Source organism: Piscinibacter defluvii (assembly GCF_004011805.1).
GTDB classification, from domain to species: Bacteria; Pseudomonadota; Gammaproteobacteria; order Burkholderiales; family Burkholderiaceae_C; genus Piscinibacter; species Piscinibacter defluvii.
Genome location: NZ_ML137198.1, coordinates 165,046 through 219,673, shown reverse-complemented (window position 1 = coordinate 219,673; position 54,628 = coordinate 165,046). Strand labels below are relative to the sequence as shown.

Below are 54,628 nucleotides of genomic sequence, written 5' to 3'. Positions count from 1 at the left end.
GGCTCGCTCTCGAACACGTCGACCGCGGCCATGCCGGGCCGGCCGCGGTTCAGCGCCGAGACCAGCGCGCCTTCCTCGATCAGCTCGGCGCGCGAGGTGTTGACCAGCAGCGCGGTCGGCTTCATGCGCGTCAGCGCGTCGAGCGTGACGATGCTGCGAGTCGCGTCGTTCAGGCGCAGGTGCAGCGAGAGCACGTCGGCCTGCTCGAAGAAGCCCTCGCAGTTCTCGGCCGCCTCGTGGCCGTCGGAGGCAGCGCGCAGGCGCGAGGCCTCGCTGCCCCACACCAGCACGCGCATGCCGAAGGCGCGCCCGTAGCCGGCGACGAGCTGGCCGATCTTGCCGTAGCCCCACACGCCCAGCGTGCGGCCCTTGAGCACCAGGCCGAGCCCGAAGTTGGGCGGCATCGAGGCCGACTTCAGGCCCGACTGCTGCCAGGCGCCGTGCTTGAGGTTGCCGATGTACTGCGGCAGGCGCCGCATCGCCGCCATGATCAGCGCCCAGGTCAGCTCGGCCGGCGCGACCGGCGAGCCCACGCCTTCGGCCACCGCGATGCCCAGCCGCGTGCAGGTCTCCAGGTCGATGTGCGAGCCGACGCGCCCGGTCTGCGAGATCAGCTTCAGCTTGGGCAGCTTCTCGAGCAGCTGGCGCGGAAACTGGGTGCGCTCGCGGATCAGCACCAGCACGTCGGCATCGCGCAGCCGCACCGAGAGCTGGCCGATGCCCTTGACGGTGTTGGTGAAGACCTTCGCGTTCAGCGGTTCCAGCAAGGCGGCGCATTTCAGCTTGCGCACCGCGTCCTGGTAGTCGTCGAGGATGATGATGTTCACGGCGACCCCGATTGTGCACGCCCGTCGCGGCCTCGCTACGATCGCCGCCTGCCTGCACCACCCCACCCTCACGAGGAGAAGACGATGTCCTTCACGATGCACTCGGCCAGCGCGCCGGTGTTCACGCGCATGCTCGGCCACCTGCTGAACTGGCTCGACAAGGCCGAGGCGCATGCGGCGGCGCGGAAGTTCGACCCGGCCAACTACCTGAGCGCCCGTCTCGCGCCGGACATGCTGCCCTTCACCAAGCAGATCCAGATCGCCTGCGATGCGGCCAAGTTCGGCGTCGCGCGGCTGGCCGGCGTCGAGGCGCCGAAGTACGAGGACAACGAGGCCAGCCTGGCGGACCTGCGCGCCCGGGTGCGCAAGACGCTGGACTTCATCGCGAGCATCCCGGCCGAGCGGCTGGCCGGCAGCGACGAGCGCGACCTGGTGCTGCCGCGGCGCGACGGGCCGGTCACGCTGCAGGGCGAGTTCTTCCTGAAGCACTACGCGCTGCCGAACTTCTACTTCCACCTCGTGACCACCTACGCGCTGCTGCGCCACAACGGCGTGGACCTGGGCAAGGCGGACTACCTCGGGCCGCTCCAGTGATCGACCTCCCGGTCCACGATCTCGCGCTCTTTGCCGGCGCGGCGCTGCTGCTGAACCTGACGCCGGGCGCCGACATGCTGTTCGTGGCCGGCACCGGTGCGGCGCGCGGGCGGCGCGCCGGCGTGCTGGCCGCGCTCGGCGTCGGCGCCGGCTGTGCGCTGCACACGGTGCTGGCCGCGCTCGGGCTGTCGGCGCTGGTCGCTGCCTCGGATCTGGCCTTCAACCTGGTGCGCTGGGCCGGCGCGCTCTACCTGCTGTGGCTCGGCATCGGCCTGATGCGTGCCCGCCGCGGTCCGGCGCCGGCGCAGGCCAGGCCGGGTGACCCGTTCTGGCAGGGCGCGCTGACCAATGCGCTCAACCCCAAGGTGGCACTGTTCTTCCTCGCCTTCCTGCCGCAGTTCATCGAACCGGGCGCGCCCGGGCAGGCCTGGGCGCTGGTGCTGCTGGGCAGCCTGTTCAACCTCGGCGGGACGGCGGTGAACCTGGTGGTGGCGCTGGCCGCCGCACGCGTCGCACAGGCCATGGCGACCCCGGGATCGGCGGGTTCGCTCGGGACCTGGCTGCAGCGCGCCTGCGGCCTGCTGTTCGTCGGGCTCGGGCTGCGCCTGGCGCTTGCGCCGCGCTGAAGCCCGTCAGGGCCACATGTCGGGCGACTCGAGCTGACCGAAGCCAGAGCGCGGCGCGCGGGTCGGGAAATGCCGGTTCAGCCGCGCCAGGCGCTGGTCGGCCTCGTGCTGGCTGTGTGTCAGCGCGACCAGGCGGAACACCTCGGCGCGCAGGTGCCAGAGTTCGCGCAGCGAGCGGGCCGCGTCGACCCGGTCGACCAGCTCGTCCGCACGCGGGCCGCGCAGGTCCGCCACGGCCTCGGCGAACTCCTCGCGGATGCCGTCCAGCCCGTCGTCGGGCCGGGTGGGCGCCCATTCCGAGCGCGCCCAGCGGCGCAGCCGCTGCCACCAGGGGGCGGCCACGCGCCGCTCGGGCGGGCAGATCTCCACGCGCAGCTCGTGGCGGGAGATGGGCTTGGGCAGGGTGGAGAGCATCGGCGTCGCGGTGCGCCGTCGGGGCGGCGCTGGGCCGACTCTCGCACCGGGCGAGCGCCCGCGCTCGCCGGAAAAGCAGGGGCTTCGCCGCTCAGACCTGGCCGAACAGCGCCTTGCGCTGCGCGGTGTACTGCCACCAGGGCGCAGCCGGTGCGCCGCCCATGAAGTCGACCGCGGCCATGAAGGTGTCGAGCACGCAGGGATCCTGGCGCTGGCCGGTGGCGGCGCACAGTTTCTGGTAGAGCACGAAGGCGTCCTTGCCGCGCAACTCGCGCGGGTGGCGGATGCCGATCAGGCGCAGGTCGGCGGCGAGCGCGGGGCCGATGTTGGGCAACTGCTCGAGCGCCGTGCACTCGGCGGCCGAGGCGGCTTTGGGCGACTTGATCACGGCGGCGGATGCCATGTCACATCAGCATGTTGTTGCGGATCAGGCCGACCGCCAGGCCCTCGAGCTCGAAGTGCTCGCCGTCGCCGCTGCCGTCGGTGGGCACGACGATGGTCCTGAAATCGGGGTTCTCGGGGATCAGCTCGATCGCACTGCGGGTGCGGCGGAAGCGCTTGACGGTGACCTCGTCGCCCAGCCGGGCCACGACGATCTGGCCGTTCTTGGCCTCGCGCGCCTTCTGCACGGCGAGCAGGTCGCCGTCGAGGATGCCGGCATCGCGCATGCTCATGCCGCGCACGCGCAGCAGGTAGTCGGGCCGGCGCGGGAACATGCTGGCCTCGACGACGTAGGTCTGGTCGACATGCTCCTGCGCGAGGATCGGGCTGCCGGCGGCCACGCGGCCGATCAGCGGCAGCGAGAGCTGGGCCAGGCTCGGCAGCGGCAGGCTGAACTGCTTGCCGCGCGACTCGTTGAGCGCGCGCAATGTGTCAGACTGCAGCCGGATGCCGCGCGAGGTGCCGCCCACGAGCTCGATGACGCCCTTGCGCGCCAGGGCCTGCAGGTGCTCTTCGGCCGCGTTGGCCGACTTGAAGCCGAGTTCGGCGGCGATCTCGGCACGGGTCGGCGGGGCGCCGGTGCGCTCGATGGCGCTCTGCACCAGGTCGAGGACCTGCTGCTGCCGGTCGGTGAGCTTGGGTTTTTCGAGCACGGGAGACCTTTCGCGAGCCGGAGGACGGATCCGGAATGAACACTGGATCTCCGTCCAGTGACTGTATTTTCATCCAGCCTGACCAAAATGCAAAGCCCCGCCCCGACCGTCGTCGTGCTCGCCACCGGCGGCACCATTGCCGGCACCGCCCCCACGCCGGGCGACAACATCGGCTACCGCGCCGCGCAGCTCGGCGCCGACGCCCTGGTGGCCGCCGTACCCGGGCTGGCCGGCAGCGCGCTCGAGACCGAGCAGGTGGCCCAGGTCGACAGCAAGGACATGGACTTCGCGATCTGGCAGCGCCTCGCGCAGCGCGTGGCGCACCACCTGGCGCGCGCCGAGGTCGCCGGCGTCGTGATCACCCACGGCACCGACACGCTGGAGGAGACCGGCTACTTCCTGCAGCGCGTGCTCGCGCCGGCCAAGCCGGTGGTGCTGACGGCGGCCATGCGCCCGGCCAGCGCGCTGCTGCGCGACGGACCGCAGAACCTGCTCGACGCGGTGACCGTGGCGCGCACGCCCGGCGTGCGCGGCACGCTGGTGGTGGTGGCCGGCGTGGTGTGGGATGCGCGCGAGCTGCGCAAGGTGCACACCTACCGGCTCGACGCCTTCGCGGCCGGCGACGCCGGCTGGATCGCCCGGGTGGAGGAGGGCGCATTGCGCCAGCAGCGGCCCTGGCCGGACGGCCGGGCGCTCGGCCTGGCGCGCATCGCGGCCGAGCCGTCGGCCTGGCCGGCGGTGGAGATCCTCACCAGCCACGCCGGCGCGGGCGGCACGCTGGTGCGCGCGGCCATGGCCGCCGGCGTGCGCGGCCTGGTCGTGGCCTGCACCGGCAACGGCACCCTGCACCATGCCCTGGAGGCCGCGCTGCGCGAGGCGCAGGCGGCCGGAGTGGCGGTGCGGCGCAGCAGCCGCTGCCTGGCCGGCGCGGTGCTGGCCAAGCCCGGCGACGTCTTCCCGACGGCCGGGACGCTGACGCCGGTGCAGGCGCGCGTCGAGCTGCTGCTGGAGTTGCTGGCGTCGCCCTAGACGGACCGGGTCAGACGACCGTCAGCGTCACGTCGATGTTGCCGCGCGTCGCGTTCGAGTACGGGCAGACGATGTGCGCGGCGTCGACGATCTTCTGCGTCTCGGCCTTGTCCCATCCCGGCACCTTGATGCGCATCGCCACCTGGATGCCGAAGCCGGTCGGGATCGGGCCGATGCCGACGTCGGCCTCGATGGTGGCGTCGGCCGGGATGGTCTTCTTCTGCTGGCCGGCGACGAACTTCATCGCGCCCATGAAGCAGGCCGAATAGCCCACCGCGAACAGCTGCTCGGGGTTGGTGCCCTTGCCGTTGCCGCCCAGCTCGGCCGGCGGCGCGAGCGTGACGCTCAGCTTGCCGTCGTCGGTCTGGGAGCTGCCTTCGCGGCCGCCGGTGGTGGTGGCATGCGCGGTGTAGAGGACTTTCTCGAGGGCCATCGTGGTTCCTTGGTTGCGGGTGGGACAGGTGGGGCGTGGGCTCAGTGCACGTCCCGGGTGGAAGCGAGAAGCTGGTCGCGCAGCTGCTGCAGCCGTGCCGTGAGATCGGCGAGTTCGGCGCTGCTGCAGCCGCTGGCGGCGGCGATGCGCTGCGGGATCGCCAGCGCGCGGCGGCGCAGCGCGCGGCCGTCGGCGGTGAGCGTGACCAGCACGCGGCGCTCGTCGTCGGCGGCGCGCTCGCGCGTCAGCCAGCCGGCCGACTCCATGCGCTTGAGCAGCGGCGTCAGCGTGCCGGAGTCGAGGTGCAGGCGCTCGCCGAGCTCGCCGACGGCCTGCCCGTCGCGCTGCCACAGCACCATCAGCACCAGGTACTGCGGGTAGGTCAGGCCGAGCGGCTCGAGCAGCGGCTTGTACAGCCGCGTGGTGGCCAGCGAGGCCGAGTACAGCGCGAAGCAGAGCTGCCGGTCCAGCAGCAGCCAGTCGTCGGCGGGGGCGGTGTCGGTGCGGGCGCGCGGCATGGGCGGGACTGTACGCCCAATGTGCGCAATTCAATTGCGCGCAATCTAATACACGTGCCGCCGGCAGGGAGATCGCCCCGAGCCGGTTCAGGGTGCGGCCTCGAGCGCGTCGATCGTGGTGCTCAGCTCGAGCCAGCGGCCCTCGAGCTGCTCGATCTCCTCGGCCAGCGCCTTCAGGCGGCGGCCCGCCTCGGCCAGCTGCTCCGGGGTGAGCGTGGGGTCGGCGAAGCCGGCATCCAGCGCGTCGCGCTCGGCGAACAGCACGCCGAGCCGGTGGTCGATGCGGTTGAGCTCGCGCTTCAGCGGCTTGACCTCCTCGGCGCGTGCCTGGCGTGCCGCGGCGGCGGCGCGGCGCTCCTCCTTGCGGTTCGGGGCCGCGTCGTCGCGCGCCGGCCGCGCCACCGCCTTGGCCGCCTCGCGCGACTGCTCGCGAATCTGGTCGATGAGCCAGCGCTGGTAGTCGTCGATGTCGCCGTCGAAGGGCCTGACGGCGCCGCCAGCCACCAGCCAGAACTCGTCGCACACCTCGCGCAGCAGCGCGCGGTCGTGGCTGACCAGCATCACCGTGCCCTCGAACTCGTTGAGCGCCATCGACAGCGCCTCGCGCGTCGTCAGGTCGAGGTGGTTGGTCGGCTCGTCGAGCAGCAGCAGGTTGGGGCGCTGCCACACCAGCATGGCCAGCACCAGGCGAGCCTTCTCGCCGCCGGACAGCGTGCCGACCGGCTGACCGACCATCTCGCCGGTGAAGCGGAACTGGCCGAGGAAGTCGCGCAGCTCCTGCTCGCGCGCCGGCGGGCCGACGTCGCGCGCCAGGCGCACCAGGTGCATCAGCGGCCCGTCGCCCGGGGAGAGCAGGTCGAGTTCCTGCTGCGCGAAGTAGCCGATCACGAGGCCCTTGCCCTCGGTCATCGTGCCGGCCAGCGCCGGCAGCTCGTGCGCGATGGTCTTGACCAGCGTGGACTTGCCCTGGCCGTTGGCCCCGAGGATGCCGATGCGCTGGCCGGCGAGCACCGAGCGCTCGATGCCGCGCACGATGACGGTCTCGCCGCCGTCGTCGGCCCGATAGCCGCACGCGAGGCCGTCCAGCGCCAGCATCGGGTTGGGCAGCGAGACCGGCTCGCGGAACTCGAACTGGAAGTCGCTGGCCGTCAGCACCGGCGCGAGTTTCTCCATGCGGGCCAGCGCCTTGACGCGGCTCTGCGCCTGGCGCGCCTTGGTGGCCTTGGCCTTGAAGCGGTCGATGAAGCGCTGCAGGTGGGCGATGCGCTCCTGCTGCTTCTCGTAGTTGGCCTGCTGCTGCGCCAGGCGCTCGGCGCGCAGTTCCTCGAAGGCAGTGTAGTTGCCGCCGTAGCGCGTCAGCCGAGCGTCGTCGAGGTGCAGCGTGACGCGGGTGATGGCGTCGAGGAACTCGCGGTCGTGGCTGATCACGATCAGCAACCCGGGGTAGCGCTGCAGCCAGGCCTCGAGCCAGACCAGCGCGTCGAGGTCGAGGTGGTTGGTCGGCTCGTCCAGCAGCATCAGCTCGGCCGGGCACATCAGCGCGCGGGCGAGCTGCAGGCGCATGCGCCAGCCGCCGGAGAAGCTGTTGACCGGCGCGTCGAGCTGGTCGACGCGGAATCCCAGGCCGAGCAGCATGGCCTGCGCGCGGGCGCGGGCGTCGAAGCCGCCGGCATCCTGGATCGCATGGTGCGCCTCGGCGATGGCGTGGCCGTCGTCGCGCGCCTCGGCCTCGGCCAGGCGCTGCTGCGCCAGCGCCAGCGGCACGTCGCCGGCGAGCACGAACTCGGTGGCGCCCTGCGCCGTCTCGGGCATCTCCTGCGCCACCTCGGCGATGCCGCCGGGCTGCTGCCAGCGCGGCGGCATCTGCACTTCACCTGCATCGGCGTGCAGCCGGCCGGTGAGCAGCGAGAACAGCGAGGACTTGCCCGCGCCGTTGCGCCCGACCAGGCCGACCTTCTCGCCCGGCTGCAGCGTGACGCCGGCGCGCTCGAGCACCAGCTTCGCGCCGCGGCGCAGCGAGACCTCGTTCAGCACCAGCATCGGTTCACAGGTCCGCGACCTTGGCCTCGATCGAATCCAGCGCATCCAGCAGCGGACGGCGGAAATCGGGCTGGATGTTCTTCCACTTCGACTCGTAGCCCTTGATCTGCTGGCGGTAGGAGGCGATGGTGTCGGTCACCGCCTTCTTGATCGCGGTGGTGTCCTTGCCGAGGTTCACCACGGCGGCGGCCTCGGGGCTGGCCTTGAACTTCTTGATCACGTCGCCGTTGGAGAAGCCCACCGCCGCGTCGCGGCAGCGCTTGAGCAGCGCCGGCCCCTGGGCCTTGAGCTGGGCCGGGTTGCCGGCGAGCTGGCGCAGCGGGTCGAGCTGGGCGTCGTCGATGTTGATCAGCAGCGGTGCGTTCGGCGCGATGAACATCGCGTAGGCCTTCACCGGGTCGGCCTTCCAGCCCACGGTGATGAAGCCCCAGAACTCCTCGAACTGCATGCGCTTGGCTACCGCGGTCATCACCTTGCTCAGCGCCGGGTCGGCGATCACCTCGTCGACATGCTTGATCGCCTCGAGCTTCTTGCGCGCCGCGCCGGCGCCGGCGTCGGCCTTCTCGAGCTTGTCGAGGTTGGGCCCGAAGTCCTCGCGGAACCTGAAGTACTTGTCCAGGTCGTCGCCCTGGCCCATGCCCAGGTCTGCCAGGTTCTGGTCGAGCACCTTGGCGCGCGCCTTCGCGTCGCCGTCCTTGATCTTCTTCTCGAGCGCGTCGCGCTGCGCCTTCAAGGCCGTCTTGAACTTGGCCTTGCTGTCCTTCTTCGCGTCGGTCCAGTCCGTGTGCAGGCTCATCGAGTGGCTCCCGGTGTTGAAGGGAGCGCGCAGTCTATAGCCGCTGCAGCGCGTCGCGGGTCATCAGCAGCACCTGGTCGTCGCCCGCGCTGGTGGGCAGCCAGGCGACCTCGGCACGCGGGAAGGCGCGCTCGAAGTTCGAGCGCTCGTGGCCGATCTCGAGCACCAGCACGGCCTCCGGGCTCATGCGCGCCGGCGCGTCGCGCAGGATGCGCCGCACCAGGTCCATGCCGTCCGTGCCGCCGGCCAGCGCCAGCGCCGGCTCGGCGCGGTACTCGGGCGGCAGCGCCGCCATGCTCTGCGCGTTCACGTAGGGCGGGTTGCAGACGATCAGGTCGTAGGGGCCGCGCACGCCGTCCAGCAGGTCGGACTTCAGCAGCGTGATGCGCGCGCCGAGCCGGTGCCGGTCGACGTTGATGCGTGCCACGGCGAGCGCGTCGTCGGAGATGTCGGCGGCGTCGACCGTCACCTCCGGGTAGGCCAGCGCGGCGATCACGGCCAGGCTGCCGTTGCCGGTGCACAGGTCGAGCACGCGCTGGGTCCGATCGCTGAGCCAGGCGTCCAGCGTGCCCTCCTGCTCGCCGTCGGCCAGCAGCTCGGCGATGAAGGAGCGCGGCACGATCACCCGCTCGTCCACGTAGAACGGCACGTTCTGCAGCCAGGCTTCCCGCGTCAGGTAGGCGGCCGGCCGGCGTGTCTCGATGCGCTCGGTGACCAGCGCGCGCGCCTTGGCGAGTTGCTCGTCGCCCAGGGTCTTCTGCGCATTCGGCTCGAGCGCCTCGAGCGGCAACCCGAGCGCCCACAGCACCAGCCAGGCGGCTTCGTCGAAGGCATTGGTCGTGCCGTGGCCGAACGAGACACCGGCCTCCTTGAGCCGCTGCGCCTCGGCCTGCACGAGTTCGATCAGCGTCATGCGACGAAGCGCTCCAGCACGCCGCGGTAGATCTCGGCCAGCGGCTCGAGGCTCGCCACCTCGACCCACTCGTCGATCTTGTGGATGCTGGCATTGACCGGACCGAGCTCGATGACCTGCGGGCAGATCTTGGCGATGAAGCGGCCGTCGGAGGTGCCGCCGGTGGTGGACAGCGCGGTGGTCACGCCGGTGACCGCGTGGATGGCCGCCGACACTGCCTCGCTGAGCGGGCCGGCCGGGGTGAGGAAGGGCTCGCCGCCGAGCGTCCAGGCCAGCTCGTACTGCAGGCCGTGGCGCTCGAGCACGGCGTGCACCAGTGCCTTCAGCGCCTCGGGCGTGGACTCGGTGCAGAAGCGGAAGTTGAAGTCGACCACCAGTTCGCCGGGAATCACGTTGGTCGCGCCGGTGCCGCCATGGATGTTCGATACCTGGAAGCTGGTGGGCGGGAAATAGTCGTTGCCCTGGTCCCATTCGATGGCGGCCAGCTCGGCCAGCGCCGGCGCGGCCTGGTGGATCGGGTTGCGCGCTAGGTGCGGGTAGGCGATGTGGCCCTGCACGCCGCGCACGATCAGCCGGCCCGACAGCGAGCCGCGGCGGCCGTTCTTGACCATGTCGCCCAGCACCTGCACCGACGTCGGCTCGCCGACGATGCACGCATCGAGCCGCTGCCCCTGCGCGCGCAGCCACTCCACCAGCCGGACGGTGCCGTCGTTGGCCGGGCCTTCCTCGTCGCTGGTCAGCAGGAAGGCGACCGACCCGTGGTGCGACGGATGCGCGGCGACGAAGCGCTCCACCGCCACCACCATCGCCGCCAGCGAACTCTTCATGTCGGCGGCGCCGCGGCCGTGCAGCCGGCCGTCGCGGTGCGTCGGCACGAAGGGGTCGCTGCGCCACTGCTCGAGCGGGCCGGTGGGCACGACGTCGGTGTGGCCGGCGAACGCGAGTGTCGGTGCGGCCGGGTCGCTGCCGCGGCGCAGCGCCCACAGGTTGGTGACGCGAAAGTCTGCCGGGCCGGCGACGAGCTCGTGGAACTCGAAGCGCAGCGGCGCGAGCCGTTCGCGGATGATGCGCTGGCAGCCGCCGTCGTCGGGCGTGACGGAGCGGCAGGCGATCAGCTGTTCGGCGAGGTAGAGCGTCGGATTCACGACAGCCCCTCGTCCGACGAGTACGTCGGACGGTCCCCCGGGGGGACGCGGGCCGGCTTGGGAGCGGCCCGGCGCTCGGCCCACGCACAAGCAGCCATCAGAACGGGCGCAGACCGCCGGACATCGTGCTGCCGTCCTCCGGCCGCACGTCCAGCGTGATCTCGGTGAAGGTGGGCTGGTCGTCCGGCTCCTCCTTCTTCTGCTGCACGCGCGAGACCGGTGCCATGTCGTTCTGCAGCCGCCACATCAGGTTGGTGGGCGAGTCGGCGTAGGCCAGGCCTTCGTCGCGCGTGATCATGTTCGTGGTGATCAGCCGCGCCAGGTCCTGCTCGAAGGTCTGCGAGCCCTCGGCCAGCGACTTCTCCATCGCCTCCTTCACGCCGTTCAGGTCGCCCTGTTCGATCAGCTCCTGCACGAGCTTGGTGTTGAGCATCACCTCCACCGCCGGCACGCGGCCGCCGGCCACCGCGCGGATCAGGCGCTGCGAGATGATCGCCTTCAGGCCCGAGGCCAGGTCCGACAGCAGCGCGGGGCGCGCCTCGGGCGTGTAGAAGGAGAGGATGCGCCCCAGCGCGTGGTAGCTGTTGTTGGCGTGCAGCGTCGAGAGCACCAGGTGGCCGGACAGCGCGTAGGAGATCGCCGCGGTCATGGTCTCGCGGTCCCGGATCTCGCCGATCATGATGCAGTCCGGTGCCTGGCGCAGCGCGTTCTTCAGGCCGACCTGCAGGGTCTGCGTGTCGCGGCCCACCTCGCGCTGGTTGACCACCGACTTCTTGTTGGTGAACAGGAACTCGATCGGGTCCTCGATGGTGAGGATGTGCCCGGCCATCTGCTGGTTGCGCTGCTCGAGCATGGCCGCCAGCGTGGTGCTCTTGCCGGTGCCGGTGGCACCCACCATCAGGATCAGGCCGCGCTTCTCGAGGATCAGGTTGGTCAGCACCGAGGGCACGTTCAGGCTCTCGAGCGTCGGGATCACCACCGGGATGCAGCGGAACACCGCGGCGATCGTGCCGCGCTGCTTGAAGGCCGAGAGGCGGAAGCTGCCCACGCCCGGGATGCCGATGCCCATGTTGAGCTCGCCGGTCTCGTCGAGCTCCTCGAGCTGCGTCGGCGTCAGCAGTTCGGCCAGCAGCTGGCGCGGCTGGGCGTGCGTGAGCGGCTGGTCCGACAGCTGCAGCAGCTGGCCGCTGATCTTGATGAGGATCGGCGCGTTCGCCGACAGGTACACGTCCGACGCGTTCTTCTCCGCCATCAGGCGAAGCACGCGCTCCATGTTGCCGCCACCGCTCATGCCGTTCCTCCGCTTCGGCTGCGCCGCTCAGGCGCGCAGCAGCTCGTTGATGCTGGTCTTGGCGCGCGTCTGCGCGTCCACGCGCTTGACGATCACGGCGCAGTACAGGCTGTACTTGCCGTCGGCGCTGGGCAGGTTGCCGCTCACCACCACCGAGCCCGCCGGCACGCGGCCGTAGATCACCTCGCCGGTGGCGCGGTCGTAGATCTTGGTGCTCTGGCCGATGTAGACGCCCATCGAGATCACCGAGTTCTCCTCGACCACCACGCCCTCGACCACCTCGCTGCGAGCGCCGATGAAGCAGTTGTCCTCGATGATGGTCGGGCCGGCCTGCAGCGGCTCGAGCACGCCGCCGATGCCGACGCCGCCGGACAGGTGCACGTTCTTGCCGATCTGCGCGCAGGAGCCGACGGTGGCCCAGGTGTCGACCATCGTGCCCTCGCCGACGTAGGCGCCGATGTTCACGTAGCTCGGCATCAGCACCACGTTCTTCGCCAGGTACGAGCCGCGCCGGGCGACGGCCGGCGGCACGACGCGGATGCCGGCCTCGCGCATGGCCTCCTCGCTGACGTGCGAGAACTTGGTCTGCACCTTGTCGAAGAAGCTCAGGTCGCCGGCACGCATGATGTGGTTGTCGTTCAGGCGGAAGCTCAGCAGCACCGCCTTCTTGACCCACTGGTTTACGGTCCACTGGCCCACGCCCTGCCGCTCGGCGACGCGGATGCGGCCGGCGTTCAGCTCGTGGATCACCTGCTCGACCGCCTCGCGCACCTCGGGGCTGTTGATGGCGTTGATGGTCGCGCGGCTTTCCCAGGCGAGGTCGATGACGTTCTGCAGGTCTTGGCTCATGGTGTCAGCGGGGTGAGAGGAAGGAAGCGATGCGCCGGGCGGCCTCGAGGCATTCGTCGACGCCGGCGACCAGCGCCATGCGCACCCGCCCCGCGCCGGGATTGATGCCGCCGGATTCGCGCGCCAGCAGGCTGCCGGGCAGCACCGCCACATTGTATTGAGCCAGCAGGCGCAGCGCGAAGGCTACGTCGTCGCCGTCGGGCACGCGCGCCCAGAGGTAGAAGCCGGCGTCGGGCAGCGCGACATCCATCACGCGCGCCAGCAGCGGCGTGACCTCGGCGAACTTGCGGCGGTACAGATCGCGGTTGGCCACCACGTGCGCCTCGTCGCTCCAGGCGGCGATGCTGGCGGCCTGCACCACCGGGCTCATCGCGCTGCCGTGGTAGGTGCGGTAGAGCAGGAAGGGCTTGAGGATGGCCGCGTCGCCGGCCACGAAGCCCGAGCGCATGCCCGGCACGTTGGAGCGCTTCGAGAGGCTCGTCAGCGCCACCAGGCGCGGGAAGCCGGTGCGGCCGAGCGCCTGCGCGGCCTGCAGCGAGCCGAGCGGCGGCTCGTCGCGGAAGTAGATCTCCGAGTAACACTCGTCGCTGGCGATCACGAAGCCGTGCCGGTCCGACAGCGCGAACAGCCGCTCCCACTCGGCCAGCGGCATCACCGCGCCGGTCGGGTTGCCGGGCGAGCAGACGTACAGCAGCTGGGTGCGCGCCCAGGTTTCCTCGGGCACGCTGTCCCAGTCGGCCGCGAAGTTGCGTGCCGGGTCGCTGTTGACGAAGGCCGTCTGCGCCCCGGCGAGCAGGGCCGCGCCCTCGTAGATCTGGTAGAACGGGTTCGGGCACAGCACGGTGGCGCCCGGTCGGCTCGGGTCGATCACCGTCTGGGCCAGCGCGAACAGCGCCTCGCGCGAGCCGTTGACCGGCAGCACCTGCGTCGCCGGGTCGAGCGCGACGCCGTAGCGGCGCCCGATCCAGGCGGCGCAGGCCTCTCGCAGCGCCGGCTCGCCGGCCGTGGCCGGGTAGCGCGACAGGCCGTCGAGGTGGCCGCGGATCGCCTCCTCGATCAGCGCCGGCGTCGCATGGCGTGGTTCGCCGATGCCCAGCCCGATCGGCTTCAGGTCCGGGTTCGGCACGATCCCGCGGGTCAGCTCGCGCAGGCGCTCGAAGGGGTAGGGGTGCAGCCGGTCCAGCAGGGGATTCATCGCGCGGATTATCGGCGAGGCCCGCCGGCCATCACCCCGTACGGGGGGGACAGGTGGCAGGGCGCTGTGCTAGCTTTCGACCCCGCAACCGTTGGACGGGCCGCTGCGTAAGTGCGGCATCGAGAGTCAACCGAGGAGGTTCGAACATGGTCGTGAAGATGTCCCCCGCGCTGCAGGCAGCCGACTGGGCCAAGAAGGCCGGCGACTTCGACAAGCCGTACGGCATCGCCGAGGACCTGAAGAAGCTGGCCAAGCTGTTCGCCCAGCTGCCGCAGGACGCGCTGGAGCTGGACGGCCTGGCCGACGAGAAGGCCGCCGACGCCGCCGAGCAGGTGCTCAAGGGCGAAGTCGCGCGCGCCGCCAAGGCGATCGCCGACCTGACGCGCTCGCTCGCGACGACGGCCCGGAAGTGCGAGGCCGAGCTGAAGAAGAACCCGAAGGCGCCCAAGCCGGCCGTGCTGGCCGCCGCCCAGATCGCCGCTGGCGCCCAGCAGCTGGCCAACGACGTCGATGCCGCGCTGGCGCAGGCGCTGGCGGCCCTGAAGTCGGCGCGTGCGCGCCTGGCGGCCGACGCCAAGAAGGAGCAGGCTGCCGCCGACAAGGCCAAGAAGGAGGAGGCCAAGTCCGCCAAGGGCGAGGAGGACGAGGACGCCGACGCGATCGCGGAACACAAGGACGAGAAGAAGTTCCGCGACAAGGTCAAGAGCCAGCTGCTGTCCTGGTTCAAGAAGGTCAAGGCCGAGGGCGCACCGCGCGCCAAGTTCACCGTCGTCGTGCTGGGCAAGACCTGGGGCGTGTACCTCAACAAGTCGGCCGGCGAGTCCGAGAAGAAGATCGCCAAGCGCCTGTCCGGCCTGGACAGCGGCTTCAAGCACTGCAAGGGCGAGATGTACTACGACCCCAAGTCCAAGGTCTGGGTGTTCGAGGGCCCGAACATCCCGCTCGGACGGGCCAACGCGACCTCGATGTCGCTGGCGCTCAAGCCCATCATCGGCTACGCGCCGCGCCTGCGCCTGCAGAAGCCGGGCGAGGTGGGCGAGGACAGCGAAGGGGCGGATGCCGATCCGGACGAGGGCCAGGACCAGGCCCAGGCCGTGGCCGGGCCGCCCGCCAAGGAGCCCAAGGGCGTCGAGCCGCTGAAGGCCTTCACGGCCCGGCTCGAGGCGCTCAAGCCGCGCATCCTGTCGGCCGCGAACGCCGACAAGGTCAAGCCGCTGATCGCGCAGGCTGGCGAGCTGGCGCGCAAGGGGCAGGTCGACAAGGCGCAGGCCCTGCTCGGCCAGGTCGAGGACCTGCTGACCGGCACCCCGCCCAAGGCGCCTCCGCAGCCGACCGTCGCGCCGGCCGGGCCGCCGGCCGACAAGCTCGCCAAGGTGCGCCAGGAGTGGGCCGCGGCGCGCAGCGAGGCGGTGCGCGGCATCGAGCAGCTGGCCCGCGCCATCGAGCAGGAGTACCGCGACGAGGTCGACCAGCGTGCCCAGGTGGCCGAGGCGACCAAGCGCCTGCGCGCGCTGGCCGGCCAGCTCAAGGACGACCTGGAGAAGCAGCTCGACCTGGTCATCAAGGCCGCCGACGCGGCGGCGCGCAGCAACCAGCTGCGCGCGGCCAAGACACGCCTGACCGAGGTGCTGCGGGTGGTGGCGACCGACCCGCTGATGAAGGAGCTCGACGGCAACGAGCTGATGCCCCAGCTGCGCGTCGTCAAGCCGATGCAGGACAAGCTGCGCGAGATCGCCGCGGTGCTCGGCTGAGCCCGGGAGGGCGCCGGCCGCGGGCCGGCGCCTACAGCAGTCCGGCCTGCGGCGCGTGGGCCGGCAGCGTGACCACGGGCTGCGGCTTCCAGCCCTTCTTGCGGTGTTCGGCCACCACGTTGGTGTAGATGCCGCCGCGCACGTACCACTTCGCGGTGATGCGGACGAAACGTGGCCGGGTGGCCTTCACGAGGTCGTCGAGGATGGTGTTGGTCACCTTCTCGTGGAACGCGCCCTCGTTGCGGTAGCTCCAGAAGTACATCTTCAGGCTCTTGAGCTCGACGCACAGTTCGTCCGCGATCATGTCGATCGTGAAGTGCGCGAAGTCCGGCTGCCCGGTCAGCGGGCAGTGGCAGGTGAACTCCGGCACCTGGAACTGGATGACGTAGTCGCGCTCGGGCGCCGGGTTCGGGAAGACGTGCAGTTCCTTGCTCGGCGCGCTGGGCGGGTTGGGCGGCATCGGGCGCTGCTTGGGCGCGGTCTCGGGGGTCTTGCGGCGAGCCATGGCGGTCACGTCTGGAGAGGGTTTCGAAAGGGCCGCGATGCTATCATCCCGCCCCGAAGAGGACCCGCGACAACGCGGGTTTTCTCATATGAATCAAGGACTTGGGCCATGACCCCCGGTCCACCCGCCGCTCTCCCATGCGCCTGAACTCGATCAAGCTGTCCGGCTTCAAGTCGTTTGCCGAGCCGACTCATTTCCAGCTGCCGGGGCAACTCGTCGGCGTGGTCGGGCCCAACGGCTGCGGCAAGTCCAACATCATGGACGCGGTGCGCTGGGTGCTGGGCGAGAGCAAGGCCAGCGAGCTGCGCGGCGAGTCCATGCAGGACGTCATCTTCAACGGCTCGGGCAACCGCAAGCCGGCCAGCCGGTCGAGCGTCGAGCTGATCTTCGACAACAGCGACGCGCGCGCCGGCGGGCAGTGGAACCAGTTCACCGAGATCGCGGTGAAGCGCGTGCTGACGCGCGACGGCACCAGCAGCTACTACATCAACAACCAGCCGGTGCGCCGGCGCGACGTGCAGGACGTGTTCCTCGGCACCGGCCTGGGGCCGCGCGCCTACGCCATCATCGGCCAGGGCACGATCAGCCGCATCATCGAGTCCAAGCCCGAGGAGCTGCGCCTGTTCCTCGAGGAGGCCGCGGGCGTCTCGAAGTACAAGGAGCGCCGCCGCGAGACCGAGAACCGGCTCAAGGACACGCGCGAGAACCTGACGCGCGTGGAAGACATCCTGCGCGAGCTCAACGCCAACCTCGACAAGCTCGAGAAGCAGGCCGAGGTGGCCGCGCAGTACCGCGCGCTGCAGCAAAGCGGCGAGCTGAAGCTGCACCAGCTGTGGTTCCTGAAGCATCGCGACGCCGCGGCCGAGGAGGAGCGCGTCAAGAAGGCGGTGCTCGAGGCGACCAACGCGCTCGAGGCGCGCCTGGCCGAGCTGCGCCACGGCGAGGCCGAGCTGGAGACGATCCGCCAGGCGCATTACGCCGCGAGCGACCAGCTGCACGACGCGCAGGGCCTGCTCGCCGAGGCCGCGCTCGAGGTCAGCCGGCTGGAGGAGCGCATCCGCTACGTGGTCGAGGGCCGCGCGCGGGTCGAGGCGCGCCTGGCCGAGCTGGCCGCCAGCAGCACGCAATGGGACGAGCGCGCAGCGCAGGCCGAGGCCGAGCTGGGCCAGATCGCCGAGCAGATCGCCGCCGCCGACGAGCAGGCCGAGCTGCTGGCCGCGCAGGCCGAGGAGCAGGCCGGCACGCTGCCGACGCTGGAGGACGCGCTGCGCGCCGCGCAGGGCCGCAGCAACGAGCAGCGCAACCTGGTGGCCCAGGTGCAGCAGCAGATCCAGCTGCTGGCCGCCGAGAGCCGCAACCTCGACGAGCAGCGCCGCCAGTTCACGACCCGGCGCGAGCGCCTGACCGGTGAACGCGGACAGCTCGCCGCGCCCGATGCGCAGCGCCTGGCCGAGCTGAAGGAGCGCCACGATGCCGCGCAGCAGGCGCAGGAGCTGGCCGATGCGCGGCTGCACGAACTGCAGGAGCAGGTGCCCGCGCTGGACGAGGCGCGCCGTGCCCAGCAGGCCGCGGTCAACACCGAGGCGGGCAAGCAGGCCGACCTGTCGGCGCGCCTGGAGGCGCTGCGGGCGCTGCAGGAGAAGGTGCGCACCGAGGGCAAGCTCAAGCCCTGGCTGGCACGGCACGGGCTCGATGGCCTGCCGGGCCTGTGGACCAAGGTCCACATCGAGCCGGGCTGGGAAACCGCGCTCGAGGCCGCGCTGCGCGAGCGGCTCAACGCGCTCGAGGTCGGCCGGGTCGAGACGGTGCGTGCGTTCGCCGCCGATGCGCCGCCGGCCAAGCTGGCGTTCTACACGCCGCCGAATGCCGCGATCAGCAACACGCACCAGACGCTGCCGCGCCTGTCCGACCTGCTGCGCCTGGGCGATGCCGGGCTGAAGGCGCTGCTGAACGACTGGCTCGAGGGTGTCTACACCGCCGCCAGCCTGGACGAGGCGCTCGCGCAGCGCGACAAGCTGACGCACGGCGAGGTGATCACCACCCGCGAAGGCCACCAGGTGAGCCAATTCGCCGTGGCCTTCTACGCCCCGGATTCCGAGCAGGCCGGCATGCTGGCGCGTGCCCAGGAAATCGAGAACCTGGAGCGCCAGCAGCGCGCCCAGTCGCTCATCGCCGAGGAGGCGCGCAGCGCGCTGGTGCGCGCCGAGGCCGCCTACACCGAAGCCTCGCAGCGGCTCGTCGCGGCGCGCCGCGAGGCCACCGAGGCGCAGACCCGCGCGCACCAGCTGCACGTCGAGCTGCTGCGCCTGACGCAGCAGGCCGAGCAGACCGGCGCACGGCGCGCCCAGCTCGACGAGGAGCTGGCCGAGATCGATGCCCAGCTCGAGGAGCTCGACGAGCGCCGCACCACCGGCGAAGCGCGCTTCGAGGAGCTCGACATGCAGCTGGCGACGACACAGGAGCGCCATGCCGAGCTCGACGAGGCGGTGATCGCCGCGGAGCGCCGCCTGGCGGAGGCCCGCGAGCAGGGCCGTGCGCTCGAGCGCCAGGCGCAGGAGGCGCAGTTCCAGTCGCGCTCGCTGGCCGCGCGGCGCGGCGAGCTGCAGCGCGGCATCGAGACGGCGCGCCAGCAGGCCGAGGCGAACCGCCAGTCGGCCGCGCAGCTGCACGACGAGCTGGCGCAGCTCACCGACGCCGCCGCCCAGGCCGGCCTGCAGACCGCCTTGGCGCTCAAGCTCGAGCGCGAGGCGGCGCTGGGCGCCAAGCGCAGCGAGTACGACGACCTGACGCTGCGTCTGAAGCGCGCCGACGAGCAGCGCCTGCAGCACGAGCAGAGCCTCGCGCCGCTGCGCGAGCGCATCACCAAGCTGCAGCTCGAGGAGCAGGCGGCGCAGCTCGGCGGTGCGCAGTACCTCGAGCAGCTGAGCGCTGCACAGGTCGACCTAGCCGTGCTCGGCCAGTCGATCGAGGCGGACGGCGTCAAGCTCTACGGCCTGCAGGGCGAGATCGACCGCATCAACCGCGAAATCAACGCGCTCGGCGCGGTGAACCTCGCCGCGCTCGACGAGCTGACCGCGGCGCGCGAGCGCAAGACCTTCCTGGACGCGCAGAACGCCGACCTGACCGAGGCCATCACCACGCTGGAGGACGCGATCCGCAAGATCGACCTCGAGACGCGCGAGCTGCTGGGCACGACCTTCGCGCAGGTCAACGAACATTTCGGGCGCATGTTCCCGGTGCTGTTCGGCGGCGGCCAGGCGAAGCTGGTGATGACCGGCGACGAGATCCTCGACGCCGGCGTGCAGGTGATGGCCCAGCCGCCGGGCAAGAAGAACAGCACCATCCACCTGCTGTCGGGCGGCGAGAAGGCGCTCACCGCGATCGCGCTGGTGTTCGCGATCTTCCAGCTCAACCCGGCGCCGTTCTGCCTGCTCGACGAGGTCGACGCGCCGCTGGACGACGCCAACACCGAGCGCTACGCCAAGCTGGTGAAGGAGATGGCCGCGGGCACGCAGTTCCTGTTCATCTCGCACAACAAGATCGCGATGGAGATGGCCGAGCAGCTGATCGGCGTGACGATGCAGGAGCAGGGTGTCTCGCGCATCGTCGCGGTCGACATCGAGGCGGCGGTCGGCATGGCCGAAGCCGCCTGACGGGGCGGTGCCGATGAGCCTGAGCCTGGCGCTGGCCTTGTTCGGCGCGGCGGTCTTGGCGGCGCTGGCGGGGCACTCGTACTGGCAGACGCGCCGGCGCGAGGCGCGCCGCGTGGTGGTGGCGCCGCCGGCCGAGCCGCGCGAGCCGGTGCTGCGCGAGCCCGGCTTCGACACGCCGGCCGACCCGGCGCCCGACGAATCCGACCAACCCGTCGCCGAGCCGCCGCGCACGCCGCGTCGCAACGTGCCGAGGATCGACGCGTTGATCGATGCCGTGGCGACGCTCTCGGTCGAGGTGCAGATCAGCGGCGACATGGCGCTCATGCACCTGCCGCCCACGCGCCGCGCCGGCAGCAAGCCCTTCTTCATCGAGGGCCTGAACGTGCAGACGCGCGAGTGGGAGCCGCCGGCGGCCGGGCAGCGCTACGTCGAGTTCCAGGCCGGCGTGCAGCTGGCCAACCGCGGCGGCGCGCTGAACGAGATCGAGTACTCCGAGTTCGTGCAGAAGGTGCAGGCCTTCGCCGAGGGCATCGGCGCGCTGCCCGATTTCCCCGACATGCTCGAGGTGGTGGCCCGCGCCCGCGAGCTCGACACCTTCGCGAGCGAGCACGACGCGCAGCTCGCGGTGCACCTGCGCTCGCGCTCGGTGGCCTGGAGCGTGGGCTACATCCAGCAGCATGCGGCGCGGCACGGCTTCGTGCCGGGCATGGTGCCCGGGCGTCTGGTGCTGCCCGGCGCCGAGGAGGGCGCCCCGCCGGTGCTGACGCTGGCCTTCGATTCGCAGGCCGCCTTGTCGGACGATCCGAACCAGGCCGCGCTGCGCGACGTGACGCTGGCCTTCGACGTGCCGCAGACCGACCCGCTCGCCGAGCCCTTCATCACCTGGCAGGCGAGCGCGCAGGCGCTCTCGCTGGGCATGGACGCGGCCATCGTCGACGACAACGGCGCGCCGCTGTCGGCCGAGAGCTTCGGCAGCATCGGCGCCGAGCTGAAGCGCCTGTACGACGAGCTGGCGGCGCGCGACCTGGCGGCCGGCTCGGCTGCGGCGCGGCGGCTGTTCAGCTGAGCCGCGCGCCTCAGTTCAGGTTCAGACCGCCGACGACGCCCGGGTTCTCCTCGAAGGGCGGGTTGGGCCCGCGCCCGAGTTCGCCGTCGCCGTTCCATCCCCACGTGAGCACGCTGCCGTCGCTGCGCTGCGCGAGCAGGTGCGAGAGCCCGCCGCCGCGTGCGATGCCGACGGCCACCACGTTGCTCGCCTGCGCGCGCCGCCAGGTGGCCGAGAAGCCCGGCGTGAGCGCGCCGATGCCGAGCTCGCCGACCTCGTTGATGCCGACGGTGAACAAGGCGCCGTCGTTGCGCACCGCGGCGGAGTTGTCGCTGCCGGCGGCGATCGCGACGATGCCGCTCGTCAGCAGCGTCGCCGTCGGCACGAGGCGCGCGGTGTCGCTGCCGTCGCCGAGCTTGCCGTTCAGGTTCGAGCCCCAGGCCCAGACGCTGCCGTCGCTGCGCAGCGCGAGCGAGTGGCGCGTGCCGACCGCGATCGCGACGACGTTCGCGAGGCCGCTCACCGCCACCGGCGTGTTGCGCGCCGTGCGCGAGCCGTCGCCGAGCTGGCCGTCGTCGTTCGCGCCCCAGGCGCGCACGCTGCCGTCGGCCAGCAGCGCGAGCGAGTGGTTGCCGCCGCAGGCCACGGCCGTCGCGCTCGTGATGCCGCTGACGGCCACGCCGCGCAGGCGGTCGGTGTTGCTGCCGTCGCCGAGCTGGCCGTCGGCATTGGTGCCCATCGCACGCACCTCGCCGCCGGCGCGCAGCACCAGCGAATGCAGGGTGCCGGCGCAGATGCCCACCGCATCGGCGAAGGCGCGTGGCGTGCCGGCGTCGATCCAGGTCGATTCGGCCGGGCTTGCCTGCGTCTGGTTGTTGCCGTTGCCGATCTGCCCGAAGCCGTTGTAGCCCCAGCCGGCCACCGAGCCGTCGCCGCGAAGTGCCAGTGCATGGGCGCTGCCGGCGGCCAGCGCCACCACGCCGGAGAGCGCCGGGCCGGCGCCCGGCAGGCTGCGCGACTGGTCGCCCGCGCCGGTGCCGAGCTGCCCGGTGCCATCGGCGCCCCAGGCGCGCAGCGTGCCGTCTGCCAGCGCGACGATGCTGAAGCCGCCGCCGGCCGCCAGCCGGGCCGGGGCGATCGTGCCCGGCACGGTGACCGTGAGCAGCGCGCCGGCGCTGAACACGCTGCCAGCGGTGTTCGACGCCCGGCAGCGGTAGCGGCTGCCGTCGTCCGCGGCCTGCGTGGCGGGCGTGGTGTAGGACGCGTTGGTCGCGCCGGGGATGTCGGTCCAGTTCGTGGCGTCGTTCGAGCGCTGCCACTGGTAGGCGGGCGCCGTGCCGCTGGCCGTGCAGGAGAAGGTGGCGGTCGCGCCCTGCGCGACGCTCGTGTCCTGCGGCTGCGTGGTGATGGCCGGGGCCACCGCGACGGCGTTCACGCGCAGCGTCGCGGCGCTGCTGGTCGTGCTGCCGTCCGGGTTCGTGATGACCACGCGGTAGCGGTCGCCGTCGTCCGCGGCGACGCTGGTGGCGCCGGTGGTGTAGGAGCGCGCCGTGGCGCCGGCGATGTCGTCCCAGTTCGCGCCGCCGTCGTCGGAGCGCTGCCACTGGTAGGTGAAGGGCGGCGTGCCGAGCGCGGTGACGCTGAAGGTCGCCGTGTCGGGCTCGCTCACCGAGGCCGAGGCCGGCTGCTGCGTGATCGAGGGCGGCAGCAGGCCCACCACCGCCCAGGAGAAGGACGTGACCGGCGCGCTGATGCTGCCGGCATTCACGCTGGCGCCGGACAGTGCCTGCCAGGCCCCGTTCGCGTCGGTCTTGAAGAGCGTCGGCGTGCGCCCGGCCGGCAGCGCGGCCGGATCGAAGGGCACGGTCATCGTGGCGGGCAGCGCGAAGTTCGTGCCGTGCGGTGTGAAGGCGAACACCGCGCCCAGGGTGACCAGACCGCCCGGCAGCGCCGGGGCGCCGCTGGCGGACTGCGCGACGGCCACCGCGGTGGGCTGGGCCAGCGCGCCGGCCGGCACCACCACCTGTGCGCCGGCCGGGCCGCTCACGGTGCCGCCGGCCGCACCGACCACCGGCGGCGGCGCCGCGTCGCCGCCACCGCCGCAACCGGTGATCAGCGCGGCACCCAGCAGCGCCGCGAGCACGCCGACAAACCTCTTCATGGCCGTTCTCCCCTCAGTTCAGGTTCACGCCGGCGGCCTGCACCGGGCGGTCACGCGGCAGCCGTGTGCCGTCGCCGAGCTGGCCGCGGGTGTTGCGGCCCCAGGCCCAGACGTTGCCGGCGCCGTCCATGGCCAGCGAGTGGTTGGCACCGGCGCCGATCGACACGATGCCGGCCGGCAGCGGTGCGCCCACCTGCGCCGGCGTCGTGCCGTTCAGGTTGCTGCCGATGCCGAGCTGCCCGTCGGCGTTGTTGCCCCAGGCGTACACGCGGCCGTCGGCGAGCAGCGCGAGCGAGTGCGTGCCGCCGGCGGCCACCGCCACGGCGATGCCCGGTAGCGTGACGCGCTGCGGGGCGAGCCGGGCCGTGGTGCTGCCGTCGCCGAGCTGGCCTTCGGTGTTGCGGCCCCAGGCCCAGACGGTGCCGTCGTTGCTCAGCGCTAGCGTGTGCAGCGCGCCGGGGGCCAGTGCGATGGCGTTGGAGAGGCCGGCAAGCGGTGTGGGAACCAGGCGCGCCTGCAGCGTGCCGTCGCCGAGCTGGCCCGCGGTGTTGCAGCCCCAGCTCCACACCGAGCCGTCGGCCCGCAGCGCGTGCGAGTGGTCCAGGCCGGCGGCCACGCGCACCGCGCCGAACAGGTTGCTCGTGACCGGCTGCAGGCGCTGCGTGTTGCTGCCGTCGCCGAGCTGGCCGCAGTTGTTGGCACCCCAGGCGCGCACCTGCCCGCCGGCCGCCGCCACCGCGAGCGACTGGCCGCGCCCGGCGGCCACGCTGCGGGTGAGCGGCAAGGCAGCGATGGTGCCGGGCACGGCCACGTTGGCCGTGTTGCCGCTGCCGAGCCGGCCGTTGGCGCCGAAGCCCCAGGCGCGCAGGCTGCCGTCGCTGCGCAGCGCGATGCTGTGCAGCTGGCCCACGCCGAGCAGCGCCGCGTCGGCGATGCCCGTGGCGAACACCGGGCCGGCCGGGTCGGCGACGCTGCCGTTGCCCAGTTCGCCGGAGGTGTTGGCACCCCAGCCGGCCACCCGCCCGTCGGCGGCCAGGGCCAGGCTGTGCTCGTTGCCGCCGAACACCCGCTGCAGCGCGACGCCGGCCCCCGGGCTGACGGTGAGCGTGGCCGTGCCGCTCAGCAGGCTGCCGGCGTTGTTGCTGACGAGCACGCGCACGCGCGCGCCGTCGTCGGCCGGTGCGACGTTGGAGAGCGTGTAGGTCGCGCTGGTCTCGCCCGGCACGGCCTGGAAGGGCGCGCCGCCGTCGCTGCGCTGCCACTGGTACTGCAGGCCGCCGCCATTGGCCAGCACGACGAACTGGGCCGAGCGGCCGGCCACGGTGCCCAGGTCGTCGGGCTGGTCGTAGATGGACGGCGCCGTCTGGGCCGGGATCACCGACAGCCGGGCCGGGTTGCTGCAGGCGCTGCCGGCGGCATTGCCCGCGCACAACGCGAAGCGCGCGCCGTCGTCGGCCAGCTGGGTGTTTGGCAGTGCGTAGGTGACGCCGGTGCCGCCGAGGGTGTTGGTCCACTGCGCCGGGTCGGCGGGACAGGTCTGGTTGGCGTTGCAGCGCTTCCACTGCAGCATCTGCGCGACCGAGGAGGTCGAGGCCGCGCTGAACACCGCGGTCTGCCCGGCTTCCACCTGCAGGTCCAGCGGCTGGGTCACGATGGCCGGTGGCAGCGCCAGCACGTGCAGGGTGGCCGGCACGGTGGTCAGCGGCGTGCCGCTGCGCGTGCTGATGCGCAGCGAGTAACGCGCGCCGTCGTCGCCCACAGCCACCGGGTTGATCAGGATCGTCTTGTCGATCTCCCCGGCCACCGGCGCGCCGTCGCGCAGCCACTGGTACTGCGGCGGGTCGTCCGCGCGCGAACTGAGCGCTTCGCCGAAGAAGAAGCACCAGCCGCCCTCGACGACGCTGCAGTCGCCCGGACTGGAGAGCAGGCTCAGCGTGGCCGGACGCGGCGGGCCGGCGCCGGGAGCGAGGTAGACCAGGCCCACGCCGTTCGAGAAGCTGGTCAGGGCCGCGCGGGCGGTGTTGCCGATGCGCTCGGTGGCCAGCGCCGTCCAGGCGTCGCGCGCCGCGTTGGTCTTGAGCAGCTTCACCGTCGCACCGGCCGGGGCCTGCGCCGGATCCAGCTCGAGCGTCAGCGTGACCGGCACACTGAAGCTGGTGCCGTGCGGCAGCAGCGCGATGGTCGGGCCGGCCACCGGCAGCCCGGTCGGCAGGGGCGGGGCGCCGGCGTCGTCCAGCGCGATGGTCAGCGCTGTGTCGGCGGCGAGCGCATCGGGCGGGATGGTCAGCGTCACGCCGCCCGGGCCGACGATGGTGCCGCCGGCCGCGCCGACGGTCTGTGTCACCGCCGTGGTCGGGGGGGCCGCTCCGCCGCCGCCGCCGCCGCAGGCGGCCAGCGCCAGCCCGGCGAGCAGCGCGAGCAGGGCCCGGATCGATCGAGTCGTGTGCATTGCCGCCTCCCCAGGGTCAAGCCGTTCCATCGCGGCAGATGCTCGGCACGCGGCACCGACCGATCGCCGACGGATCGGCTCGGAGCGCACCTCGTTCGTGGGGGGCGGGGAGCGGCGGCCCGGCCGGGCCGCCGACAGGGCTCGGGCGCTCAGGCGCCGAGTGCGACCCGGCGCGCCAGGCGCGCCCGCGCCGGCGCGGCCCAGGCGGCGTCCTGCCCGGGCAGGAAGTCCGCGCTGGGGCCGGCGGGGGCAGCCAGCGCGTCGACCCAGATGCGCTGGCGGTCGATGCCCAGCACGCCGCCGGACAGGCGCAACGCGTCGCCGCAGCGCAGCAGCTGGCGCAGCCGGCGCAGCGCGGCCTCGAAGGCACCGAGTGCGAGGTCGCCCTCGGCGTCGGGCCAGAGCAGGTCGGCCAGGTGCGCGGCCGGCGCCTCGCCGCCATGGGCGATCAGCGCCTGCAGCAGGTCGAGCGGGCGCTTCTGCTGCTTGCCCTGCGACGGCAGCGGTTCGCCATCGACCTCGACCGCGAAGCGCCCCAGCGTGTGCACCCGCACCGGCCAGGGCCAGGCGGCGCCGGCCTGCGCAGGCGGCGCGAGGCGCAGCGTGCGCACCAGGCGGCGCGCCGCCACGGGTTCGATGCCGGCGTCCAGCGCGAGCGCGAGCAGCCGGGCGAGGGTCGCGGGGGCGCCGCCCGGCGGGGCCCACAGCGCGTGGCTGCGCACGGTGGCGAGCGCGCGGGCCAGGCGGTGCCGCGCGCCGTCGTGGTCGCCCAGCTCGAGCACGGTGCCGGCATCCAGCAGCAGCACGTGCAACTGGGTCAGCGTGTTGCCGGTGGCCTCGGCGATGGCGGCCAGCGCGTCGCGTTCGGCACGCAGGGCGTCGGCGTTGCCGAGCTGCTGCAGCGCGTGGGCGCGCACCGCGCGCGACATCGCCAGCGGCGCCGGGCCCATGGCCTGCGCGGCATCGATCGCCAGCCGCGCCGCCGCTTCGGCCGGGGCCGCCTCGCCGCCGCACAGCAGCAGCCAGCCGCGCACCGTGAAGTGATGCCAGGCCTCCATGCGCCGGCTGGCGTCGGCGTGCGCCGCCACCTCGTCGAGCCAGCGGCCTGCGCCGACCCGGTCGCCCGCCAGCGCGGCGAAACAGGCGCCGTGCAGGCGCAGGTGCTGGTCGAGCAGGCTGATGCCGCTGGCCGCGGCGTCGGCCAGCGCCTCGCGGGTGGCGCGCAGCCCGCCGTCCCAGTCGCCGTCGGCCCAGGCGGCGTACTGGCGCAGCAGACCCCAGAGCAGCTTGGCGTACGGCGCCACGCCGGGCCGGGCCAGCTCGGCACGGGCCAGCGCCGGCAGCGCCGCGAGGTCGAGGTACCGGCCCTGGTACCAGGCGTTCTTGGCCAGCAGCATGGCGGCGCGCAGCTTCAGGGTCGGGTCCACCGGTTCGTGCAGCAGCGCCTGCACGCGTGCCTGCCAGGCCGGGCGGGCAGGGTGGTTCGGCTCGCGCAGGAACAGCGCACTCCACACTGCCACGGCGGCGGCGGCGCGCTGCTCGGCCGGCGCGTCGTGGTCGTCGGCCCGCACGCCCAGCGCCTGGAGCGCCGCGACACGTGCCGCCAGCGGCCGGGTGTCGTCGAAGGACTGGAAGTGGCTCGCGATGGCGAGCGTCTGGCACGCGACCTGCAATGCGCGCTCGGACGGCGTGGCCCGTTCGAGCGCGGCGTCGGCATGTCCGCGTGCCGCCGATGGGTCGCGTACCAGCTCGGCCTGGGCCAGGCGCCAGCACAACTCGGCGCTGCGCTGCGGCGCGGGCACGGCCAGCGCCGCCTCGCGCAGGCCGGCGTGGCGGCAGCCCGCGAGCCACGCCGGCGCGAGCCGGCACAGCAGCGCGTCCACCGCGGGCCAGGCCGAGGCGTCGGCCTGCGCCGCCCGCTGCCGCAGGCCGAGTGCGGCCTCGGCGTCGCCGCGCGCCTCGAGCCGCTCGGCACAATCGGCCAGGCGCGTGGCGAGTTCGCCGGCCGGCAGGCGTTCGCGCAGGCGCGCACGCAGGAAGTCGGCCAGCAGGTCGTGCAGTCGCCAGCGCGGCGGCTCGGTGCCGCAGCGGTCGAGCAGCAACGCGCGGTCGGCCAGCCGGTCCAGCCGCACCGCATCGGCGTCCTGCGCCGTGATCTCGGGCAGCCAGGCGCAGGCCTCGAGGGCCGCCCGGGTGGGCTCGTCCAGGCTCGGCCAGAACTCGTGCTCCAGCAGATCGCGCAGGCGATCAACGCCGCGCCGCTGCGCCAGCAGGGCGACGGCGACCGGCCAGCCGCCGCTGCGTCGGTGCAGATCGAGCGCTTCGGCGTCGCTGCCGCCCGGCGCGAGCCAGGCGGCGGTCTCGTCGGGGTCGAACGCCAGCTCGGCGGGATCGAGTTCAACCAGCCGGCCGGCGCTCGCGGCGCGCGCCAGGGCCGCCGGAACCTCGTGCTGCGACAGCAGCAGGACATGCTGGCCCTGGCGCGCCTCGTCGACCACGGTGGTGACGAAACGCACCAGGGCAGCCTCGTCGGCCAGCGCCTGCAGGTCGTCGAACACCAGCACGCAGCGCGAGGGCAGGGCGGCGAACAGGGCACGCAGCCGGCTGCGCAGCAGATGGCCGGGTTGCGCCAGTTGCTCGCGGCTCGGGGCCGGCAGGGTGGCCGGGCTGTCCGTTCCGCGGGCGTGTGCCAGGGCGTCGCCGAGGTGGGCCAGCAGCGCGGCCGGGTCGGCATCGCTGCCGTCCAGGCGCAGCCACAGCGCCGCCGCGGCCCGCCCGGCGCAGGCGCCGGCCAGCGTGGTCTTGCCGCTGCCGGTGCAGGCGCCGATCCAGACCGCGCGGGTGTCGGGCCGGGCCAGCAGATCGTCGAGGCGCCGCAGCAGCCGCGGCCGCGTCAGCCGCCGCGCCAGGTCGGGCGGCACCACGTGGGCCGGGGCGGGGCGCGGCGCACCGGGGTCGATCTGGGTCATGCGGGGGGCCTCCGACTCGCGACGCTCCAAGCTTGCCCGCTGCCGCCCGCCCGGGCAATCCGCTGGACGAGGGAAGCCGGCATGGCATGCTTACGCGCGATGACCCCCGTTGCTTCCAACCCCGCGGCACGTGCCGCCGAACTGCGTTCGCAGCTGCAGCACCATGCGCACCGCTACTACGTGCTCGATGCGCCGGAGATTCCCGATGCCGAATACGACCGGCTGTTCCAGGAACTGCAGGCGATCGAGGCGGCGCACCCGCAGCTGCTGACGCCGGACTCGCCGACCCAGCGTGTGCTCGGCAAGGTGCTGCCCGGCCTGGTGCCGGTGCGGCATGCGGTGCCGATGCTCTCGATCCGCACCGAGACCGACACCACCGCCGCCGGCGCCGAGGCCTTCGACGCGCGCGTGCGGCGCGAGCTCGGGCTCGAGGCCGACGCGCCGCCGGTCGAGTACTGCGCCGAGCTCAAGTTCGACGGCCTGGCGATCAACCTGCGCTACGAACGTGGTGTGCTGGCGCAGGCCGCCACGCGCGGCGACGGCGAGACCGGCGAGGACGTCACCCAGAACATCCGCACCATCGGCCAGATCCCGCTGCGGCTGTTCGGCCGGAGCGACGAACTGCCCGAGCTGATCGAGATCCGCGGCGAGGTCTACATGCGGCGCGACGATTTCGAGCGCCTGAACGAGCGCCAGCGCGAGAAGGGCGAGAAGAGCTTCATCAACCCGCGCAACACCGCCGCCGGTGCGGTGCGCCAGCTCGACCCGGCGCAGGTGGCGGCCAAGAAGCTGAGCTTCTTCGCCTACGGCCTGGGCGACCTGCGCGGCTGGGCCCAGCCGGACACGCACAGCGCGACGCTCGACGCCATCGCCGCCTTCGGCGTGCCGGTCAACGGCGAGCGCGCGGTGGTGCACGGGGCCGAGGGCCTGGCGGCCTACCACCGGCGCATCGCGGCACGGCGCGACGCGCTGCCGTTCGACATCGACGGCGTGGTCTACAAGGTCAATCACATCGCGCTGCAGAAGCGGCTCGGCTTCGTGACGCGCGAGCCGCGCTGGGCGGTGGCGCACAAGTACCCGGCCCAGGAGCAGATGACGCGCCTGAACGACATCGAGATCCAGGTCGGCCGCACCGGCAAGCTCACGCCGGTGGCCAAGCTGGAGCCGGTGTTCGTGGGCGGCACGACGGTCAGCAACGCGACGCTGCACAACCTGTTCGAGCTGCGGCGCAAGAAGGTGCGGGTGGGCGACACGGTGATCGTGCGCCGCGCCGGCGACGTGATCCCGGAGGTCGTCGGCGTGGTGCCGACGGCGCGGCCGCACTACGTGCCGAACTTCCGCATGCCGCGCAGCTGCCCGGTGTGCGGCAGCACCGTCGTGCGCGAGCGCGGCGGCGTGGACCACCGCTGCAGCGGCGGCCTGTTCTGCGCCGCACAGCGCAAGCAGGCCCTGCTGCACTTCGCCGGCCGACGGGCGATGGACGTCGAGGGCCTGGGCGACAAGCTCGTCGACCAGCTGGTGGACGGCGGACTGATCCGCACCCTGCCCGAGCTCTACAAGCTCGGCGTCGCCAAGCTGGCGGCGCTGGACCGCATGGCCGAGAAGAGCGCGGCCAACCTGGTGGCCGCACTCGAGAAGAGCAAGCAGACGACGCTGGCGCGCTTCCTCTATGCGTTGGGCATCCGCCAGGTCGGTGAGGCCACGGCCAAGGACCTGGCGAAGCACTTCGGTTCGCTCGACCGCGTGATGGACGCGAGCGTCGAGCAGCTGCTCGAGGTGCCCGACGTCGGACCGATCGTCGCGACGAGCATCCGCACCTTCTTCGAGCAGCCGCACAACCGCGAGGTGGTGGAGCAGCTGCGCGCCGCCGGCGTGCGCTGGGACGAACACGACGGCACGGCCGACACCGCGCCGAAACCGCTGGCCGGCAAGACGCTGGTGCTGACCGGCACGCTGCCGAGCCTCGGCCGCGAGGAGGCCAAGGCGCTGATCGAGGCGGCCGGCGGCAAGGTGGCCGGCTCGGTGTCGAAGAAGACCCACTACGTGATCGCGGGCGAGGAGGCCGGCAGCAAGCTCGACAAGGCGCGCGAACTCGGCGTGCCGGTGCTCGACGAGGCCGGCCTGCGCGCGCTGCTGGCATGAACGCGGCCTGGCTCGAGCGCCTGCGCGCCAGGGCGGACCAGCCGCCGCTGCGCCCGCGGGTGCCGCTGCGGCTGGCGTCCGCGGTGATCGGCTCGGTCGAGCCGGGGCTCGGCGACCAGCTCGCGGCGGCCGGGCTGCCCGTGGCGGCGACCGGCGATGCCGTCGTGCTGCAGGGCGAGGCCGATGCCTCGCTGGCGCGCATCGCCCGCTGGCTGCACGAGCACGGCCTGGCCAGCCGCTGGCGCGACGAACTGCTGGCGGTGACCGACGACACGGGCCGGGTGCAGGCTGCGGTCGAGCGCGCCGCGGTGCGGCCGCTGGGCATCACCACCTTCGCCGTGCACCTGGTCGGGCGCGACCCGGCGGGCCGCTGGTGGCTGCAGCAGCGTGCGCTGGACAAGGCCACCGACCCGGGCCGCTGGGACACGCTGATGGGCGGCCTGGTGGCCGACCGCGAGAGCCTGCAGCAGACGCTCGAGCGCGAGACCTGGGAGGAGGCCGGCCTGCGCCTGGCCGATCTCGAGGAACTGCGCGAGCACGGCGCGCTGACGGTGCGCCGTCCGGTGGCCGAGGGCTACATGGTCGAGCGCATGGCGGTCTATTCGGCGCGTGTGCCGGCCCACCTGGTGCCCGAGAACCAGGACGGCGAGGTCGAGCGCTTCGAGTGCGTCGACGAGCCGACCCTGCGCGCCCGCCTGGCCGCCGATGCCTTCACGCTCGAGGCGGCGCTGGTGCTGCTGCGGGTCATGGGCGAGTGAGCTGGGCGCGCGCCCCGGCGTGCCTCACTCCCGCGGCCGGAAACTGATCTCGATGGTGGACGGCACGCGGCCGTCGGTGTCGCGCGGCAGGACCTCGGTCTTGTCGATCGCGCGCAGCACGGCCTCGTCCCAGGCCGGCACGCCACTGCTCTTGAGCAGCTTGCGGCCGATGATGGTGCCGTCCGGCGCGGCGCGCACCTCCACGGTGGCCAGCGGGTTGGCGTCGATCGAGTCGCTGAACACGATGTTGGGCAGGATGCGCGCCTTGATGCGCCCGGCATAGCTGGCCGACGGGCCGGCGGTGCGCTGCGCGGTGCCGGTCGAGGAGGGATCGCCGGTGGCGCCGGCCTGGCTCAGGATGCGCTTCATCTGCGCCTCGCGCAGCGCCTCGAGCCGCTCCTGTTCCTTGCGCTTCGCCTCGGCTTCCTTCTTCTTGCGCTCGGCCTCTTCCTTCTGCTGGCGCAGCTGCTCCTCCTTCTGGCGCTGCAGCTCCTCGCGCCTGGCCTCTTCCTCCTCCTTGCGCTTGCGTTCCTCTTCCTTCTTCGCCTTCTCGATGGCGATCTGCGCATCCTGCTGCGGCTTCTGCACCGGCTCGGGCTTGGGGGGCGGTGGCGGGGCCGGCTTGGGCTGCGGCGCCGGCTCGGGTTCGACCGGCCGCGGCGCGGCGATCTGCGGCACCGCGGCCCACAGCTCGGCCTCGACGCCGGCCGGGTTGCTCGAGCGCCAGCTGACCCCGAAGGCGATCGCGACGACCAGCAGCGCGTGCACCAGCAGCGCGAGCCCGAGCCCGCGGCCGATGCCGTCGGGGTTGCGCGGGATCAGCGCGTCGCGGGTCAGCGTGGAGACGTGCATGGGCTCAGCTGGAGCTGCTCTTGACCGCCAGCCCGACGCGCTGGATGCCGGCACGCTGCAGCGTGTCCATCACCTTGACCACGCTCTCGTACTTGATGCCCTTGTCGGCCGAGATCACCACCGGCGTGTCCGGGTTGCCGGACTGGGCCTGCCTGACGCGCGCGGCGAGGTTCTTGAAGTTCGCGCCGTCGATGTCCTTGCCGTCGAGCTTGAGCTTGACGCTCTCGTCGCCGGCGACGATCACTTCCACCACATGCTCCGGCCGCTGCTTGGCCTTGCCGACCGTCGGCAGGTCGATCACGCCGGTGGTGATCAGCGGCGCGGTGACCATGAAGATGATCAGCAGCACCAGCATGACGTCGATGAACGGCACCATGTTGATCTCGCTGATGGTGCGGCGGCGTCCGCCTCCGCGCGAAACGACAGCAGGCATCGGGCAGCCTTTCTAGCGGCTGTGCGCGAAGCCGCTGCTGACGGTGGCTGCGGCCGGCGCCGGGCCGGGCGCGCCGACGTTGCGCTGCAGGATGTTCGAGAACTCCTCGATGAAGGTCTCGAGCTGGATCGCGATGCGGTCGATGTCGCGCGCGAAGCGGTTGTAGGCGATCACCGCCGGGATGGCCGCGAACAGGCCGATCGCGGTGGCCACCAGCGCCTCGGCGATGCCCGGCGCCACGGTGGCCAGCGTCACCTGCTGCATGTTCGACAGGCCGACGAAGGCGTGCATGATCCCCCACACCGTGCCGAACAGGCCGACGTAGGGGCTGACCGAGCCGACCGAGGCCAGGAAGCTGAGGTTGGATTCCACCGCGTCGATCTCGCGCTGGAAGCTCGCGCGCATCGCGCGGCGCGCGCCATCGAGCAGCGCGCCGGCGTCGAGCACGCGCTTCTCGCGCAGCTTCAGGAACTCGCGCATGCCCGAGGCGAAGATGCGCTCCATCGGCGCGCCGCGGCCGTCGACGCTGCGTTTGCTCGCATCGGCATACAGCTCGTTGAGGTTGCGCCCGGCCCAGAAATCGCGCTCGAACTCGTCGTTCTCGCCGCGCACGCGGCGCAGGCCGAACAGCTTGCCGAAGATCACCGTCCAGCTCGCCAGCGAGGCCAGCAGCAGGCCGGCCATCACCAGCTGCACGACGAAGCTGGCCTGCGTGACGAGGGTGAAGATGGAGAAGTCCTGGTTCATGGCAACTTGGTGAGAAGCTCGGTCGGAATGCGCCGCATCTTGAAAGTTCCGGCATCGACGCAGCCGATGCGGATGCGGCCCTCGGCCAGCAGCGTGCGCTCGCCCGGCGCGCTGCGCCAGGCCTGCTGCACGAGGCTCATCGACACCCGGCCCACCTCCTGCGCCATCACGCTGACCTCGAGCAGGTCGTCCAGGCGCGCCGGGGCCAGGTAGCGCACCGCAGTATCGGCGACGATGAAGATCGTGCCTGTGTCGGTTCGCAAGCGCTCCTGCTCGAAGCCCAGCGAGCGCAGCCATTCGGTGCGGGCGCGCTCGAAGAACTTCAGGTAGTTGGCGTAGAACACGACGCCGCCGGCGTCGGTGTCCTCCCAGTAGACGCGCAGCGTGAAGCTGAAGGGGGGGGCGTGGATCTCGGGCAAGCCGCGATTATCGCTGCTGCACCCGCTGGTACACCGGGCCCCACAGCGGATGGCCGGCTTCGGACTTGGTCAGCGCGAACGCCGGGTCGGCGGCACGCGCGGCACGGAAGGCCGCCTCGCAGTCGGCCATGCGGCTGCTGGTGCAGAAGATGAACGCGAGCAGCTTGTGCGCCGCGGCCTTGTCGCGCGGCGAGGCGAGGCCGGCCTGCAAGGCCGTCTGCAGCTGCTTCTCGGCCTGCGGGTACTGCGCGTCGTCGTAGGCGCGCAGGCCGGCCAGCAAGGCCTTCTCGGCCGGCCGTTCGGCCACGTCCAGCAGCCCGAGCGTCGGCGCATTGACCGGCGGCTGGGCGCAGCCGGCGGCCAGCAGGGTGAACAGGGCGAAGGAGGCCGCGGCGACCGAGCGCAAGTTCATGATCCGAAGCGGTGCTTGAGCGTCACCGACTGGCCGGCGGTGACGGTGACCTGGGTGGTGAAGGCGGGGAAATCGGCGTTGCGGATCGTGATCTGGTGCCGGCCCTCGGGCAGCGTCAGCTCGTTGAGCGGCGGCGTGGTGCCCACCGGGGTGCCGTCGACCTCCACCTGGCCCCAGGGGCTGACGGCCACCTTCACGGTGCCGAGTGCCGGCGCTGCCGTTGCCGTCGCCGCCGGCCGGGCGTCACGCGCGCGGCGTTCGCGAGCCGAATCCCGCGCCGGGGCGGTGGCCGTCCGGGGGGCCGGCGCGGCCGCCGGCGGTGCGGCCGGTGCTGCCTCGGCCACCGGCGCGGGGGCCGGCGCCGGTTCGGGCGGCGGCGGCTCCGCCGGCACGGGCGCTGCGGCCTGCACGGCCGGCGTTGCTGCGGGCGGCAGTGGCGCCGGCGCCGTCACGGGCACCGCATTCGCCTCGGCCACGGCAGTCGCCGGGTCGATGCCGTGGTTCAGCGCCACGAAGGCCCACCAGGCGCCCGCCACCGCCAGCAGCGCGACGGCTGCGCCGGCCAGCGCCCAGGTGCGGCGCTGCTGCGCCATCGGCACCGGCTCGGCCGGGGCCGGCGCCTCGGCGCCCGCGTCGGCGTGTTCGTCGAGCCAGTGGCGCAGTTCGCGCGAGAAGGCGCGGGCCGAGCGGAAGCGCAGGTCCGGGTCCTTCTGCATCGCACGCTCGGCGATCTCGGCCAGACTGGTCGGCACGGCCGGGTTGACCTCGTCGGCGCGCGGCGGCTGGTGCTCCAGCACCGCCTGGGTGATCTCGGACAGCGTCGATCCGCGGAACGGCTTCTGGTCGGTCAGCAGCTCGTAGAACACGACGCCGAGCGAGAACACGTCGGCGCGCCGGTCCACCACCTCGTGGCGCGCCTGCTCGGGCGCCATGTAGTAGGGCGAGCCGGCGGCCACGTCGCCGGCGCCGTCGTGCTGGTGGGCGATGCGGGCGATGCCGAAATCGAGCACGCGCGGCTGGGTGCGGCCGACCATGAAGATGTTGGCCGGCTTGATGTCGCGGTGCACCACGCCCTTGGTGTGGGCGTAGGACAGCGCGTCGGCGACCCGCCGCACGATCAGCGCGGCCTGCGTGGCTGTCGGGCGCCAGCCCTCCTGGCGCAGCTGGCGCAGGTCGCGGCCCTTGAGCAGTTCCATCGCGATGTAGGCGCTCTGGTCGCTGACGCCGGCATCGAACACCGTGACGATGTGCGGGTGGCTCAGGCTGCCCGCGGCACGCGCCTCGTTCAGGAACAGCGCGTTGAAGGACTCGCGCTCCTCGGGCGAGATCTCCAGGTTCAGGGTCTTGATCGCGATCAGGCGCGACAGCAGCGGGTCGTGCGCCGCGTACACCGTGCCCAGGCCGCCGGCGCCGATGCGGTACTTGAGCGCATAGCGGCCGATGTGCCCGATGGTGGGCATGTCGCCCTCGCGCTTGGGCGGCGGGTTGGTCGAGAAGGTCGGGACCGGCCCGGCAGGCAGGTTGGCCTCCTGCTCGCCCCAGTTCACGAAGTCGGAGGCGGTCGGCGGCAGGGTGGGCGGGATCGGCTCGGCCGGCTCCGAATCGGCCGGCTCGGGCCGCGACGGGGGGCTCGAAAAGCTCACCCCGGCAGCTTAGTGCAGCGTCCGGGCCGCGATGCGTGAAAAAGACCCCGCAGGGCGCGCTTGTTAACCGTTGCTCACCAAGTTGCGGGGCGCTTGGCGGCGGCGCGACAGCCAGTCCTGCAGCCGCGCCAGCGCCTCCTGCAACTGCGGCAGCGCGCTGGCGTAGGACAGGCGCAGCCAGCGTTCGCTGCCGTGGCGGCCGAAATCGCGCCCCGGCGTCAGCGCCACCTGGGCACCGCGCATGGCCTCGAAGACGAAGTCCCAGCTGCTGGCGGCGTGCGCCGAACAGTCGGCCCAGGCGTAGAACGCGCCATCCGGCGCTACCGGGACGCTCAGCCCCATCGCATTCAGCGCCGGCACGACGAGATCTCGCCGGGCGCGGAACTCGCCGCGCCGGCGTTCGTATTCGGCGATCGATTCGGCCTCGAAGCAGGCCAGTGCGGCACGCTGCGCAATCGTCGAGGCGCAGATGAACAGGTTCTGGGCCAGCTTCTCGACCGCCGGCACGAGCGCGGCCGGCAGCACCAGCCAGCCGAGCCGCCAGCCGGTCATCGAGAAGTACTTCGAGAAGCTGTTCACCGAGATCACGTCCTCGCCGTGGGCGAGTGCGCTGTGGCCGTAGCGCTCGTCGTAGCTCAGGCCGAGGTAGATCTCGTCGACGATCGTGAATCCGCCACGCGCGCGTACCGCGCGCACGATGCGGCCCATCTCGTCGGGGTCGATCGAGGTGCCGGTCGGGTTGGACGGCGACGCGAGCAGCACGCCGCGCGTGCGATCGCCCCAGGCCGCCTCGACGCCGGCGGCATCGAGCTGGAAGCGCTGCGCCGGGCCGGCCGGCAGCAGCACGGCTCGCCCCTCGGCGGCGGCGACGAAATGCCGGTTGCAGGGGTAGCTCGGGTCGGGCAGCAGCACCTCGTCGTCGCGGTCGATCAGCGCCAGGCAGGCGAGCTGCAGCGCGGCCGAGGCACCGGCGGTGACGACGATGCGCGCGGGATCGATGGCGAGCCCGAAGCGCCGGCCGTACCATCCAGCGATGCGCTCGCGCAGCGACGGCAGCCCGGTGGCGTCGGTGTACTGCGTGCGGCCGTCGCGCAGCGCCCGTTCGGCAGCCTCGCGCACCAGCGGCGGCGCGGTGAAGTCGGGCTCGCCGATGTTCAGGAAGATCATGCGCCGGCCGCCGCGGGCCGGGTCGCACAGCGGCGACTGCGCCAGCTCGGTGGCCGCCTTGGCGCACTCCATCACGTAGAAGGGCTCGATGTGCTCGAGCCGGCCGGCGGTCCTCACCGCGGCGCCGCTCCACGGGCGCGCTGCACCTCGGCCGGGCGCAGCTCGGTGGCGGCCTTGTCGAGCACGCCGTTGACGTACTTGTGGCCGTCGGTGCCGCCGTAGCTCTTGGCCAGCTCGACCGCTTCGTTGATCGCCACCTTGTACGGCACGTCCAGGCAGTGCTGCATCTCGTAGACGCCGATCATCAGCACGCCGTGTTCGATCGGCGACAGCTCGGTGGTCTTGCGGTCGACATGCTTGGCGAGCACCGCGTCGATGCCGGCCGCCTCGGCGATGCAGCCGTGCAGCAGCGCGTCGAAGTGCGCCGCGTCGGCGCCGGCGAAGCCGTCCTGCTCGCGCATGTGGGCGTCGATCACGCCCGGCTCGGCGCCGCCGAGCAGCCACTGGTACAGGCCCTGCAGCGCGAACTCGCGCGAGCGCCGGCGCGCCGACGGCGGGCGCTTGCCCGCCGGGCGCGGCTTCTTCTTCGCAGGCGTCTCGGTCACGACAGGTCTTCCATCAGGCAGGCCATCTCGACCGCCACACGTGCCGCGTCGCGGCCCTTGTCCTCGGCGCGTGCCCAGGCCTGGGCCTCGTTCTCGACCGTCAGGATCGCGTTGGCGATCGGGATCTGGTGGTCCAGCGAGACGCGAGTGACGCCGGCGCCACTCTCGTTGGCCACCAGCTCGAAGTGGTAGGTCTCGCCGCGGATGATGCAGCCCAGCGCGATCAGCGCGTCGAAGTCGTCGCTGTCGGCCAGCGCCATCAGCGCCACCGGCACCTCCAGCGCCCCGGGCACGGTGACATGGCGGATGTGCTTCTCGGCCACGCCGAGTGCGCGCAGCTCGGCGAGGCAGGTCTGCGCCAGCTTGTCGGTGACGGGGGCATTGAAGCGCGCCTGGACGATGGCGATGCGCAGGTCCTGGCCGTCCAGATCGACTCCGGCGCCCTTGTCGGCGTCTTGCATGAAAGCTCCTAGGGCGAGACGAAACCGGTGACCTCGAGGCCGTAGCCGACCATGCTGGGCATGCGCCGCGGGCTGCCGAGCAGGCGCATCCTGGCCACGCCGAGGTCGCGCAGGATCTGCGCGCCGACGCCGTAGGTGCGCAGGTCCATCTGGCCGCGGGCCGGCGCGGCCGGCTCGGCGCGCGCCTCGGCCAGCTGCGGCAGCAGGGCGGCAACGTCCTCGCCGCAGTTCAGCAGCAGCGCCACGCCGCGCTCGCTGGCCTGCACCGCGGCCAACGCCTTGGGCAGCGGCCACGAATGGCCGCAGCGGCCGACATCGAGCAGGTCGAGCACCGACAGCGGCTCGTGCACGCGCACCAGCACCTCCTCGCCGGGCTGCCAGCGGCCCTTGGTCAGCGCCAGGTGCAGGCCACCGGTGCGGTCGCGGTAGGCGGCGCAGTCGAACTCGCCGTGCGCGGTGCTCATGCGGCGCTGCGAGACACGCTCGATCAGCGACTCGTTGCGGCTGCGGTATTCGATCAGGTCGGCGATGGTGCCGATCTTCAGGCGGTGCTCACGCGCGAACTCGATCAGGTCCGGCAGGCGCGCCATCGTGCCGTCGTCCTTCATCACCTCGCAGATCACCGCGGCGGGCGTGAGGCCGGCCATGCCGGCCAGGTCGCAGCCGGCCTCGGTGTGCCCGGCGCGCATCAGCACGCCGCCGTCCTGCGCCTGCAGCGGGAAGATGTGGCCGGGCTGCACCAGGTCGCTCGGCTTGGCGTGGCGCGCCACCGCGGCCTGCACGGTGCGCGCGCGGTCGGCCGCGGAGATGCCGGTGGTCACGCCCTCGGCGGCCTCGATCGAGACGGTGAACGCGGTGCCGGTCTTCTGGCCATTGCGCGCCGCCATCGGCGTGAGCTGCAGCCGCTCGCAGCGCTCGCGCGTGAGCGTCAGGCAGATCAGCCCGCGGCCGAACTTCGCCATGAAGTTGATCGCCTCGGGGCTGACATGCTCGGCCGCGAGCACGAGGTCGCCCTCGTTCTCGCGATCCTCCTCGTCGACGAGGATGACCATGCGGCCGGCGGCGAGCTCGGCAACGAGCTCCGGAATCGGGGAAATCGACATGGCGGGATTATCAGGGCCGCGGCAGCGAGCCGCCGAGCATGCGTTCGACGTAGCGTGCGATCAGGTCGATCTCGAGGTTGACGGCCTGGCCGGCGCGCAGCGTGCCGAGCGTGGTGTTCTGCACGGTGTGCGGGATCAGGTTGATGCTGAACTCGCAGGCGCGTTCGAGGTCGGTGACCCGGTTGACGGTCAGGCTCACGCCGTTGACGGTGATCGAACCCTTGTAGGCCAGGAAGCGCGCCAGCGCCGGCGGGGCGCTGATGCGCAGCTCCCACGATTCGCCGATCGGCTCGAAGTGCACCACGGTGCCGATGCCGTCGACATGCCCGCTGACCAGATGGCCGCCGAGCCGGTCGTTGGCGCGCAGCGCCTTCTCGAGGTTGACCGGCCCGGGTTCGGCCAGGCCCGCGGTGCGCGCCAGGCTCTCGGCCGAGATGTCGATGCCGAAACGGTCACTGTCGCGGTCCAGCGTGGTGACGGTCATGCAGGCGCCGTTGATCGCGATGCTGTCGCCCAGCACGACGTCGTGCAGGTAGCCCGCCGGGGCCTGGATGGCGAGCCGCTTGCCGTGGGTCGCGTCGGTGCCCAGGGGTCGCACCTGCTCGATGCGGCCCACGCCGGTGATGATGCCTGTGAACATGCGCCGATTGTCGCAGGCGCGCCGCGCCGGCGTCGTCGCGCAGGTGTCAGGTCACGCGGCGGCGGGGCTCAGAAGCGTTCGCGGCCGGGCGGCCGGGCGATCAGGCGCAGGTCCTCGCCGACCGGCTGCACGTCGACCCAGCGCAGGTCGAGCGACTGCTCGAGCCGCTCCAGCGGGCCGAACGCGGCCAGCTCGCGCCCCAGGCCGAGCAGGCGAGGGGCCATGTAGACCAGGAACTCGTCGACCAGGCCCTCGCGGACGAACGAGCCGTTCAGCTTGTGGCCGGCCTCGAGGTGCAGCTCGTTGACGCCGCGGCGCGCCAGGTCGGCCAGCATCGCGGGAAGGTCGACCTTGCCGGCCGGCCCGGGCGCGAAGGCGATCTCGGCGCCGCGTGCGCTCAGCGCCGCCTCGCGCTCGGCGTGGGCCTGCGCGGCATACAGCAGCACCTGGCCGGGCGGCTCGAGCAGGCGGGCCGAGGGCGGCGTCTCGAGGCGCGAATCGACCACCACGCGCAGCGGCTGGCGCGCCGTCTCGACCAGCCGCACGTCCAGGCGCGGGTCGTCGTCGAGCACGGTCCCCACGCCGGTCAGCACCGCGCCGGCGCGTTTGCGCCAGGCGTGGCCATCCGTGCGCGCGGCCGCTCCGGTGATCCACTGGCTCACGCCGTTGGGCAGCGCGCTGCGGCCGTCCAGCGAGACGGCGCACTTCATGCGCACCCACGGCCGGCCGCGCACGACGCGCGAGAAGAAGCCGATGTTCAGCTCGCGCGCCGCCTCGGCCTGCGGCCCTTCGATCACCTCGATGCCGGCAGCGCGCAGCCGCGCCGCGCCCTGGCCGGCGACCTGCGGGAACGGGTCTTCCAGCGCCATCACGACCTTGCCCACACGCGCCCGGATCAGCGCATCGCAGCATGGCGGCGTGCGGCCGTGGTGGGCGCAGGGCTCGAGCGTCACGTACACCGTCGCGCCCTCGACCGACTCGCCGCGCGCCGCCGCGTCGCGCAGCGCCATCACCTCGGCATGCGGTCCACCGGCCTGCTGGGTGTGGCCGCGGCCGAGCACGCGGCCATCCGCTGCGGTGATGACGCAGCCCACGCGCGGATTCGGTTCGGTAAGGCCGACGCCCTGGCGCGCCAGCGCGAGGGCCTCGAGCATCGGGTCGGACGGTGCGGCAGCGGCGTCGGTCATCCGGTCCATTCTGCGCGAATCAGCGCGGCAGCACGGCGATGCCGGGCAGCGCCGGGTCGAGGGTCGCGAGCAGGGTGGCGAGCGTGAGCTGCTGAGGTGCACCGTCGGGTGCATTCCACTGGACGCTGACGCTGAGGGCCACGGCGCCCGGCCAGGCGGCTGCGTCGACGCTGCGCACCAGCCGGTAGCGCGTGCTCGCCGGGGCCGGGTCGACCAGGCGCTCGTCGGCTGCCGGCACACCCGGGGCGGCCCGCAGCGACTCGATCTCCGCCTGCGCCAGCCGCACCGCCTCGCTGCGCTGGCGGGCCAGCTCGGCGTGCCGGCGCAGCTCGGGCTGCAGGCGCAGCACGGCCAGCAGGCCGAGCGTGAGCACCAGCAGGCCGAGCAGGGCGTCGACCAGGCCGAGGCCGCGTTGGCGTGGGATCCGGGTCATGGTTGGCTCCTTCAGAAGTCGCGCCAGCTGCCCGGCACCCGCACGAAGCTGCCCTGGCCATTGCGCAGGCGCTGCAGCACGGCCGGGTCGTGGGCCAGATCGAAGGGCCCGCTGCCGGCGGCGCTGCCCTCGACGAGCAGGGCGCCACGCCAGGAGCCCGTGGGACCGACCCAGTCGATCGCCGCAGCCTGCGCCAGGCCGGTGAAGCCGACCGCGCCCTCGAGGCGCAGCCGGCCGCTGACGACCAGCAGCAGCGGCCGCTCGATCGAGCCGAGCGTCAGCGGCCCGCGCAGCAGCAGGTCGCCCTCCACGGCGATCAGCGGGCCGCGCGCGCATGCCGCGGCCACGGCCGCGCCGCAGTCGCCGCTGCAGGCCAGGCGCTGCACCACCGGCTGGGACAGCCAGGTCGCGCGGGCCATGCCGAAGTGGCGCGCGAAGAAGGCCTCGGTCGGCACGCCGGCGTCCTTCAGCGTCAGCGCGGCGGCGGGTGCCTGGGCCAGCACCGGCTGCAGCGCGAGCAGCACCTCCTGGCGTGCGACGGCATCGGGGGGCCCGGCGCCGTCGGCCACCAGCCGCACGAGGCCGGGACGGCCGATGTCGACCAGGGCCAGCGTGAACGAGGGTGCCGATGCTGCGGCGGGCGGCGCGGCGGCGTCGGCGCAGCGGCAGGTCCACGCGATGCCGTCGAGCGTGCAGTGCGAGGCCAGCGGGGCGGGCACGATGCGGCCACCGTCGTCGATCGCCAGGTGGCGGCGACGGAAGTCCTGCGTGCCGCCGGCGCGGCAGTCGTCGCCGATCGGCTGCGGCGAGTTCAACAGTGCGGTGCCCCACTCGAGGCCCGCCTCGGCGGCCTCGAAGGCCTCGGCGCCGCGCACCTGGTTGGCCGACAGGCGCAGCTCGAGCAGCAGCTGCCGGTTGGCCACGAGCAGGCCGAGCAGGGTGGCGACGAGCAGCAGCAGCGTGACGATCACGGTGCTTGCTCCACGTTGGTGTCGGTGTGGCATGGATGCTTCTCCTCGGCATCAGGCCGGACAGGCACCGATCGGTGCCGGGTTGCGCAGCCGCACCTCGGCCTCGAGCTGGCGCTGCACCGACGGGTCGGCCACCGCACGCGCGCTCAGGCGGATCGCCAGGCTGCGCGACTGCAGGCGCACGTCGCAGGTCGCGCCCGGCGGGCAGGGGTTCGGGCAGTGCCCGAGCAACGAGACTTCCTGCAGCCGTGGCCGAAGCTCGAAGGAGGTGACCGTGATCGACGCCGGGTCGCTGAGCGCCTGCCATCCGGCGCTGCCCAGCTGCAGCTCGAGCACGCCGTTGCGCAGGCGCAGGCCGAACTGCTCGTTGGCGTCGAGCCGGTGGTTCTCGACGGCATCGCGCGAGTAGGCGTAACTCGCTCCCGCCGAAGCCGCCGCCAGTGGCGCCAGGGCCGCGTACGGATTGCCCATCGGCGCGGAAGCCGACCAGGCCCACAAGGCCGGTGCCGGATCGCCCCAGTGGCCGGCGCGCCGCAGGTCGCGAGCCACCAGGTCGGCGGTGGCGCGCAGTTCCTGCATCAGCCGCAGCTCGGCACCGGCGCTGCGCTGCTCGCGCGTCTGTGCCGACAGCAGCGTGATCGCCGCGGCGACCACCAGCATGCCCACTGCCAGCCCGACCAGCAGTTCCACCAGGGACAGTCCCCGTGCAGGGCGGTCCATCACAGGCCCCAGCAGCGGCGGTTGGCCGCGGCGTCGTTGAGGCTCGCGTCGTCCGGGCCGGAACTGCGAGTGGTCATCGCCCCATCGACCGTCAGGCGCAGCAGGCGGCAGGCCCGGTCGCCGGCCTGGGAACCGATGGCGCGGGCCTGCACCACGTAGCGGTCGGCATCGGCCTGCGTCACCGCGAGCGCGTAATGGCCGCCTGTCGTGGTGGGTGAGACGCCGATCTGTGCCAGGCTGCCGTAGCTGCGCTGGTTGAAGCGCCAGCGCTCCTGCGCGGCCTGGGCCTGGGTGAGCGCCACCAGCGCGTCGGCACGGCGCGACTTCTGCAGTGCGCCCTGGAAGGTGGGCCAGGCCAGGCCCGAGAGCACGCCCGCCACCGACATCGCGGCGAGCAGTTCGACGAAGGTGAAGCCGGTCTGACGACGACGGTGGTGCATGGCGGGCTCCTTCGTCAGCAGGCGCGGTAACCGGGCACGGCAGCCAGCGGCGAGCAGCTGCGCAGACGGCCCATCACGTTGACCACGTGGTGGATCGCGCGGCCGTCGGCCGCGACCACGCGCAGCGTGGCGCTCGGCGTGGCGGTGCCGTGACGCGGGTCGAACAGCAGCGAGCCGCTGCTCGCCTGCAGGCCGATGCGCTCGCCCGCGCCCCAGGCGACGCTGCGGATCGCCTGCGCGCCGCCGCTGCAGGTGGCCGAGCCGTCGCCGGCGCAGCGACAGTCCGCTGCGGCGCCGGTGTGCACCAGGTAGCAGGCTTGCGCGGCATCGAGGCTCAGCCGCACCGGCCGGTTGCGCGCCAGCGCCTCGCCGCGGGCGAACTGCAGGTCGCCGGCGAGCTGCGTGGCCGCGCCGTCGAGCCGGCGCAGCTCGAGCACGGTGTTCAGGTTGGGTGCGGCGAGGCCGGCGACCACGGCGGCGAGGCCGAGCGTCACGGTCGTCTCGACCAGGCTCAGGCCGTGCTGGCGGGCGTGCCTGTGGGCGTGCTGGCGGGTCATGTGCATCCTCCGGGTGGAATCGATGCACGGACTCTAGGAATCGGCGCCGCACGGCGCGTCCCGCGGGAGGGCGAACGGGGCGTCCTCGTCGCGGGGCCCCCGGCGAAGGGTCCCCCGGGCGGGGGTATGGGCCCAGGCCGGGGCGCCTTCAGTCCGCAGGGACTGAAGGCTTCATCCGCCTCAAATGTCGCGGATCAGCTGCCGGAACTCGTCCACGTCCTCGAAGCTGCGGTAGACCGAGGCGAAGCGCACGTAGGCCACCTTGTCGATGCGCTTGAGTTCGCGCATCACCAGTTCGCCCAGGCGGGTGGAGGGCACTTCCTTGGCGCCGCTGTTCAGCAGCTTGTCCTGGATGCGCTCGACCGCGGCGTCGATCTGCTCGACGCTCACCGGCCGCTTGCGCAGCGCCAGGGTCATCGAGCCGCGCAGCTTGGCGAGGTCGAACTCCTCGCGCGTGCCGTCCTTCTTGACCACCGAGGGCAGGGCGATCTCGGCGCGCTCGTAGGTGGTGAAGCGCTTGTCGCAGTGCTGGCAGCGCCGCCGCCGGCGCACCACGTCGCCCTCGTCGGACTCGCGCGTCTCGACGACCTGGGTGTCTTCGTGGCTACAGAACGGGCAGCGCATCGCCGAGAAGGGGTCGCGCGCGCGACCCCGCCCCCATGTCGGTCACCGGTACACCGGGAAGTCGCGCGTCAGCGCCGCGACCTTGGCCCGCACCGCGGCGATGTTCGCCTCGTCGTGCGGCTTGTCGAGCACGTCGGCGATCAGCTGCGCCGTCTGGCGCGCCTGCTCTTCCCTGAAGCCGCGCGTGGTCATGGCCGGCGTGCCCAGGCGGATGCCGCTGGTGACCATCGGCTTCTGCGGGTCGTTCGGAATGCCGTTCTTGTTGGCCGTCATGTGGGCGCGGCCGAGGATGGCCTCGGCCTCCTTGCCGGTCAGGCCCTTCGGACGCAGGTCCACGAGCATCACGTGGCTCTGCGTGCCCCCGCTGACGATGCGCAGGCCACGCTCCGAGAGCGTCTGGGCGAGCACCGCGGCGTTCTTCACCACCTGCTGCTGGTAGGCCTTGAACTCGGGCGACAGCGCCTCCTTGAAGGCCACCGCCTTGCCGGCGATCACGTGCATCAGCGGGCCGCCCTGGATGCCGGGGAAGATCGCGCTGTTGATCTGCCTGGCGACAGGCTCCTTCATCAGGATCAGGCCGCCGCGCGGGCCGCGCAGCGTCTTGTGGGTGGTGGAGGTCACCGCGTCGGCGAAGGGCACCGGGTTCGGGTACACGCCCGCGGCGATCAGGCCGGCGTAGTGCGCCATGTCGACCATGAAGTAGGCCCCGACGTCCCTGGCCACCTTCGCGAAGCGCTCGAAGTCGATGTGCAGGCTGTAGGCCGAGGCGCCGGCGATGATCAGCTTCGGCTTGTGCTCGTGGGCCAGGCGCTCCATCGCCGCGTAGTCGATCACCTCGTTGGCATCCAGCCCGTAGCTCACCACCTTGAACCACTTGCCGCTCATGTTCAGCGGCATGCCGTGCGTCAGGTGGCCGCCTTCGGCGAGGCTCATGCCCATGATGGTGTCGCCCGGCTGCAGCAGCCCGAAGAACACGGCCTGGTTGGCCTGCGAGCCGGAGTTCGGCTGCACGTTGGCATGCTCGGCGCCGAACAGCTGCTTGAGCCGGTCGATCGCCAGCTGCTCGATTACGTCGACGTTCTCGCAGCCGCCGTAGTAGCGCTTGCCGGGGTAGCCCTCGGCGTACTTGTTGGTGAGCTGGGAGCCCTGCGCGGCCATCACGGCCGGCGACGCGTAGTTCTCCGACGCGATCAGCTCGATGTGCTCTTCCTGGCGCAGGTTCTCGGCCTGGATGGCCGCCCACACCTCGGGGTCGACGTTGGCAATGGTGGATTGGTGGCGGTCGAACATGAAGGCAGTCCTCGTCAGCGGATGTCCCCGGGGGCCGGCCGCGCGCGGAAGGCGCGGTCGCAGGGCTGCCCAGGCGAACGGCTCGTTCGGCAGGCGAAGCGCCATGCCGGCCGCGCTCCCCGGTGGTTCACCACCTCAGGCCCCAGGGCGGGGCCGCATCGCCAGTCGCGCGGTCGCGGGATTTTAGCGGAGCGCCCCGCTCAGCGAAGCAGTGCCACCCGCTCGGTCCGGGCCTTGTCGCTCTCCGGCGCCGCGGCCGGCTGGTCCGCCACCGGTGTCATCGCCGGCGCGGAGGCCGCTGCCGGTGCCGCAACCACCACGATCGCGGCGTTCACCGGCACGCTGCGACCGCCGGCCACCAGCTTCAGGTGGTTCTGCTCGGCCAGCACCTTGCCGGCATAACCGCCGTCGTCCTCCAGGTTGGCGGCGCCGACGTACCAGCGCAGACCGGCCTCGAGCCCCCCGGCGCGCTGGATGCACTCCTTGAGCACCTGCACGCCGACGCGCAGGTTGGTCACCGGGTCGAAGGCGGCGTGCGTGCCGCCGAAGGCCGAGTACTTGTCGTCGTGCACCTTGGTCATCACCTGCATCAGCCCCTGCGCGCCCACCGGGCTCTGCGCGAACGGGTTGAAGCTGGATTCGATCGCCATCACGGCGAGGATCAGCGTCGGGTCGATGCCCGCGCGCTCTCCCACGTGCCAGGCCTCCTTGACGAGTCGGCTGATCGGCTCCGGGGCGACGCGGTAGCGGCGCGAGATCCAGTTCGCCACCAGGGCCTGCTGCCGGGTGAGCTCGCGCGGGTCGGCCGCCGTGGCACGCGCCACGGCGCTGGGTTCACTGAGCTGCGCGGCCAGCAGTTCAGCGGGATCGGCACGCGCCTCCTGGCGGGCCTGCAGCCAGCCGAACATCCGTTCCTCGGCGGCATGACGCAACTCGGGCTTGCCGAGCGCAAAGACGACCGCCGCCACGAGCAGCAGTCCGATCAGGGCGAGCGTGTTGTGGCAGACCTCGAGCAAGCCATGCCCGACATCCTTCGCGAACACGGCGGCAGATTGGCCTGCCGCTACCCACCATCGTCGAAGCATCTCCATGTCACTCCTGTTGCTTCGGCGCTGCGCCGAGCGTGGGACTCCGTATCGGAGCCTGCTGCGCCTGGCAGCGATACTCTTCGTCTGTTCACCCGGCGGCGTTGCCGTCGGGACACGTCGTCGGGACTGGGCCGTCTCGACCGAGTCTGGCAGCGTTGCGTCTGCCGGCCATCCCCGCAGGTCGGGATTCGGGTTATCCCTTGTTCGAGCGAAGACGGGCCGGATTCTGTGAGTCTCGTCATAACCAGTCAAGGTTATGGATTTGAATCTTAATTACGATTTTGTATGAAGTATCGGGACCTGCGGGACTTCATGGCTGGCCTGGAAGCGTCCGGCGAACTGCGCCGGGTCGCAGACCCAGTCTCGGCGCGGCTCGAGATGACAGCAGTCAGTGACTTCGTGCTGCGCCAGGGTGGACCGGCCCTGTTGTTCGAGCGGCCCGACGGTTACAAGTTTCCGGTCCTGGCCAACCTGTTCGGCACGCCCCGGCGGGTGGCGCTCGGCATGGGCGCCACCGGGGTGGGGGAGTTGCGGGACATCGGTTTGTTGCTGGCCAGCCTCAAGGAGCCCGAACCGCCCAAGGGGCTGCGCGACGCCGGCAGGCTGTTACACATGGCCAAGGCCCTGTGGGACATGAAGCCGGCCGTGCTTCGCCAGGCGCCTTGTCGAGACGTGGTGCTGGAGGGCGACGAGATCGACCTCGGCCGCCTGCCGGTGCAGACCTGCTGGCCGGGTGATGCCGGGCCGCTGATCACCTGGGGCCTGGTGATCACGCGCGGCCCGCAGGGCGGCCCGTCAGCACGCGCGCGTCAGAACCTGGGCATCTACCGCCAGCAGGTGATCGGGCCTCGACGCGTGATCATGCGCTGGCTGGCACACCGCGGCGGCGCGCTCGACTTCCGCGAGTTCGCGCGCGAGAAGCCTGGCCAGCCGTTCCCGATCGCCGTGGCGCTGGGCGCCGACCCGGCCACCATCCTGGGCGCGGTGACGCCGGTGCCCGACACGCTGTCGGAGTACCAGTTCGCCGGCCTGCTGCGCGGCGGCCGCACCGAGCTGGCCGAGGCCGGGGTGGGCGACGCCGGCGTGATGCTGCAGGTGCCGGCGCATGCGGAGTTCGTGCTCGAAGGCCACATTCCGCCGGCCGCGCCGGGCTATGCCGGCACCAGCGAGCATGGTGTGCCCCTGAAGGAGGTCGACGGCTACCTGCATGCGCTCGAAGGCCCGTTCGGCGACCACACCGGCTACTACAACGAGCAGGACTGGTTCCCGGTGTTCGAGCTGCGGCGCCTGACGCACCGGCGCGACGCCATCTACCACTCCACCTACACCGGCAAGCCGCCCGACGAGCCGGCGGTGCTCGGCGTCGCGCTCAACGAGGTGTTCGTGCCGATCCTGCAGAAGCAGTTTCCGGAGATCGTCGACTTCTACCTGCCGCCCGAGGGCTGCAGCTACCGGATGGCGATCATCAGCATGCGCAAGCGCTACCCGGGTCATGCGAAGCGGCTGATGTTCGGGTTGTGGAGCTTCCTGCGCCAGTTCATGTACACCAAGTTCATCGTGGTGACCGACGACGACGTCGACATCCGCCGCTGGGACGAGGTGGTCTGGGCGATCACCACCCGCATGGACCCGGTGCGCGACACCACGCTGGTCGACCACACCCCGATCGACTACCTCGACTTCGCCTCGCCGGTCAGCGGGCTGGGCGGCAAGATGGGGCTGGATGCGACCAACAAGTGGCCCGGCGAGACGCAGCGCGAATGGGGCCGCGCGATCGCGATGGCGCCCGAGGTCACCCGGCGGGTCGAGGGCATCGTCGCGCAGATCATGAAGCGCGCCGGCTGACAAGAGGAAAGACGCACGGACGCCGCGCTTGAACTCGCCGCGGGCCTGACCTAAGGTTTGAAGGCCTGCCCTGCAGGTCTTTCCGATGGCGCAGTCCCTGCGCGCCAGGAGCCCCGGACCTTCTACCTCCGGAGCCCCGGATCGGTGGCGTCAGCCACCCGCCCCTCCCACCTCAGGTCGGGAGGGGTTTGTACTTCTGGGGTACCGTTTTCTCTCAGTCGCAAGGAGACAACCATGACGCAATGGCGACGCAAGGGCGCGGACGAGGTCTACAGCGCCGACGAGGTGGAAGGCCGCCTGAAGGTCGAGCTGCCCCACTGGTACCTCGAGGACGGCTGGATCCGGCGCAAGTACAAGACGAGCGGCTGGAAGTCGACGCTGATGGTGGTGAACAGCGTCGGCCATCTTGCCGAAGCGGCCTGGCACCACCCGGACCTGACCGTCTCGTACGCGTTCGTGACGGTCAAGCTGATGAACCACGCGGCCAAGGGCATCACCGAGAAGGACTTCGCGCTGGCGCGCAAGATCGAGGAGGTGCTGATGTGGCAGCCCGGGCGCGAGGAGGGCGCGGTGCTCGAGGGCACGCCGGACGACCCGCGCTTCAAGTACCTCAAGTACGACTGAAGGCCACCAGTCGGCCGCCGGCCGGGCGGCAGTGCGCTGACACAATGTCCCCGCCCCGGGACACCGCTGCCCGGGGACGGTCGGCCGCACGCCGTGTGCGGCCGCGGAACGGGGATTGCTATTCCACGTGGATGAACCGGCCCGACATGCCCCGATGAACGCTCCCTCGACCGATCTGCGCCAGGGCGCCGGGGTGGCGGTGCACGCGCCCGGGCGCCTGCACCTGGGCTTCCTCGATCCCTCCGGCACGCTCGGACGGCGCTTCGGCAGCATCGGGCTGGTGGTCGAGGGCTTCGAGACCGTGGTGTCGCTGCAACCGGCGCGCCGCGACGAGGTCGGCGCCGACCCCGCCGCGTCCGGCGCGGAGCTCGAGCGCGCCGTGGCCTGGCTGCAGCGCCTGCGCGAGGAGACCGGCCTGACCAATCCGCTGAAGCTGCGCTTGCTGCGGACGCTGCCCGTGCATGCCGGCTTCGGCTCGGGCACCCAGCTGGCACTGGCACTCGGGCGTGCGTTCGCCGCCTGCCACGGGCTGCAGGTGGACACGCCGACGCTGGCCCGCTGGCTCGGCCGCGGACTGCGCTCGGGCATCGGCATCGCCGGCTTCGACGTCGGCGGGCTGCTGGTCGACGGCGGTCCGTCGCCCGACGGGGCGCCCGCGCCGCTGCTCGCACGCATCGCCTGGCCGGCCGACTGGCGTGTGATCGTGGTGCTCGAGCCGGCGCGGCGCGGCCTGTCCGGCGCCCAGGAGCGCGAGGCGATCGCCGCGCTGGCGCCGCTGCCGCGCGAGCGGGCCGCCGAGATCTGCCACCAGGTGCTGATGCGCCTGCTGCCCGGCGCGGCGCAGGCCGACTTCGCCGCCTTCGCGGCCGGACTGAACGTGGTGCAGCAGGTGCTCGGCGCACATTTCGCGCCGGCCCAGCACGGCAGCCCCTGGACCAGCCCGGCCGTCGCGCGACTGATGCACTGGCTGCGCGAGGCGCCCGGCGCCCCGGTGGCCCTGGGCCAGAGCAGCTGGGGCCCGACCGGCTTCGCGATCGTCGAATCGGCCAGGCGCGCCGACAACCTGCTGGCCGCGGCGCGCACCGCCGGCGTGGTGGACGATGCGCTCGCGCTGCAGGTCGTCGCCGGCCGCAACACGGGCGCCACGCTGGCCGCGGCGCCCTGACCGAATCACTTCCCGAGAGACCACGCGATGGAACGCCCCTACATCCTGCACATGTTCACGCCGGGCCGGCAGATGAGCCCGTTCGACATCAACATGGCCGCCGACGCCGGCTACCAGATCATCGTGCCGTACTGCGACGCCAGTCTCGACAGCATCACCGGGCTGACGCAGGACGCAATCTTCTCGCGCGGGCCCAAGGGCGTGCAGCGCACCGGCATCTTCATCGGCGGGCGCGATGCGCTGCTCGCCGCCGACATGCTCGAGCGCGCCAAGAGCGCGATGGTCAAGCCCTTCGTCGTGTCGCTGATGGCCGATCCGAGCGGGGCCTACACCACCGCCGCGGCGATGGTGGCCTGCGTCGAGGCGGCGCTGAAGAGGCAGGGCGCCGCCGGGCTCGACGGCCAGCGCGTCGTCGTTCTCGGCGGCACCGGGCCGGTCGGGCGCATCGCCGGCGTGATCGCGGCGCAGGCGGGTGCCACGGTCTGGCTGTCCAGCCGCAACGGCATCGATGTCGCCGAGCAGGCCGCCCGCGAAACCGGCGCGCGCTTCGGCGTCACGCTGCACGGCATTTCCGGCGGCGACCGGGCCGCGGTGCGCACGTCCATCGGCGAGGCCGACGTGCTGCTGGCCTGCGCCGCCGCCGGCGTGCAGGTGGTCTCGGCCGAGGACCTGGGCTTCGCGAAGGACCTGAAGGTGGCCGCCGACGTGAACGCCGTGCCGCCCGAGGGGATTGCCGGTGTCGGCGTGATGGACGACGCCAGGCCGCTGGCAGGCACGGCGGCGCTGGGCATCGGCGCGCTGGCGATCGGCAACGTCAAGTACCAGACGCAGCACCGCCTGCTGTTGCAGATGCGCGAGGCCGAGAAGGCGGTGCGGCTCGGCTTCGCCGAGGCCTTCGCCACGGCGCGGGCCTTCCTCGCCGAGTCTGCCGCCAAGCAGTGACGCGCCTCGCCCTCGCAGGCTATTCCGTGCGCGTGCTGGCCGAGCTGGCCGCGCTCGAGGGCCATGAGGTGCTGGCCCTGGACCTGTTCGGCGACCGCGACACGCGCCGCGCCGCGCTGGACTGGACGCGCATTGGCGATCCGTCGGCGTTGCGCATCGACGCCGCGCTGCTGCTCGCGGCGCTCGAGGCGCTGCGCGGGCAGGGCGTGGAGGGCTGGATCGCCGGCAGCGGCTTCGACGGCCGCACCGATCTGCTCGCCGCCGGCGCGCAGCGCCTGCCCCTGATCGGCAACGATGCCGAGACCGTCGCGCGCGTGCGCGACCCCGGAGCCTTCTTCGCCGCGCTCGACGCGGCCGGCATCGCGCACCCGCCGGTGCGGCGCGACTGGCCCGACGAGCGCGAGGGCTGGCTGGTCAAGGACGCCGCCGGCAGCGGCGGCACGCACATCGTCGCCGCGCCGCGCCACTCGCTGCGCGCGCTGTCGGCCACCACGTACCTGCAGCGCGAGCGGCCCGGCGTGCCGATGTCGGCCACCTTCGTCGCCGACGGGCGCGATGCCGTCGTGCTCGGCTGCAACGAGCAGATCGTGCAGGAGCGGCACGGCTGGCGCTTCCTCTACAGCGGCGTGATCGGTCCGGTGCCGGTGGCCGTGGCGGTGCTGGACCAGGCCACGCACGCGGTGTGCAGCCTGGTCGAGACCTTCGGCCTGCGCGGCCTGGGCAGCCTCGACTTCCTGCTCGACGGCGAACGCATCGAGGTGCTGGAGCTGAACGCCCGCCCGCCGGCCAGCGTGGCGCTGTACCCGCAGGTGGGCGAGGGCGGGCCGATCGAGGCGCACCGGCAGGCCTGCCGCGGCGAGGGCCTGCCGACGCCGCGGCGCGCCGCCGACACGGTGCGCGGCAGCGAGATCGTGTTTGCGCGGGCGCCGCTGCGGCTGGTCGAGCGCCAGCTCGCCTGGCTGGCGCTGCAGCCGGACGTGCATGACCTGCCCGACCTTCCCTGGGCCTGGTCGCCCGGCGAACCCATCTGCAGCGTCGACGCGCAGGGAGCGAGCGCCGCGGCCGTGCGCGATAAGCTCGCGCGGCGCAGCGACGCATTGCTCACCTCCCTGGAGACCCTGGCATGAACCCACATTCCCCGGCACTGGCCGGCGTCGAGCTGAGCCTGAACCGGCAGGTGCAGCCGCTGGTCGAGCAACTGGTCGCGCAGGCCGCGGCGCTGCGCGTGGCCGTGCGGCGCGACCCGCTCGGCCCGACCATCGTCGATGCCGGCATCGAGGCGCCGGGCAGCATCGCCGCCGGGCTGCTGATCGGCGAGATCTGCATGGGTGGCTTCGGCCAGGTCGGCCTGCGCAGCGGCGCGGTCGACGGCTGGCCGAGCTGGCTCGAGGCGCGCAGCTCGCAGCCGGTGCTCGCCTGTCTGGCCAGCCAGTACGCCGGCTGGAGCCTGGCGGCGAGCAAGGAGGAGACCGGCGGCAAGAAGTTCTTCTCGCTCGGCTCCGGCCCGGCGCGCGCACTGGCGGCCAAGGAAGCGCTGTTCGCCGAGCTCGGCTACCGCGACCGCGCCGAGCGCGGCGTGATCGTGCTCGAGGTCGACCGCGCACCGCCGGCGGTGATCCTCGAGAAGCTGCTGCGCGACTGCGGCCTGGCGCCCGAGGCGCTGACCGTGGTGCTCACGCCCACCAGCAGCCTGGCCGGCACGACGCAGGTGGTTGCGCGGGTGCTCGAGGTCGCGCTGCACAAGGCGCACGAACTCGGCTTCGACCTGTCGCAGGTGGTCGACGGCGTGGCGACCGCGCCGCTGCCCTCGCCCAGCCCCGACGGCGTCGAGGCGATGGGCCGCACCAACGACGCGATCCTGTATGGCGGGCGGGTTCACCTGGCCGTGCGCGGCGGCGACGACGCGGCGCGCGACCTGGCGCAGCGCCTGCCCTCGCGCAACTCGAAGGACTACGGCCGCTCCTTCGCGCAGATCTTCAAGGACGTGGAGTACGACTTCTACAAGATCGACGGCGCGCTGTTCGCGCCGGCCGAGGTGTGGGTCAGCAACGTCGACAGCGGCCGCACCTGGCATGCCGGTGCGCTTGACATGGACCTGCTGCGCAAGCTCTGGCTCGACGCCGAGTGATGCGCATCGCGATCGCGACCGACGAGGTGGGCTGGCACACGCGCCAGCTGCAGGCGGCCCTGCGCGCCCGCGGCGCGCTGGGGCGCTGCCTGGACCTGGCCGACGTGCGCATCGACACCGGCCACGCCTGGCACGGCCTGGCGCTGCCGGGCTTCGGTCGCGAGCTGCCCGACGCGGTGCTGGTGCGCGGCATTGCCGGCGGCAGCTTCGAGCAGGTGACGCGCCGGCTCGGCGTGCTGCACGCGCTGCGCGAGCTCGGCGTCCCGGTCTACAACGACGCGCGGGCGATCGAGCGCAGCGTCGACAAGTCGATGACCTCGCTGCTGCTGCACGCCGCGGGCGTGCCGTGCCCGCCGACCTGGGCCGTCGAGTCGCCGGCGCAGGCCCAGCAGATCGTGGTGCGCGAGGCGGCGGCCGGCCACGCGCTGGTGCTCAAGCCGCTGTTCGGCTCGCAGGGCAAGGGCCTGCAGCGGGTCGGCCTGGTGGACGGCGCGTTCCGCGCGCTGCCGCCGCTCTCGCGCGGCTATGGCGGCGTGGCCTACCTGCAGCGCTTCGTGCCGCCGGTCGCGCAACCGGGCTTCGACTGGCGCGTGCTGGTGATCGGCGGGCGCGCGGTGACCGCGATGCGGCGCGTCAGCACGCACTGGATCCACAACGTCGCGCAGGGCGCGCGGGTCGCGCGCGCCGAGCTCACGCCCGAGCTGGCGCGCCTGGCGCAGGATGCGGCGCGGGCGCTGCAGATGGACTACGCGGGCATCGACCTGATGCCCGGCCCGACCGGGCCGCTGGTCATCGAGGTCAACGGCGTGGCGGCCTGGCACGGCCTGCAGCGCGTCACCCCGTTCAACATCGCCGGCGCGCTGGTCGACGACCTGCTCGCGCGACGCTGCGCCGCGCAGGTGCCGGCCCGGCGCGCATGACTGCCGACGACACGC

General features: G+C 72.5%; 53 protein-coding genes and 1 riboswitch (2 of these 54 running past the window's edge). Of the genes, 16 read left to right on the top strand and 37 right to left on the bottom strand.

The window, feature by feature from the left end; translation table 11 throughout:
- Positions 1 to 827, bottom strand: the 5' portion of a protein-coding gene (locus tag D9C15_RS06535; protein ID WP_127996627.1) for a D-2-hydroxyacid dehydrogenase family protein. The gene continues 181 nt to the left of window position 1, outside the view; only the first 827 of its 1,008 coding nucleotides appear in the window; the start codon lies at positions 825 to 827; its stop codon lies off the left edge, out of view.
- A gap of 84 nt (positions 828 to 911) precedes the next feature.
- Here D9C15_RS06535 and D9C15_RS06530 point away from each other — a divergent pair, with 84 nt between their 5' ends.
- Complete coding sequence (locus D9C15_RS06530) at positions 912 to 1,421, top strand: DUF1993 domain-containing protein (RefSeq protein ID WP_127996626.1); 510 nt, start codon at positions 912 to 914, stop codon at positions 1,419 to 1,421.
- A complete protein-coding gene (locus D9C15_RS06525) occupies positions 1,418 to 2,047 on the top strand; it encodes a LysE family translocator (RefSeq protein WP_310734461.1) in 630 nt (209 codons plus the stop codon). Before D9C15_RS06530 ends, D9C15_RS06525 begins: the two co-directional genes overlap by 4 nt.
- A 6-nt stretch (positions 2,048 to 2,053) precedes the next feature.
- Here D9C15_RS06525 and D9C15_RS06520 read toward each other — a convergent pair whose 3' ends face one another.
- From D9C15_RS06520 to lexA, 3 genes are all read right to left on the bottom strand, one after another.
- The gene (locus tag D9C15_RS06520) at positions 2,054 to 2,461 is read right to left on the bottom strand and encodes a hypothetical protein (RefSeq protein WP_127996625.1); all 408 of its coding nucleotides are present in this window, start codon (positions 2,459 to 2,461) and stop codon (positions 2,054 to 2,056) included.
- A 91-nt stretch (positions 2,462 to 2,552) separates the two neighbouring features.
- Positions 2,553 to 2,864 carry a helix-hairpin-helix domain-containing protein gene (locus tag D9C15_RS06515; RefSeq protein WP_127996624.1) on the bottom strand — a complete coding sequence of 104 codons (312 nt, stop codon included), beginning with the start codon at positions 2,862 to 2,864 and terminating at the stop codon, positions 2,553 to 2,555.
- 1 nt (position 2,865) lies between these two features.
- Positions 2,866 to 3,555 carry a transcriptional repressor LexA gene (lexA, locus tag D9C15_RS06510; protein WP_127996623.1) on the bottom strand — a complete coding sequence of 230 codons (690 nt, stop codon included), beginning with the start codon at positions 3,553 to 3,555 and terminating at the stop codon, positions 2,866 to 2,868.
- Positions 3,556 to 3,642: 87 nt separating this feature from the next.
- Here lexA and D9C15_RS06505 point away from each other — a divergent pair, with 87 nt between their 5' ends.
- Positions 3,643 to 4,584 (top strand): asparaginase, encoded by a 942-nt coding sequence (locus D9C15_RS06505; RefSeq protein WP_127996622.1) that lies wholly within the window; start codon positions 3,643 to 3,645, stop codon positions 4,582 to 4,584.
- Between the two features lie 10 nt (positions 4,585 to 4,594).
- On the opposite strand, the gene D9C15_RS06500 is transcribed toward D9C15_RS06505, so the two are convergent.
- The 9 genes from D9C15_RS06500 to dapC all read right to left on the bottom strand — a co-directional run bounded on the left by D9C15_RS06500 (position 4,595) and on the right by dapC (position 13,764).
- A complete protein-coding gene (locus tag D9C15_RS06500) occupies positions 4,595 to 5,017 on the bottom strand; it encodes an organic hydroperoxide resistance protein (RefSeq protein ID WP_127996621.1) in 423 nt (140 codons plus the stop codon).
- Between the two features lie 41 nt (positions 5,018 to 5,058).
- Positions 5,059 to 5,535, bottom strand: a complete 477-nt coding sequence (locus D9C15_RS06495) for a MarR family winged helix-turn-helix transcriptional regulator (protein ID WP_127996620.1) — start codon at positions 5,533 to 5,535, stop codon at positions 5,059 to 5,061.
- Between the two features lie 87 nt (positions 5,536 to 5,622).
- The gene (locus tag D9C15_RS06490) at positions 5,623 to 7,575 is read right to left on the bottom strand and encodes an ABC-F family ATP-binding cassette domain-containing protein (RefSeq protein ID WP_127996619.1); all 1,953 of its coding nucleotides are present in this window, start codon (positions 7,573 to 7,575) and stop codon (positions 5,623 to 5,625) included.
- Positions 7,576 to 7,579: 4 nt separating this feature from the next.
- Positions 7,580 to 8,371 carry a hypothetical protein gene (locus D9C15_RS06485; protein ID WP_127996618.1) on the bottom strand — a complete coding sequence of 264 codons (792 nt, stop codon included), beginning with the start codon at positions 8,369 to 8,371 and terminating at the stop codon, positions 7,580 to 7,582.
- Between the two features lie 34 nt (positions 8,372 to 8,405).
- Positions 8,406 to 9,284: a 50S ribosomal protein L3 N(5)-glutamine methyltransferase gene (gene prmB / locus D9C15_RS06480; protein WP_127996617.1), complete on the bottom strand. Its 879-nt coding sequence runs from the start codon at positions 9,282 to 9,284 to the stop codon at positions 8,406 to 8,408.
- The gene (gene dapE / locus D9C15_RS06475; RefSeq protein ID WP_127996616.1) at positions 9,281 to 10,429 is read right to left on the bottom strand and encodes a succinyl-diaminopimelate desuccinylase; all 1,149 of its coding nucleotides are present in this window, start codon (positions 10,427 to 10,429) and stop codon (positions 9,281 to 9,283) included. The genes prmB and dapE overlap by 4 nt, the downstream gene beginning before the upstream one ends.
- Positions 10,430 to 10,526: 97 nt before the next feature.
- Entirely contained in the window at positions 10,527 to 11,720 is a 1,194-nt protein-coding gene (locus D9C15_RS06470) for a PilT/PilU family type 4a pilus ATPase (RefSeq protein WP_240668308.1), read from the bottom strand.
- 27 nt (positions 11,721 to 11,747) lie between these two features.
- Positions 11,748 to 12,569 carry a 2,3,4,5-tetrahydropyridine-2,6-dicarboxylate N-succinyltransferase gene (gene dapD, locus D9C15_RS06465; RefSeq protein WP_127996615.1) on the bottom strand — a complete coding sequence of 274 codons (822 nt, stop codon included), beginning with the start codon at positions 12,567 to 12,569 and terminating at the stop codon, positions 11,748 to 11,750.
- Between the two features lie 4 nt (positions 12,570 to 12,573).
- Positions 12,574 to 13,764: a succinyldiaminopimelate transaminase gene (gene dapC, locus D9C15_RS06460; RefSeq protein WP_127996614.1), complete on the bottom strand. Its 1,191-nt coding sequence runs from the start codon at positions 13,762 to 13,764 to the stop codon at positions 12,574 to 12,576.
- 146 nt (positions 13,765 to 13,910) lie between these two features.
- On the opposite strand from dapC, the gene D9C15_RS06455 reads away from it, so the two are divergent.
- Positions 13,911 to 15,515: a hypothetical protein gene (locus D9C15_RS06455; RefSeq protein WP_127996613.1), complete on the top strand. Its 1,605-nt coding sequence runs from the start codon at positions 13,911 to 13,913 to the stop codon at positions 15,513 to 15,515.
- Positions 15,516 to 15,546: 31 nt separating this feature from the next.
- Here the strand turns inward: D9C15_RS06455 and queF are convergent, their stop codons facing one another.
- Positions 15,547 to 15,975, bottom strand: a complete 429-nt coding sequence (gene queF / locus D9C15_RS06450; protein WP_127996720.1) for a preQ(1) synthase — start codon at positions 15,973 to 15,975, stop codon at positions 15,547 to 15,549.
- A 182-nt stretch (positions 15,976 to 16,157) separates the two neighbouring features.
- On the opposite strand from queF, the gene smc reads away from it, so the two are divergent.
- A complete protein-coding gene (gene smc, locus D9C15_RS06445; RefSeq protein WP_127996612.1) occupies positions 16,158 to 19,673 on the top strand; it encodes a chromosome segregation protein SMC in 3,516 nt (1,171 codons plus the stop codon).
- Between the two features lie 13 nt (positions 19,674 to 19,686).
- Positions 19,687 to 20,739: a cell division protein FtsZ gene (locus D9C15_RS06440; RefSeq protein WP_127996611.1), complete on the top strand. Its 1,053-nt coding sequence runs from the start codon at positions 19,687 to 19,689 to the stop codon at positions 20,737 to 20,739.
- Positions 20,740 to 20,749: 10 nt separating this feature from the next.
- On the opposite strand, the gene D9C15_RS06435 is transcribed toward D9C15_RS06440, so the two are convergent.
- The 3 genes from D9C15_RS06435 to D9C15_RS06425 form a co-directional block, all read right to left on the bottom strand.
- Positions 20,750 to 22,879, bottom strand: a complete 2,130-nt coding sequence (locus D9C15_RS06435; RefSeq protein ID WP_127996610.1) for an RCC1 domain-containing protein — start codon at positions 22,877 to 22,879, stop codon at positions 20,750 to 20,752.
- A 13-nt stretch (positions 22,880 to 22,892) separates the two neighbouring features.
- Positions 22,893 to 25,328, bottom strand: coding sequence for an RCC1 domain-containing protein (locus D9C15_RS06430; protein ID WP_164886666.1), 2,436 nt, complete (start codon positions 25,326 to 25,328; stop codon positions 22,893 to 22,895).
- A 149-nt stretch (positions 25,329 to 25,477) separates the two neighbouring features.
- On the bottom strand, positions 25,478 to 28,297 hold the full coding sequence (locus D9C15_RS06425; protein ID WP_127996608.1) for a winged helix-turn-helix domain-containing protein: 2,820 nt from the start codon (positions 28,295 to 28,297) through the stop codon (positions 25,478 to 25,480).
- Between the two features lie 99 nt (positions 28,298 to 28,396).
- Here D9C15_RS06425 and ligA point away from each other — a divergent pair, with 99 nt between their 5' ends.
- Together ligA and D9C15_RS06415 are read left to right on the top strand one after the other, a co-directional pair.
- Positions 28,397 to 30,439, top strand: a complete 2,043-nt coding sequence (gene ligA, locus D9C15_RS06420; RefSeq protein ID WP_127996607.1) for an NAD-dependent DNA ligase LigA — start codon at positions 28,397 to 28,399, stop codon at positions 30,437 to 30,439.
- Positions 30,436 to 31,197, top strand: coding sequence for an NUDIX hydrolase (locus D9C15_RS06415; protein WP_127996606.1), 762 nt, complete (start codon positions 30,436 to 30,438; stop codon positions 31,195 to 31,197). Before ligA ends, D9C15_RS06415 begins: the two co-directional genes overlap by 4 nt.
- 24 nt (positions 31,198 to 31,221) lie before the next feature.
- Here D9C15_RS06415 and D9C15_RS06410 read toward each other — a convergent pair whose 3' ends face one another.
- The 20 genes from D9C15_RS06410 to D9C15_RS06315 all read right to left on the bottom strand — a co-directional run bounded on the left by D9C15_RS06410 (position 31,222) and on the right by D9C15_RS06315 (position 46,992).
- Complete coding sequence (locus D9C15_RS06410) at positions 31,222 to 32,049, bottom strand: energy transducer TonB (protein WP_127996605.1); 828 nt, start codon at positions 32,047 to 32,049, stop codon at positions 31,222 to 31,224.
- Between the two features lie 4 nt (positions 32,050 to 32,053).
- Positions 32,054 to 32,482 carry a protein TolR gene (tolR, locus tag D9C15_RS06405; RefSeq protein WP_127996604.1) on the bottom strand — a complete coding sequence of 143 codons (429 nt, stop codon included), beginning with the start codon at positions 32,480 to 32,482 and terminating at the stop codon, positions 32,054 to 32,056.
- 12 nt (positions 32,483 to 32,494) lie between these two features.
- Positions 32,495 to 33,229 carry a protein TolQ gene (gene tolQ, locus D9C15_RS06400; protein WP_127996603.1) on the bottom strand — a complete coding sequence of 245 codons (735 nt, stop codon included), beginning with the start codon at positions 33,227 to 33,229 and terminating at the stop codon, positions 32,495 to 32,497.
- Positions 33,226 to 33,648 (bottom strand): tol-pal system-associated acyl-CoA thioesterase, encoded by a 423-nt coding sequence (gene ybgC / locus D9C15_RS06395; RefSeq protein ID WP_127996602.1) that lies wholly within the window; start codon positions 33,646 to 33,648, stop codon positions 33,226 to 33,228. Before ybgC ends, tolQ begins: the two co-directional genes overlap by 4 nt.
- A 7-nt stretch (positions 33,649 to 33,655) precedes the next feature.
- Positions 33,656 to 34,060 carry a TssQ family T6SS-associated lipoprotein gene (locus D9C15_RS06390; RefSeq protein WP_127996601.1) on the bottom strand — a complete coding sequence of 135 codons (405 nt, stop codon included), beginning with the start codon at positions 34,058 to 34,060 and terminating at the stop codon, positions 33,656 to 33,658.
- A complete protein-coding gene (locus tag D9C15_RS06385) occupies positions 34,057 to 35,703 on the bottom strand; it encodes a serine/threonine-protein kinase (RefSeq protein ID WP_240668307.1) in 1,647 nt (548 codons plus the stop codon). The genes D9C15_RS06390 and D9C15_RS06385 overlap by 4 nt, the downstream gene beginning before the upstream one ends.
- 63 nt (positions 35,704 to 35,766) lie before the next feature.
- Positions 35,767 to 36,987, bottom strand: a complete 1,221-nt coding sequence (locus D9C15_RS06380; RefSeq protein WP_127996600.1) for a pyridoxal phosphate-dependent aminotransferase — start codon at positions 36,985 to 36,987, stop codon at positions 35,767 to 35,769.
- On the bottom strand, positions 36,984 to 37,475 hold the full coding sequence (gene nusB, locus D9C15_RS06375; protein WP_127996599.1) for a transcription antitermination factor NusB: 492 nt from the start codon (positions 37,473 to 37,475) through the stop codon (positions 36,984 to 36,986). Before nusB ends, D9C15_RS06380 begins: the two co-directional genes overlap by 4 nt.
- Positions 37,472 to 37,936 carry a 6,7-dimethyl-8-ribityllumazine synthase gene (gene ribH, locus D9C15_RS06370; protein WP_127996598.1) on the bottom strand — a complete coding sequence of 155 codons (465 nt, stop codon included), beginning with the start codon at positions 37,934 to 37,936 and terminating at the stop codon, positions 37,472 to 37,474. Before ribH ends, nusB begins: the two co-directional genes overlap by 4 nt.
- Positions 37,937 to 37,944: 8 nt before the next feature.
- Positions 37,945 to 39,039, bottom strand: coding sequence for a bifunctional 3,4-dihydroxy-2-butanone-4-phosphate synthase/GTP cyclohydrolase II (gene ribBA, locus D9C15_RS06365; RefSeq protein WP_127996597.1), 1,095 nt, complete (start codon positions 39,037 to 39,039; stop codon positions 37,945 to 37,947).
- Positions 39,040 to 39,049: 10 nt separating this feature from the next.
- On the bottom strand, positions 39,050 to 39,679 hold the full coding sequence (locus D9C15_RS06360; protein ID WP_127996596.1) for a riboflavin synthase: 630 nt from the start codon (positions 39,677 to 39,679) through the stop codon (positions 39,050 to 39,052).
- A 68-nt stretch (positions 39,680 to 39,747) separates the two neighbouring features.
- Entirely contained in the window at positions 39,748 to 40,866 is a 1,119-nt protein-coding gene (gene ribD / locus D9C15_RS06355; RefSeq protein WP_240668306.1) for a bifunctional diaminohydroxyphosphoribosylaminopyrimidine deaminase/5-amino-6-(5-phosphoribosylamino)uracil reductase RibD, read from the bottom strand.
- A gap of 19 nt (positions 40,867 to 40,885) precedes the next feature.
- On the bottom strand, positions 40,886 to 41,299 hold the full coding sequence (locus tag D9C15_RS06350; protein WP_127996595.1) for a type IV pilus modification PilV family protein: 414 nt from the start codon (positions 41,297 to 41,299) through the stop codon (positions 40,886 to 40,888).
- A gap of 11 nt (positions 41,300 to 41,310) precedes the next feature.
- Entirely contained in the window at positions 41,311 to 42,303 is a 993-nt protein-coding gene (locus D9C15_RS06345) for a PilX N-terminal domain-containing pilus assembly protein (protein WP_127996594.1), read from the bottom strand.
- A gap of 18 nt (positions 42,304 to 42,321) precedes the next feature.
- A complete protein-coding gene (locus D9C15_RS06340; protein ID WP_127996593.1) occupies positions 42,322 to 42,990 on the bottom strand; it encodes a prepilin-type N-terminal cleavage/methylation domain-containing protein in 669 nt (222 codons plus the stop codon).
- Positions 42,990 to 43,430 carry a type IV pilin protein gene (locus tag D9C15_RS06335; protein WP_127996717.1) on the bottom strand — a complete coding sequence of 147 codons (441 nt, stop codon included), beginning with the start codon at positions 43,428 to 43,430 and terminating at the stop codon, positions 42,990 to 42,992. The genes D9C15_RS06340 and D9C15_RS06335 overlap by 1 nt, the downstream gene beginning before the upstream one ends.
- Positions 43,431 to 43,444: 14 nt before the next feature.
- Positions 43,445 to 43,987, bottom strand: coding sequence for a GspH/FimT family pseudopilin (locus D9C15_RS06330; protein WP_164886665.1), 543 nt, complete (start codon positions 43,985 to 43,987; stop codon positions 43,445 to 43,447).
- Between the two features lie 180 nt (positions 43,988 to 44,167).
- Entirely contained in the window at positions 44,168 to 44,611 is a 444-nt protein-coding gene (gene nrdR / locus D9C15_RS06325) for a transcriptional regulator NrdR (protein WP_127996591.1), read from the bottom strand.
- Between the two features lie 42 nt (positions 44,612 to 44,653).
- Positions 44,654 to 45,901: a serine hydroxymethyltransferase gene (glyA, locus tag D9C15_RS06320; protein WP_127996590.1), complete on the bottom strand. Its 1,248-nt coding sequence runs from the start codon at positions 45,899 to 45,901 to the stop codon at positions 44,654 to 44,656.
- Positions 45,902 to 45,961: 60 nt separating this feature from the next.
- Positions 45,962 to 46,080: riboswitch (ZMP/ZTP riboswitch) on the bottom strand.
- 21 nt (positions 46,081 to 46,101) lie between these two features.
- Positions 46,102 to 46,992, bottom strand: a complete 891-nt coding sequence (locus D9C15_RS06315) for a lytic transglycosylase domain-containing protein (RefSeq protein ID WP_127996589.1) — start codon at positions 46,990 to 46,992, stop codon at positions 46,102 to 46,104.
- Between the two features lie 282 nt (positions 46,993 to 47,274).
- On the opposite strand from D9C15_RS06315, the gene D9C15_RS06310 reads away from it, so the two are divergent.
- The 8 genes from D9C15_RS06310 to D9C15_RS06275 all read left to right on the top strand — a co-directional run.
- A complete protein-coding gene (locus tag D9C15_RS06310; RefSeq protein WP_127996588.1) occupies positions 47,275 to 48,834 on the top strand; it encodes a UbiD family decarboxylase domain-containing protein in 1,560 nt (519 codons plus the stop codon).
- A 234-nt stretch (positions 48,835 to 49,068) separates the two neighbouring features.
- Complete coding sequence (locus D9C15_RS06305) at positions 49,069 to 49,458, top strand: 4a-hydroxytetrahydrobiopterin dehydratase (RefSeq protein ID WP_127996587.1); 390 nt, start codon at positions 49,069 to 49,071, stop codon at positions 49,456 to 49,458.
- Positions 49,459 to 49,612: 154 nt separating this feature from the next.
- Positions 49,613 to 50,623, top strand: coding sequence for a beta-ribofuranosylaminobenzene 5'-phosphate synthase family protein (locus tag D9C15_RS06300; protein WP_127996586.1), 1,011 nt, complete (start codon positions 49,613 to 49,615; stop codon positions 50,621 to 50,623).
- Between the two features lie 27 nt (positions 50,624 to 50,650).
- Positions 50,651 to 51,565, top strand: coding sequence for an NAD(P)-dependent methylenetetrahydromethanopterin dehydrogenase (locus D9C15_RS06295; RefSeq protein WP_127996585.1), 915 nt, complete (start codon positions 50,651 to 50,653; stop codon positions 51,563 to 51,565).
- A 26-nt stretch (positions 51,566 to 51,591) separates the two neighbouring features.
- On the top strand, positions 51,592 to 52,692 hold the full coding sequence (locus D9C15_RS06290) for an ATP-grasp domain-containing protein (protein ID WP_240668305.1): 1,101 nt from the start codon (positions 51,592 to 51,594) through the stop codon (positions 52,690 to 52,692).
- Entirely contained in the window at positions 52,689 to 53,693 is a 1,005-nt protein-coding gene (mch, locus tag D9C15_RS06285; RefSeq protein ID WP_127996583.1) for a methenyltetrahydromethanopterin cyclohydrolase, read from the top strand. Before D9C15_RS06290 ends, mch begins: the two co-directional genes overlap by 4 nt.
- The gene (locus D9C15_RS06280) at positions 53,693 to 54,613 is read left to right on the top strand and encodes an ATP-grasp domain-containing protein (RefSeq protein WP_127996582.1); all 921 of its coding nucleotides are present in this window, start codon (positions 53,693 to 53,695) and stop codon (positions 54,611 to 54,613) included. The genes mch and D9C15_RS06280 overlap by 1 nt, the downstream gene beginning before the upstream one ends.
- Positions 54,610 to 54,628 carry the start of a triphosphoribosyl-dephospho-CoA synthase gene (locus D9C15_RS06275; RefSeq protein WP_127996581.1) on the top strand. 839 nt of this gene lie beyond the right edge of the window, so 19 of the gene's 858 nt are visible here — the first part of the coding sequence; its start codon is at positions 54,610 to 54,612; its stop codon lies off the right edge, out of view. Before D9C15_RS06280 ends, D9C15_RS06275 begins: the two co-directional genes overlap by 4 nt.

What these genes read in the sequence shown, in the direction of transcription:
- D9C15_RS06530 (WP_127996626.1), top strand. Translation starts at nt 912, where the DNA reads ATGTCCTTCACGATGCACTCGGCCAGCGCGCCGGTGTTCACGCGCATG.
- D9C15_RS06520 (WP_127996625.1), bottom strand. Translation starts at nt 2,461, where the DNA reads ATGCTCTCCACCCTGCCCAAGCCCATCTCCCGCCACGAGCTGCGCGTG.
- D9C15_RS06515 (WP_127996624.1), bottom strand. Translation starts at nt 2,864, where the DNA reads ATGGCATCCGCCGCCGTGATCAAGTCGCCCAAAGCCGCCTCGGCCGCC.
- D9C15_RS06505 (WP_127996622.1), top strand. Translation starts at nt 3,643, where the DNA reads ATGCAAAGCCCCGCCCCGACCGTCGTCGTGCTCGCCACCGGCGGCACC.
- D9C15_RS06500 (WP_127996621.1), bottom strand. Translation starts at nt 5,017, where the DNA reads ATGGCCCTCGAGAAAGTCCTCTACACCGCGCATGCCACCACCACCGGC.
- D9C15_RS06495 (WP_127996620.1), bottom strand. Translation starts at nt 5,535, where the DNA reads ATGCCGCGCGCCCGCACCGACACCGCCCCCGCCGACGACTGGCTGCTG.
- D9C15_RS06490 (WP_127996619.1), bottom strand. Translation starts at nt 7,575, where the DNA reads ATGCTGGTGCTGAACGAGGTCTCGCTGCGCCGCGGCGCGAAGCTGGTG.
- D9C15_RS06485 (WP_127996618.1), bottom strand. Translation starts at nt 8,371, where the DNA reads ATGAGCCTGCACACGGACTGGACCGACGCGAAGAAGGACAGCAAGGCC.
- prmB (WP_127996617.1), bottom strand. Translation starts at nt 9,284, where the DNA reads ATGACGCTGATCGAACTCGTGCAGGCCGAGGCGCAGCGGCTCAAGGAG.
- D9C15_RS06470 (WP_240668308.1), bottom strand. Translation starts at nt 11,720, where the DNA reads ATGAGCGGTGGCGGCAACATGGAGCGCGTGCTTCGCCTGATGGCGGAG.
- dapD (WP_127996615.1), bottom strand. Translation starts at nt 12,569, where the DNA reads ATGAGCCAAGACCTGCAGAACGTCATCGACCTCGCCTGGGAAAGCCGC.
- dapC (WP_127996614.1), bottom strand. Translation starts at nt 13,764, where the DNA reads ATGAATCCCCTGCTGGACCGGCTGCACCCCTACCCCTTCGAGCGCCTG.
- D9C15_RS06455 (WP_127996613.1), top strand. Translation starts at nt 13,911, where the DNA reads ATGGTCGTGAAGATGTCCCCCGCGCTGCAGGCAGCCGACTGGGCCAAG.
- queF (WP_127996720.1), bottom strand. Translation starts at nt 15,975, where the DNA reads ATGCCGCCCAACCCGCCCAGCGCGCCGAGCAAGGAACTGCACGTCTTC.
- smc (WP_127996612.1), top strand. Translation starts at nt 16,158, where the DNA reads ATGCGCCTGAACTCGATCAAGCTGTCCGGCTTCAAGTCGTTTGCCGAG.
- D9C15_RS06440 (WP_127996611.1), top strand. Translation starts at nt 19,687, where the DNA reads ATGAGCCTGAGCCTGGCGCTGGCCTTGTTCGGCGCGGCGGTCTTGGCG.
- D9C15_RS06435 (WP_127996610.1), bottom strand. Translation starts at nt 22,879, where the DNA reads ATGAAGAGGTTTGTCGGCGTGCTCGCGGCGCTGCTGGGTGCCGCGCTG.
- D9C15_RS06430 (WP_164886666.1), bottom strand. Translation starts at nt 25,328, where the DNA reads ATGCACACGACTCGATCGATCCGGGCCCTGCTCGCGCTGCTCGCCGGG.
- D9C15_RS06425 (WP_127996608.1), bottom strand. Translation starts at nt 28,297, where the DNA reads ATGACCCAGATCGACCCCGGTGCGCCGCGCCCCGCCCCGGCCCACGTG.
- ligA (WP_127996607.1), top strand. Translation starts at nt 28,397, where the DNA reads ATGACCCCCGTTGCTTCCAACCCCGCGGCACGTGCCGCCGAACTGCGT.
- D9C15_RS06415 (WP_127996606.1), top strand. Translation starts at nt 30,436, where the DNA reads ATGAACGCGGCCTGGCTCGAGCGCCTGCGCGCCAGGGCGGACCAGCCG.
- D9C15_RS06410 (WP_127996605.1), bottom strand. Translation starts at nt 32,049, where the DNA reads ATGCACGTCTCCACGCTGACCCGCGACGCGCTGATCCCGCGCAACCCC.
- tolR (WP_127996604.1), bottom strand. Translation starts at nt 32,482, where the DNA reads ATGCCTGCTGTCGTTTCGCGCGGAGGCGGACGCCGCCGCACCATCAGC.
- tolQ (WP_127996603.1), bottom strand. Translation starts at nt 33,229, where the DNA reads ATGAACCAGGACTTCTCCATCTTCACCCTCGTCACGCAGGCCAGCTTC.
- D9C15_RS06390 (WP_127996601.1), bottom strand. Translation starts at nt 34,060, where the DNA reads ATGAACTTGCGCTCGGTCGCCGCGGCCTCCTTCGCCCTGTTCACCCTG.
- ribH (WP_127996598.1), bottom strand. Translation starts at nt 37,936, where the DNA reads ATGCAAGACGCCGACAAGGGCGCCGGAGTCGATCTGGACGGCCAGGAC.
- ribBA (WP_127996597.1), bottom strand. Translation starts at nt 39,039, where the DNA reads ATGTCGATTTCCCCGATTCCGGAGCTCGTTGCCGAGCTCGCCGCCGGC.
- D9C15_RS06360 (WP_127996596.1), bottom strand. Translation starts at nt 39,679, where the DNA reads ATGTTCACAGGCATCATCACCGGCGTGGGCCGCATCGAGCAGGTGCGA.
- ribD (WP_240668306.1), bottom strand. Translation starts at nt 40,866, where the DNA reads ATGACCGACGCCGCTGCCGCACCGTCCGACCCGATGCTCGAGGCCCTC.
- D9C15_RS06350 (WP_127996595.1), bottom strand. Translation starts at nt 41,299, where the DNA reads ATGACCCGGATCCCACGCCAACGCGGCCTCGGCCTGGTCGACGCCCTG.
- D9C15_RS06345 (WP_127996594.1), bottom strand. Translation starts at nt 42,303, where the DNA reads ATGCCACACCGACACCAACGTGGAGCAAGCACCGTGATCGTCACGCTG.
- D9C15_RS06340 (WP_127996593.1), bottom strand. Translation starts at nt 42,990, where the DNA reads ATGGACCGCCCTGCACGGGGACTGTCCCTGGTGGAACTGCTGGTCGGG.
- D9C15_RS06335 (WP_127996717.1), bottom strand. Translation starts at nt 43,430, where the DNA reads ATGCACCACCGTCGTCGTCAGACCGGCTTCACCTTCGTCGAACTGCTC.
- D9C15_RS06330 (WP_164886665.1), bottom strand. Translation starts at nt 43,987, where the DNA reads ATGACCCGCCAGCACGCCCACAGGCACGCCCGCCAGCACGGCCTGAGC.
- nrdR (WP_127996591.1), bottom strand. Translation starts at nt 44,611, where the DNA reads ATGCGCTGCCCGTTCTGTAGCCACGAAGACACCCAGGTCGTCGAGACG.
- glyA (WP_127996590.1), bottom strand. Translation starts at nt 45,901, where the DNA reads ATGTTCGACCGCCACCAATCCACCATTGCCAACGTCGACCCCGAGGTG.
- D9C15_RS06315 (WP_127996589.1), bottom strand. Translation starts at nt 46,992, where the DNA reads ATGGAGATGCTTCGACGATGGTGGGTAGCGGCAGGCCAATCTGCCGCC.
- D9C15_RS06310 (WP_127996588.1), top strand. Translation starts at nt 47,275, where the DNA reads ATGAAGTATCGGGACCTGCGGGACTTCATGGCTGGCCTGGAAGCGTCC.
- D9C15_RS06305 (WP_127996587.1), top strand. Translation starts at nt 49,069, where the DNA reads ATGACGCAATGGCGACGCAAGGGCGCGGACGAGGTCTACAGCGCCGAC.
- D9C15_RS06300 (WP_127996586.1), top strand. Translation starts at nt 49,613, where the DNA reads ATGAACGCTCCCTCGACCGATCTGCGCCAGGGCGCCGGGGTGGCGGTG.
- D9C15_RS06295 (WP_127996585.1), top strand. Translation starts at nt 50,651, where the DNA reads ATGGAACGCCCCTACATCCTGCACATGTTCACGCCGGGCCGGCAGATG.
- mch (WP_127996583.1), top strand. Translation starts at nt 52,689, where the DNA reads ATGAACCCACATTCCCCGGCACTGGCCGGCGTCGAGCTGAGCCTGAAC.
- D9C15_RS06280 (WP_127996582.1), top strand. Translation starts at nt 53,693, where the DNA reads ATGCGCATCGCGATCGCGACCGACGAGGTGGGCTGGCACACGCGCCAG.